The sequence below is a fragment of the Luteimonas sp. 3794 genome, from assembly GCF_031456825.1.
In the GTDB taxonomy this organism is placed as follows: Bacteria; Pseudomonadota; Gammaproteobacteria; order Xanthomonadales; family Xanthomonadaceae; genus Luteimonas.
Map to the genome: position 1 here is coordinate 1 of NZ_JAVDVJ010000011.1, position 56,968 is coordinate 56,968.

General features: G+C 67.6%; 50 protein-coding genes, 1 tRNA gene and 1 pseudogene (1 of these 52 cut by a window edge). 24 read left to right on the forward strand and 28 right to left on the reverse strand.

What is annotated here, in order from left to right:
• Positions 1-148: 148 nt before the first annotated feature.
• The 7 genes from J2X52_RS13585 to J2X52_RS13615 all read left to right on the forward strand — a co-directional run bounded on the left by J2X52_RS13585 (position 149) and on the right by J2X52_RS13615 (position 4,239).
• Positions 149-439, forward strand: coding sequence for a transposase (locus J2X52_RS13585; protein ID WP_310154322.1), 291 nt, complete (start codon positions 149-151; stop codon positions 437-439).
• Complete coding sequence (locus J2X52_RS13590; RefSeq protein ID WP_310154324.1) at positions 436-702, forward strand: hypothetical protein; 267 nt, start codon at positions 436-438, stop codon at positions 700-702. Before J2X52_RS13585 ends, J2X52_RS13590 begins: the two co-directional genes overlap by 4 nt.
• Positions 703-952: 250 nt before the next feature.
• Complete coding sequence (locus J2X52_RS13595; protein ID WP_310154326.1) at positions 953-1,363, forward strand: hypothetical protein; 411 nt, start codon at positions 953-955, stop codon at positions 1,361-1,363.
• An 81-nt stretch (positions 1,364-1,444) separates the two neighbouring features.
• Positions 1,445-1,627, forward strand: coding sequence for a hypothetical protein (locus J2X52_RS13600; RefSeq protein WP_310154328.1), 183 nt, complete (start codon positions 1,445-1,447; stop codon positions 1,625-1,627).
• A 434-nt stretch (positions 1,628-2,061) separates the two neighbouring features.
• Positions 2,062-2,568 (forward strand): DNA-deoxyinosine glycosylase, encoded by a 507-nt coding sequence (locus J2X52_RS13605; protein WP_310154330.1) that lies wholly within the window; start codon positions 2,062-2,064, stop codon positions 2,566-2,568.
• A gap of 279 nt (positions 2,569-2,847) precedes the next feature.
• Positions 2,848-3,708, forward strand: coding sequence for a pirin family protein (locus tag J2X52_RS13610; protein WP_310154332.1), 861 nt, complete (start codon positions 2,848-2,850; stop codon positions 3,706-3,708).
• 105 nt (positions 3,709-3,813) lie between these two features.
• Entirely contained in the window at positions 3,814-4,239 is a 426-nt protein-coding gene (locus J2X52_RS13615; protein ID WP_310154334.1) for a hypothetical protein, read from the forward strand.
• 289 nt (positions 4,240-4,528) lie between these two features.
• On the opposite strand, the gene J2X52_RS13620 is transcribed toward J2X52_RS13615, so the two are convergent.
• The 4 genes from J2X52_RS13620 to J2X52_RS13635 form a co-directional block, all read right to left on the reverse strand.
• Entirely contained in the window at positions 4,529-5,383 is an 855-nt protein-coding gene (locus J2X52_RS13620) for a pirin family protein (RefSeq protein ID WP_310154336.1), read from the reverse strand.
• Between the two features lie 258 nt (positions 5,384-5,641).
• The gene (rlmKL, locus tag J2X52_RS13625) at positions 5,642-7,849 is read right to left on the reverse strand and encodes a bifunctional 23S rRNA (guanine(2069)-N(7))-methyltransferase RlmK/23S rRNA (guanine(2445)-N(2))-methyltransferase RlmL (RefSeq protein ID WP_310154338.1); all 2,208 of its coding nucleotides are present in this window, start codon (positions 7,847-7,849) and stop codon (positions 5,642-5,644) included.
• Positions 7,850-8,056: 207 nt separating this feature from the next.
• Complete coding sequence (locus J2X52_RS13630; protein ID WP_310154340.1) at positions 8,057-8,587, reverse strand: hypothetical protein; 531 nt, start codon at positions 8,585-8,587, stop codon at positions 8,057-8,059.
• Entirely contained in the window at positions 8,584-9,084 is a 501-nt protein-coding gene (locus J2X52_RS13635) for an MOSC domain-containing protein (protein WP_310154342.1), read from the reverse strand. Before J2X52_RS13635 ends, J2X52_RS13630 begins: the two co-directional genes overlap by 4 nt.
• Before the next feature lie 23 nt (positions 9,085-9,107).
• On the opposite strand from J2X52_RS13635, the gene J2X52_RS13640 reads away from it, so the two are divergent.
• The 4 genes from J2X52_RS13640 (at position 9,108) to J2X52_RS13655 (ending at position 12,760) form a co-directional block, all read left to right on the forward strand.
• Complete coding sequence (locus J2X52_RS13640; RefSeq protein ID WP_310154344.1) at positions 9,108-9,680, forward strand: N-acetylmuramoyl-L-alanine amidase; 573 nt, start codon at positions 9,108-9,110, stop codon at positions 9,678-9,680.
• Positions 9,681-9,769: 89 nt separating this feature from the next.
• Positions 9,770-10,657: an acyl-CoA thioesterase II gene (tesB, locus tag J2X52_RS13645; RefSeq protein WP_310154346.1), complete on the forward strand. Its 888-nt coding sequence runs from the start codon at positions 9,770-9,772 to the stop codon at positions 10,655-10,657.
• The gene (locus J2X52_RS13650; RefSeq protein ID WP_310154347.1) at positions 10,657-11,475 is read left to right on the forward strand and encodes a hypothetical protein; all 819 of its coding nucleotides are present in this window, start codon (positions 10,657-10,659) and stop codon (positions 11,473-11,475) included. Before tesB ends, J2X52_RS13650 begins: the two co-directional genes overlap by 1 nt.
• A gap of 97 nt (positions 11,476-11,572) precedes the next feature.
• Positions 11,573-12,760, forward strand: coding sequence for a sigma-70 family RNA polymerase sigma factor (locus J2X52_RS13655; RefSeq protein ID WP_310154348.1), 1,188 nt, complete (start codon positions 11,573-11,575; stop codon positions 12,758-12,760).
• A 212-nt stretch (positions 12,761-12,972) separates the two neighbouring features.
• Here the strand turns inward: J2X52_RS13655 and J2X52_RS13660 are convergent, their stop codons facing one another.
• Positions 12,973-13,659: an EF-hand domain-containing protein gene (locus tag J2X52_RS13660; RefSeq protein ID WP_310154350.1), complete on the reverse strand. Its 687-nt coding sequence runs from the start codon at positions 13,657-13,659 to the stop codon at positions 12,973-12,975.
• A gap of 148 nt (positions 13,660-13,807) precedes the next feature.
• Here J2X52_RS13660 and J2X52_RS13665 point away from each other — a divergent pair, with 148 nt between their 5' ends.
• Both J2X52_RS13665 and J2X52_RS13670 read left to right on the forward strand, forming a co-directional pair.
• Positions 13,808-14,560: an arginyltransferase gene (locus J2X52_RS13665; RefSeq protein ID WP_310154352.1), complete on the forward strand. Its 753-nt coding sequence runs from the start codon at positions 13,808-13,810 to the stop codon at positions 14,558-14,560.
• Positions 14,557-15,786 carry an endonuclease/exonuclease/phosphatase family protein gene (locus J2X52_RS13670; RefSeq protein WP_310154355.1) on the forward strand — a complete coding sequence of 410 codons (1,230 nt, stop codon included), beginning with the start codon at positions 14,557-14,559 and terminating at the stop codon, positions 15,784-15,786. Before J2X52_RS13665 ends, J2X52_RS13670 begins: the two co-directional genes overlap by 4 nt.
• A gap of 34 nt (positions 15,787-15,820) precedes the next feature.
• Here J2X52_RS13670 and J2X52_RS13675 read toward each other — a convergent pair whose 3' ends face one another.
• The 3 genes from J2X52_RS13675 to J2X52_RS13685 all read right to left on the reverse strand — a co-directional run bounded on the left by J2X52_RS13675 (position 15,821) and on the right by J2X52_RS13685 (position 20,713).
• The gene (locus tag J2X52_RS13675; protein ID WP_310154359.1) at positions 15,821-17,509 is read right to left on the reverse strand and encodes an AarF/UbiB family protein; all 1,689 of its coding nucleotides are present in this window, start codon (positions 17,507-17,509) and stop codon (positions 15,821-15,823) included.
• Positions 17,509-18,015, reverse strand: coding sequence for a CinA family protein (locus J2X52_RS13680; protein WP_310154362.1), 507 nt, complete (start codon positions 18,013-18,015; stop codon positions 17,509-17,511). Before J2X52_RS13680 ends, J2X52_RS13675 begins: the two co-directional genes overlap by 1 nt.
• Before the next feature lie 142 nt (positions 18,016-18,157).
• Complete coding sequence (locus tag J2X52_RS13685; protein ID WP_310154364.1) at positions 18,158-20,713, reverse strand: TonB-dependent receptor; 2,556 nt, start codon at positions 20,711-20,713, stop codon at positions 18,158-18,160.
• Between the two features lie 267 nt (positions 20,714-20,980).
• Between J2X52_RS13685 and mutS the strand changes: the two genes are divergently transcribed.
• From mutS to J2X52_RS13700, 3 genes are all read left to right on the forward strand, one after another.
• On the forward strand, positions 20,981-23,581 hold the full coding sequence (mutS, locus tag J2X52_RS13690) for a DNA mismatch repair protein MutS (RefSeq protein ID WP_310154366.1): 2,601 nt from the start codon (positions 20,981-20,983) through the stop codon (positions 23,579-23,581).
• Between the two features lie 532 nt (positions 23,582-24,113).
• The gene (gene katG / locus J2X52_RS13695; RefSeq protein WP_310154370.1) at positions 24,114-26,360 is read left to right on the forward strand and encodes a catalase/peroxidase HPI; all 2,247 of its coding nucleotides are present in this window, start codon (positions 24,114-24,116) and stop codon (positions 26,358-26,360) included.
• A 203-nt stretch (positions 26,361-26,563) separates the two neighbouring features.
• On the forward strand, positions 26,564-27,511 hold the full coding sequence (locus J2X52_RS13700) for an SDR family NAD(P)-dependent oxidoreductase (RefSeq protein WP_310154373.1): 948 nt from the start codon (positions 26,564-26,566) through the stop codon (positions 27,509-27,511).
• A 323-nt stretch (positions 27,512-27,834) separates the two neighbouring features.
• On the opposite strand, the gene J2X52_RS13705 is transcribed toward J2X52_RS13700, so the two are convergent.
• The 8 genes from J2X52_RS13705 to ffh all read right to left on the reverse strand — a co-directional run bounded on the left by J2X52_RS13705 (position 27,835) and on the right by ffh (position 34,486).
• Positions 27,835-28,248, reverse strand: a complete 414-nt coding sequence (locus J2X52_RS13705) for an RNA-binding S4 domain-containing protein (RefSeq protein ID WP_310154376.1) — start codon at positions 28,246-28,248, stop codon at positions 27,835-27,837.
• Positions 28,249-28,744: 496 nt separating this feature from the next.
• Complete coding sequence (gene rplS, locus J2X52_RS13710; RefSeq protein ID WP_232136089.1) at positions 28,745-29,188, reverse strand: 50S ribosomal protein L19; 444 nt, start codon at positions 29,186-29,188, stop codon at positions 28,745-28,747.
• Between the two features lie 148 nt (positions 29,189-29,336).
• Positions 29,337-30,104 carry a tRNA (guanosine(37)-N1)-methyltransferase TrmD gene (trmD, locus tag J2X52_RS13715; RefSeq protein WP_310154573.1) on the reverse strand — a complete coding sequence of 256 codons (768 nt, stop codon included), beginning with the start codon at positions 30,102-30,104 and terminating at the stop codon, positions 29,337-29,339.
• Between the two features lie 180 nt (positions 30,105-30,284).
• Positions 30,285-30,812 carry a ribosome maturation factor RimM gene (gene rimM, locus J2X52_RS13720; protein ID WP_310154380.1) on the reverse strand — a complete coding sequence of 176 codons (528 nt, stop codon included), beginning with the start codon at positions 30,810-30,812 and terminating at the stop codon, positions 30,285-30,287.
• A gap of 38 nt (positions 30,813-30,850) precedes the next feature.
• The gene (rpsP, locus tag J2X52_RS13725) at positions 30,851-31,123 is read right to left on the reverse strand and encodes a 30S ribosomal protein S16 (protein ID WP_159679338.1); all 273 of its coding nucleotides are present in this window, start codon (positions 31,121-31,123) and stop codon (positions 30,851-30,853) included.
• A 93-nt stretch (positions 31,124-31,216) separates the two neighbouring features.
• Positions 31,217-32,038: an aminotransferase class IV gene (locus J2X52_RS13730; RefSeq protein WP_310154385.1), complete on the reverse strand. Its 822-nt coding sequence runs from the start codon at positions 32,036-32,038 to the stop codon at positions 31,217-31,219.
• Positions 32,035-33,105 (reverse strand): nitronate monooxygenase, encoded by a 1,071-nt coding sequence (locus J2X52_RS13735; RefSeq protein WP_310154388.1) that lies wholly within the window; start codon positions 33,103-33,105, stop codon positions 32,035-32,037. Before J2X52_RS13735 ends, J2X52_RS13730 begins: the two co-directional genes overlap by 4 nt.
• A gap of 4 nt (positions 33,106-33,109) precedes the next feature.
• Entirely contained in the window at positions 33,110-34,486 is a 1,377-nt protein-coding gene (gene ffh, locus J2X52_RS13740) for a signal recognition particle protein (RefSeq protein ID WP_310154390.1), read from the reverse strand.
• Between the two features lie 126 nt (positions 34,487-34,612).
• Here ffh and ccsA point away from each other — a divergent pair, with 126 nt between their 5' ends.
• From ccsA to J2X52_RS13770, 6 genes are all read left to right on the forward strand, one after another.
• Positions 34,613-35,401: a cytochrome c biogenesis protein CcsA gene (gene ccsA / locus J2X52_RS13745; RefSeq protein WP_310154391.1), complete on the forward strand. Its 789-nt coding sequence runs from the start codon at positions 34,613-34,615 to the stop codon at positions 35,399-35,401.
• A gap of 33 nt (positions 35,402-35,434) precedes the next feature.
• Positions 35,435-36,160: a hypothetical protein gene (locus J2X52_RS13750; RefSeq protein WP_310154393.1), complete on the forward strand. Its 726-nt coding sequence runs from the start codon at positions 35,435-35,437 to the stop codon at positions 36,158-36,160.
• A gap of 107 nt (positions 36,161-36,267) precedes the next feature.
• Entirely contained in the window at positions 36,268-36,726 is a 459-nt protein-coding gene (locus tag J2X52_RS13755; RefSeq protein WP_310154395.1) for a MarR family transcriptional regulator, read from the forward strand.
• A 2-nt stretch (positions 36,727-36,728) separates the two neighbouring features.
• The gene (locus J2X52_RS13760) at positions 36,729-38,231 is read left to right on the forward strand and encodes an efflux transporter outer membrane subunit (protein WP_310154397.1); all 1,503 of its coding nucleotides are present in this window, start codon (positions 36,729-36,731) and stop codon (positions 38,229-38,231) included.
• The gene (locus tag J2X52_RS13765) at positions 38,228-39,424 is read left to right on the forward strand and encodes an efflux RND transporter periplasmic adaptor subunit (protein ID WP_310154399.1); all 1,197 of its coding nucleotides are present in this window, start codon (positions 38,228-38,230) and stop codon (positions 39,422-39,424) included. The genes J2X52_RS13760 and J2X52_RS13765 overlap by 4 nt, the downstream gene beginning before the upstream one ends.
• Before the next feature lie 81 nt (positions 39,425-39,505).
• Positions 39,506-41,080 (forward strand): DHA2 family efflux MFS transporter permease subunit, encoded by a 1,575-nt coding sequence (locus J2X52_RS13770; RefSeq protein WP_310154402.1) that lies wholly within the window; start codon positions 39,506-39,508, stop codon positions 41,078-41,080.
• A gap of 30 nt (positions 41,081-41,110) precedes the next feature.
• On the opposite strand, the gene J2X52_RS13775 is transcribed toward J2X52_RS13770, so the two are convergent.
• From J2X52_RS13775 to murJ, 9 genes are all read right to left on the reverse strand, one after another.
• Complete coding sequence (locus J2X52_RS13775) at positions 41,111-41,722, reverse strand: hypothetical protein (RefSeq protein ID WP_310154406.1); 612 nt, start codon at positions 41,720-41,722, stop codon at positions 41,111-41,113.
• Positions 41,723-41,819: 97 nt separating this feature from the next.
• Complete coding sequence (locus J2X52_RS13780) at positions 41,820-42,380, reverse strand: hypothetical protein (RefSeq protein WP_310154408.1); 561 nt, start codon at positions 42,378-42,380, stop codon at positions 41,820-41,822.
• 53 nt (positions 42,381-42,433) lie between these two features.
• Positions 42,434-43,822, reverse strand: coding sequence for a DNA repair protein RadA (radA, locus tag J2X52_RS13785; protein WP_310154411.1), 1,389 nt, complete (start codon positions 43,820-43,822; stop codon positions 42,434-42,436).
• Between the two features lie 167 nt (positions 43,823-43,989).
• Positions 43,990-44,065, reverse strand: a tRNA-Thr gene (locus tag J2X52_RS13790).
• A 36-nt stretch (positions 44,066-44,101) separates the two neighbouring features.
• Positions 44,102-45,052 (reverse strand): 4-hydroxy-3-methylbut-2-enyl diphosphate reductase, encoded by a 951-nt coding sequence (gene ispH, locus J2X52_RS13795; protein ID WP_310154414.1) that lies wholly within the window; start codon positions 45,050-45,052, stop codon positions 44,102-44,104.
• Between the two features lie 316 nt (positions 45,053-45,368).
• On the reverse strand, positions 45,369-45,857 hold the full coding sequence (gene lspA / locus J2X52_RS13800; RefSeq protein ID WP_310154417.1) for a signal peptidase II: 489 nt from the start codon (positions 45,855-45,857) through the stop codon (positions 45,369-45,371).
• A complete protein-coding gene (gene ileS, locus J2X52_RS13805) occupies positions 45,857-48,673 on the reverse strand; it encodes an isoleucine--tRNA ligase (RefSeq protein ID WP_310154575.1) in 2,817 nt (938 codons plus the stop codon). The genes lspA and ileS overlap by 1 nt, the downstream gene beginning before the upstream one ends.
• Positions 48,674-48,738: 65 nt before the next feature.
• Positions 48,739-49,710, reverse strand: coding sequence for a bifunctional riboflavin kinase/FAD synthetase (locus tag J2X52_RS13810; protein ID WP_310154420.1), 972 nt, complete (start codon positions 49,708-49,710; stop codon positions 48,739-48,741).
• Between the two features lie 100 nt (positions 49,711-49,810).
• Positions 49,811-51,364 (reverse strand): murein biosynthesis integral membrane protein MurJ, encoded by a 1,554-nt coding sequence (gene murJ / locus J2X52_RS13815; protein WP_310154578.1) that lies wholly within the window; start codon positions 51,362-51,364, stop codon positions 49,811-49,813.
• Positions 51,365-51,542: 178 nt separating this feature from the next.
• Between murJ and rpsT the strand changes: the two genes are divergently transcribed.
• A complete protein-coding gene (gene rpsT / locus J2X52_RS13820; RefSeq protein WP_310154423.1) occupies positions 51,543-51,815 on the forward strand; it encodes a 30S ribosomal protein S20 in 273 nt (90 codons plus the stop codon).
• 576 nt (positions 51,816-52,391) lie between these two features.
• Here the strand turns inward: rpsT and cgtA are convergent.
• The 3 genes from cgtA to rplU form a co-directional block, all read right to left on the reverse strand.
• Positions 52,392-53,432: an Obg family GTPase CgtA gene (gene cgtA / locus J2X52_RS13825; RefSeq protein ID WP_310154426.1), complete on the reverse strand. Its 1,041-nt coding sequence runs from the start codon at positions 53,430-53,432 to the stop codon at positions 52,392-52,394.
• 216 nt (positions 53,433-53,648) lie between these two features.
• Entirely contained in the window at positions 53,649-53,909 is a 261-nt protein-coding gene (gene rpmA / locus J2X52_RS13830) for a 50S ribosomal protein L27 (RefSeq protein ID WP_159679374.1), read from the reverse strand.
• Positions 53,910-53,921: 12 nt separating this feature from the next.
• Positions 53,922-54,242 carry a 50S ribosomal protein L21 gene (rplU, locus tag J2X52_RS13835; RefSeq protein ID WP_232136109.1) on the reverse strand — a complete coding sequence of 107 codons (321 nt, stop codon included), beginning with the start codon at positions 54,240-54,242 and terminating at the stop codon, positions 53,922-53,924.
• A gap of 353 nt (positions 54,243-54,595) precedes the next feature.
• Between rplU and uvrA the strand changes: the two are divergent.
• Positions 54,596-56,968, forward strand: a pseudogene (uvrA, locus tag J2X52_RS13840) (excinuclease ABC subunit UvrA) (its annotated part continues 507 nt past the right edge of the window); the annotation flags it as partial.

Sequence of the window (56,968 nt, forward strand, 5' to 3'; positions counted from 1 at the left end):
ATTTGATTGTTCGTCGAAACACAATCATGGCACTCGATGCCGAGCGGCTTGCCGCTGAAGTGGGAAGTCTCCTTTTTACTCATTCAAGCCGATGCGGTAGTTCCTTCGGTTTAGTGGACACCCTGACCTAGCGATCAGGAGTATCTTCATGCCAGCACCAGGCCCCAGAACGACGTATCGCTGCAGCGATCATTTCAAGGCGACAGCTGCCCGTCTGAGCGAGCTTCCCGGCATCTCCGTGCGCGACGTCGCCGACCCGCTTTACATCCATCCCTTCATGCTGTCTCGCTGGCGAAAACGGATTCGCAAGCGAGCGATCGTGACCAAGGGCATCAAGCTAGACAAGGCAGTGGCCGCAGAGCCCAGGACTATGCGCGAGGTAGAGCGCAAGTACGAGCCAGCAGGCCTCCATTTAATCGAAGGAAGTCAGCTGCAATGAGACGACACACGTTCTTCGCAATCGCTGCTGCATTGCTCTCTGCCGGCTGGCTGTTTCCACTGTGGCTGGGTATGGAGACCTCCTTTTCGTTCTGGCAGATGGAAGGCTGGCCGCGATTGCTCGGCGAGCGCCCGGGTCATTCCTTTCCCTTCCTCTCCTTCGCGTCCGACTGTTTCAGGATCGCGTTTTTCTGGCTCGGTGCGGTTCTGCTTTTCTGGTCGTATCTGGGCGCACGTGCTTACTTACGCACGTGTGCGGCCTGAGCGCTCGTTCACGCGGCCCGGCTTCAGATCGCCGACGCGTGTCGAGGGTACGCGATGCCCGCTACGGCGCTCACGCGGTGGAATCGCGGCACACTCTTGTGTTGCTTGGCCTGCGCGTCGACTTCGCTTCGCACCCCGGACCCGGTCCGGATTCCGTCGCAATCACTTCGAACTCAGCATTTCCGATTGGCTATCCACGTTTCCACATGGAGGATTCATGAGAAGGACTCACACAGCACTTGCGACTGCCATGGTGATCGTCGCGCTCCTGGCAGCCGGCGGCGCGTCGGCCCAACAGACAACGGACCCGTCGTTCGGACGGGTGAAAACGCATGCGATCGAGGTGTGTAATCCGCAGGGGCAGCGCGCCTATCTCGCGCGCCTTGTCTGCGCGGACAACTCGCATCCGACGTTCGAGCGACTTGGCAACGTCGGGCCGCGACACGATTTTCCGCCAGACATGCCAGAGGGCGCTGCAATCCGTTTCATAAGCCAGGCCGCGGAGCGCACCCCGCTCGAAGCCGGCCAGACCGACCATCACATGGTCGACCACTACAGCGTGAGATGCCCGGACACGACGATCGACCTGTTCCTCGACATGTATCACTGTGATGCACCGGCGCCGCGACATGCGCCGGCCGGGTTCACAATCGCCAACTAGTTGCCCGAGTGCAGATGCGCGAGACGCGACTGGAAACGCAGCGGCTTACATGTTTCAAGCGATCGCAACAGGGAGGCGGGCATGCGGGCCATTCTGGTTTCGGTGCTACTCCTGGCAGCATTTGACGCCACCGCGGCGACTGCCGGGCGCGTGAAATTCACGGGCTCGGTGGTTCAAGACGCGTCACCGGCGCTCGAGTTCGATCTGCACATACCGGCCCGGCAACGCGCCCGGCTGCTGCTGGGAGATCGCTCGACCCTTTGATCGACACGCCGGGCGGCGTTGCAGGGGAAACCGGTCTGCGGATCCAGCTGGTGTCTGCATCCGGCGAGGGTCTGCACGTCGCGACAATTCCGGGTCCGACGGTCGTAAGGCTGTCCTTTGCATGTCGCGTCTGCCGGGGCGAGGTGTTCTGCTTGAATCCGGCACCTGCCTTGATGCCGATATGCCCCTTGGCGCCGTGAACCGCGGAACAGGGGCCACGATCTAGGCACTGCGTGCGGCCGGGTTTCGCTTGGCGACGCGCGACTGAGACATCGATCCGTGGCGCGATGACATGCGTCTCGACACGGCGGCGCTTGGGCCACCGCTACCATGCGCGCTTTCGGTTACCAGGAGGCGCGCGTGCTGCGGAGTCACGGAGCCAATCATCCTGCCCTGACGATGTATTGCTGTCAGCGTCCCGGGCGGAGACGGCGGTGACGGATCTGCGCATCCGGAGCTTTGCGCCCATCGTCGGTAACGGCGCCCGTGTCCTCGTGCTCGGCAGCATGCCGGGGGTCGCGTCGCTCGACGCGCATCGCTATTACGCGCATCCGCGGAATCTGTTTTGGCCGATTGTCGGTACGGTGTTCGGCTTCGATTCGTCTCTGCCTTATGACACGCGTCTCGCGCGGCTGACGGCCCGCGGTGTCGCGTTGTGGGACGTGGCCGGGGAGTGCGTGCGGCCGGGCAGTCTGGATGCCCGTATCGAATCGGGCAGTGTGGTGCCGAACGATATCGGCGGGCTACTTGCGCGTTACCCGGGCATTACACAGATCCGGTTCAATGGCGCGGCGGCGGACACCATGTTCCGGCGGCACGTGCTGCCGACGCTCGATGTCGTCCCCGATCTGCTGCGGCTGCCGTCGACCAGTCCGGCGCATGCGGCGTTGGGGTTCGAGGCCAAGCTGGCAGCGTGGCGGGCGGGGTTGGCTGGCATTTGAGCGGTGTTGCGTTCGGACGCGCGCGAGCTGCCCTCACCCGACACGCTGCGCGCGTCGACCCCTGATCAAGTCCGGGGCAGGCTCTCTCCCAAAGGGAGAGGTGCTTGTCCCACTCACCCCTGACGCAGACTGGATCCGAACGCACTGTAGTGTTGTCTCTTCCTCTTTCTGCTCGCGAGCATGTCCGGCCGCAACGGATCGTCCCGCCGATCAAGGGCCGGACAGGCAAAGCCACTGGCATGCTGACCCCCTGCCCTCGCCGCCGCTGGAGCCGCTGCCATGACCTTGCTGATCAATCCCCGGACCCACGACCTGGGTGGTTTCGAAGTGCGTCGCGCGGTGCCGACGCTGCAGGCGCGCAGCGTGGGGCCGTTCGTGTTCGTCGACCACATGGGGCCGGCGATCTTCGAGAAAGGTACGGGCATCGATGTCCGTCCGCATCCGCACATCGGCCTGGCGACGGTGACGTTCCTGTGGTCGGGCACGATCCATCACGCCGATACGTTGGGCTACTCGCAGGACATCACGGCGGGCGACGTCAATTGGATGACCGCCGGTCGCGGTATCGCGCATGCCGAGCGCACGCCGCTGTCGCTGCGCGAGGGCGAACATCCGTTGCACGGTATGCAGACCTGGGTCGCACTGCCGAAAGCGCATGAGGAAACGGCGCCCGAGTTCCATCACCACGCCGCGGCAACGCTGCCGCAGTTCCGCCGCGATGGCGTGTGGGTGCGGGTGATCGCCGGCCGCGGTTTCGGCGAGGAATCGCCGGTGCGTGTGTTCGCCGACACGCTCAACGTCGCGCTGGATCTCGATCCGGACGCCGAGCTGTCGATCCCGCCCTCGCATGCCGAGCGCGCGCTTTACGTGCTCGAAGGCGAGGCGCAGCTCGATGGCGCCAACATTCCGCCGCGCCACCTTGCCGTGCTCGATGCCGGCGCAGTGGCAAAACTGCGGGCGAAGACGCCGCTCAAGGCGATGCTCTTCGGCGGCGAGCCGCTCGACGGGCCACGTCACCTGTGGTGGAACTTCGTGTCGTCCTCGAAAGATCGGATCGAACAGGCCAAGGATGACTGGCGCGCAGGCCGTTTCGGCACAGTTCCCGGCGATGCGGAGTACATTCCACTTCCGGAACGGTGACGCCCGTCACAGTCTCTACCGCGACGCAGCATGCATGCAGGCGTATGGTCGGAGTCTGCGTCACAGGGGACACACCATATGCTTCCGATCCGACCGCTCGCGCTGTTGGGCGCGCTGCTCTGTGCCGGCACGGCGCAAGCCCAGACCGCCGCCGAATGTCCGCAACTGCCTCCCGGGGCGACCGTGCGCTGGGAAGTGCAGCCCGGCCCCGACTTCGTGTTCTGCCGTGCGATGGATACCGCCACTGGCGAGCAGGCCTTCGCTGTGACCGTCGGGCGCAGCGCAGCCTTCAAACCGCGTCGCACTGAGCGAATTGGCGATCGCGTGAGCATCGACGGCAACCGCACGTGGTGGTATGCGCCGCACAACGACCTGCTGGCCGGCACGATGGTGCGCGAAACACTGCTTGAATTGCCCTCGGGCGACTACGCGCACATCATTGTGCGTGCACGTGATGATGCAGCACTGACGCGCTCGCTGCGCGATGCCGAGGCGCTGCATTTTTCGGACGTGCGGTTCGGCAGCAAGTAGAGCGGCGCCTGCTCACCTGCGAAATGTCCGCGGCTCGACCTGCGTCGTCGTCCCGGTGGCGTTCAACGGACGCATGTCTGGTCAGGCCAGACGTGCTGCATAAAGAGGCGTGACGCCGTCCAGCGACTTTGCCCACGCGCGAAGCGACTCTCAGGCTGTCGCCCGCACCGGCAGTTCAAGACACTGGATGACCAGCGCTGCGCGCTGTTGTGAAGCCCTTCCGGCTTTCGCCGGGATGACGGATTCGTAGAGATGCACTGGACTTCGAACGTCGTTTAGCAGAGCCGCATCAGAACCGACCCTGCTGGTAATCGACGAAGGCCTGCATCAGTTCTTCGCGGGTGTTCATGACGAAGGGGCCGTGGCGCGCGACCGGCTCGCGCAACGGGCGGCCTGCGACAAGGATCAAACGCGCGCCTGCGTCGCCGGCGTCCAGGATCAAATGCGCGCCGCCGCCGAGTACGGCGAGCTCCTGCGCCGACAGCGGCCGCGCATCATCGCCCTCGCCTACGCGGACGCCGCCTTCGAATGCATACGCGAACGCGTTGTGGCCGTCGGGAAGCGTGTACCGCCACCTCGCGCCAGGCGCGAGCGTGATGTCCAGATACAGCGGCTCGGTGGCGGGCTGGGAAATCGGGCCGGCAATCCCATCGACGACCCCGGCGATCACCTTCACCGACACGCCCTCGCCCGCCGGCACGACCGGAATGCGCTCGGGCGCGAATTCCTGGTACGTCGGCGCGGTCATCTTGTCCTTCGCCGGCAGGTTCACCCACAGCTGGAAACCGCGCATGCGGCCGGCTTCCTGCTCGGGCATTTCCGAATGCACGAGACCGCGACCGGCGGTCATCCACTGCACGCTGCCGGGCACCAGCAGTCCTTCGTTGCCGTGGTTGTCCTTGTGGCGCATGCGGCCGTCGAGCATGTAGGTCACGGTCTCGAAGCCGCGATGCGGATGCTCGGGGAAGCCGGCGAGGTAATCCTCAGGCCTGTCGGTGCCGAATTCGTCGAGCATCAGAAATGGATCGAAATCGGGCAACTGCGGGCTGCCGATCACGCGGGTGAGCTTCACCCCGGCGCCGTCGCTGGCGGGCATGCCGCGCACGGTACGGATGATGCGGGCAGCTTCGGGGGTGGCGCTCATCGGTCGGCTCCTCTCAGGGTGCACAAGACGATGCGGGTAGAACGGCCAGATTGCATGTGCACGTGTGGAACGGAGGTTTCTGCGGGGACGTGTTGGAGCGCGCTTGCGCGCGATGGGGCATTCGCGGAAACGCCCGATCGCGCGCAAGCGCGCTCCTACATGAAGTGCAGCGGCGTTTGGGTGCCCGCGGGTGAGGGTGGCAGGCGGACCGGCACGCGACCGAGCGCGCGCGGATCCGACGGCACCCGCGTCGGCGCGTCAGCGCGCGGTGATTCGCCAGGCGCGGTGGATGCGCGGGTTGCGCTCGAAATCCGGCGGGATCGTCGCCGGGCTGATGTCCTCGACGTGCGCGAACACGGCGAGGGCCTCAGTGTCGAGCTTGAAGCGCCGGAAGTTGTTGGAGAAATACAGCACGCCGCCCGTCGCAAGGCGCGCGACTGCCGCTTCCAGCAGACGCACATGCTCGCGCTGGATGTCGAAATCCTTGGCGCGCGCGGAGTTCGAGAATGTCGGCGGGTCGCAGAAGATGAGGTCGAACTGCGCGCTCTCGGCTTCCAGCCACTTCAGGGCATCGGCCTGCACCAAACGGTGCTTGGCGCCGCTGTAGCCGTTCGCGGCGAGGTTGTCGGCGCACCACTGCAGGTAGGTGCCCGACAGATCGACGGTGGTCGTGGTGCGCGCGCCTCCGCCGGCTGCGTGCACGGTCGCCGCGCCGGTGTAGCCGAACAGATTGAGAAAGCGCGTGTCGGCGGCCTCGTCGGCGATGCGCAGGCGCATCGGGCGATGATCGAGGAACAGGCCGGTGTCGAGATAGTCGAACAGGTTCACGCGCAGGTGCACGCGGCCCTCGTCGACCAGCAGGAATTCATGGCGCGCGTCGAAGCGGCCGTACTTGCTGCCGCCCTTGCCCTTCGAACGCGTCTTGACCGCGATGCGCTCGCGCGGAATGCGGAACACGTCGCGCGCCGCACTCAGCACGTCGCCGAAACGGCGCCGGGTCACCTCTTCGGGAATCTCGGCAGGCGCCGCATATTCCTGGATGTGCAGCCACAGCGGCGCGCCCTCGGCGTTCACGTCGGCCTCGGACTGGATGTAGACGTCGATCGCGGTCGCGTACTCGGGCAGATCGGCGTCGTAGACGCGATAGCAGCTCACGCCTTCGCGCTCGCGCCAGGTCTTGAACTTGCGCAGGTTCTTGCGCAGGCGATTGGCGATCATCGTCGCGCCTTCGCTCAAGGCTTCCGGCGTGTCGCTGACAGCGCGCTGCGGCGGCCGCACCGGATCGCAGACGATCAGACTGCATTCGATGGCGCCGTTGAACACCTGGTACTTCTTCTTCGCGCGCAGGCCGGTCGCATGGGCGAGTTCCGCGTCACCGCACAGCAGGCTCGCGCGCCATTCGGGCACCGCGCGTCCGAGTGCATTGCCCAGCGTGCGGTACAGCGCTGGGTCGGCGGCGAGGCGCGCGTCGTAAGGCGGATTGCAGACCGCGAGACCGCGCTTCACCGATTCGGCCAGCGCTGCATCTTCCTGCGAGGCCGGCGGCACCGGCGTCTGCAGCGTGGTGATGTCGCCGATCTGCCAGTCGATCGCTTCACGCAGGCCGGCGGCGGTCGCGTTCTCGCGCGCGGCGTGGATGGCGTGCGGGTCGAGATCGCGGCCGAAGAACACGGCGCGCAAGCGCTCGCGTCCGGTGCGCTCGCGTGCGAGTGCCTCTTCGCACAGCGTCTGCCAGTGGGCGACATCGAATTCGCGCCAGCGGCTGGGGGCACGCCCGGCCGTTGCCGCCCCGCCGTCGCGCGACAGACCGGGCGCGACATCGGCGGCCATCAGCGCGCCTTCGATGAGCAGCGTGCCGCTGCCGCACATCGGGTCGAGCAGTGCGCCGCCCTCGGCGTAGAGCGCCGACCAACCGCCGCGCATCAGCACCGCAGCCGCGAGATTCTCCTTCAGCGGCGCCTCGCCCTGCGCGCGGCGCCAGCCGCGGCGATGCAGCGGGCCACCGCCGAGATCGACCGACAGGATCGCGCGGCCCTTGCGCACCACCAGGCTCAGGCGCAGATCCGGCGATTCGACATCGACATCCGGACGCGCGCCCGTCGCTTCGCGCAAGCCGTCGACGATCGCGTCCTTGACCCGCTGCGCGGCGTAACGCGCGTGGGTGATCGCGCTGCCCGAGACGTGCGGATCGATCGCGAGCGTCATCGTCGCGTCGAGATGCGCCGTCCAGTCGACCGCACGCGCACCCACGTACAGCGCGTCCTCGTCCTCGCAGGCGTAGTCGGCGATCGGCCACAGCACGCGGCTGGCCAGGCGCGACCACAGCACGGCGCGCTGGGCGTCGTGCAAGGTGCCTTCGACATTGGCGCCGGCGGTGGTCGCGGTGGCGTGCGCACAACCGAGTGCGAGCAGCTCGTCGACGAGCAGGTATTCGAGGCCCTTGGGGCAGCTGGCGAAAAATTTCATGGGGATCCGGGTGATACGTAAAAGATGTTCGCGCCGTGTTTCACGGTGATTCCCGCGCATGCGGGGCTTCGAGCCGACGGGCGGCTCACCGAGTGACGTCGTACCGTGGACGGGAAACGCGTGTCGAGCGAAGGCGCTGGACTCCCGCCTACGCGGGAGTGACGTATGAATGTCTGGGAGTGGATGCGAACACCAAGGATTCGCCCGTCAAAGCGAACGCAGCAACGCCGCGAATGCATCCGCCGACGTCTCCACGTGCGCGCTCAGACGGTGATTGTCGTGGACCAGCAGCAGCCGGCCGCGGCGCGCGCAGGTCCAGCCGACGACATCGGCGGCGGGAATCAGTTCGTCCTCCCAGCCGTGCACGACCGACAGCGGCACCTCGGCGGCCTGCAGCGGATGCGCGGCATCGAGCCGCAGCGGCGGCGCCATCAGGAACAGTCCGGCGACCGGCACCTGCGTCGACACATGGCCTGCGATCCATGCACCGAGGCTGGAACCGGCCAGCACCACCGGGCCACGCGCGGCGGCGTCGAGCGTGCGCCGCAGCAGACGCTCGATGCGCGCGGCGACATCGCCGAGCGGGCTGATATCACGCTTGCCGTCGAGATCGGTGTAATCCGGACGCTCGTGGCTCCAGCCCAGGCGCTCGGCGGCCTCGGCCAGCGCGGTGACCTTGGTCGCATCCGGTCCGCTCTCGAAGCCATGCGAGAGGATGCAGTGACCGCGCGCGCTCATGTGTCCACCCATTCGACCGCATCGCCGATCTTCAGCGGACCGCCCTCGATCACCCGCGCGCACAGGCCGCCCATGCCGCGAAGCGCGTTGTAGCCACCGGCGCCGATCGCCACTTCCATCTTCGAACAGGGATCGCACGGGGCGGTGCCTTCCAGCACGACCTCGCCGACACGGAAGCGTCGTCCCTTGAGTGCGATCAGCGGAATGCCCGACACCACGAGATTGCGGCGCAGGGTGATCGGGGTGACCTCGGCATGGCCGCTGAGGGCCGCGATCGCCGGCAGATGCTCGGCCTGGATCAGGGTCACGCCGCGCTTGCCGCTGCCGCCGGTGTAGCGGTCACCCTCAAGGCCGACACCGGTCACCGCGACCGCGGCGTCCACGGGACGGATCGGGGTTTCGCGGGCCGGTCGCAGGCCGATCCACTCAACCCGCCCGGCGCGCGGAAACTGCGTCATCAGGGCGTGCAGGTCGGAGTCTGGCGGCGGATTTCTCATGCGTGAATGCTAGCATCCGGGCCATGTCCGACCCCACGTCCGCGCTCCGGATCGCGCCGCAGCCATTGCCCTACGTGGACCTGCTGGCGCCGCGCGACGCGTCCGACATCACCCTCGTCGTCATCCACTGCACCGAGCTGCCGGATCTCGCCACCGCGCGCATCTACGGCGAGCGCGCGCTCTACGACAACGGCACCGGCGCCAGCGGTCACTGGTACATCGACCGCGACGGCAGCATCGCCGAGTACGTGCAGGCCACTCGAACAGCCCATCACGTACGCGGTCACAACACACAGTCGGTCGGCATCGAACTGGTCAACACCGGGCGCTTCCCGGACTGGTACGACAGCCGCCGCCAGACGATGGACGAGGCCTATACGCCCGCGCAGATAGAGGCGCTCTGCCAGTTGCTCGCGCATCTACGCGCAACGCTGCCCAACCTGCGCGAGATCGCCGGGCACGAAGATCTGGACACCGATCGCGTCGCCGCGAGCGACGATCCTGCCTTGACCGTGGCGCGCAAGCGCGATCCCGGCCCGCTGTTTCCGTGGCCCGAAGTGCTGGCGCGCGTGCCGCTGACCCGCATCGCCGTCTGAACGCCCGCGTCAGGGCCCCGGACCGGCGCCACCTATAATCGTCGGCCGGCGCGCGCCCCGCGTCGCCGCCCCCACGTACGGCCCCCGCGATGACCCCGCCCGTTTCCGAACTGATCGACCTGCTCAGCCTCGAGCGCCTCGAAGACAACCTGTTCCGCGGCCAGAGCCGCGACATCGGCACCAAGTACGTGTTCGGTGGCCAGGTGCTGGGCCAGGCGCTCTCGGCCGCGCAGGCCACGATGACCAGCCCGCGTCCCGCCCATTCGCTGCACGCGTATTTCCTGCGCGCGGGCGATGTGGATGCACCGATCGTCTACGACGTCGACCGCACCCGCGACGGGGGCAGCTTCTCGGTGCGCCGGGTGACCGCGATCCAGCACGGCAAGGTGATCTTCTTCTGCGCGGCCTCGTTCCAGGAGGAGGAAGCCGGCGCCGAGCACCAGCTGACGATGCCGGAAGTGCCGGCGCCCGAAGATCTCGAGCCGCAGGATCCGCTTCCGGCCGAGGTGCTCGCGAAACTTCCGGTGAAGGTCCAGCGCTGGCTCGATCGCAGCGGCCCGTTCGAGTTCCGGCACGTCTACCCGCGCGATGAACTCAAGCCGCCCAAGCGCCCGCCGTTCCAGCAGATGTGGTTCCGCCTGACCGGCCCGGTGGGCGATGCGCCCGCGCTGCATCGTGCCCTGCTGGCCTACGCCTCCGATTTCCAGTTGCTCGGCACGGCCACGTTCCCGCACGGCATCAGCTACTACCAGCCGAACGTACAGATGGCCTCGCTCGATCACGCGCTGTGGTTCCACCGCCCGTTCCGGGTCGACGACTGGCTGCTGTATTCGCTCGACAGTCCCAGCGCGCAGGGCGCGCGTGGCCTCGCACGCGGGCAGATCTTCGACCGCGCCGGGCGTCTGGTCGCCAGCACCGCGCAGGAAGGCATGATCCGCGTGCTGCCTGGCGGCGATGCCGCGCCGAAGGCCGGCTGATGCGTCAGGTCTTCTCCAGTCCCCGTCTCGAGAACGTCGAGCGCGTCGCCGCCCTGCTGCGCGATGCCGGCATCGAGGTGCAGATCCTCAACGGCCGCTCCTACAAGGGCAACCGCCGCGCCAACTTCAGCTATCGCGAGGATGCGGGTGGTCCGAAGCCGGCCGTCTGGGTGACCCGTTCCGACGAGCAGCCGCGTGCACGCGAACTGCTGCGCGAGGCCGGCCTGCTGCAGGGCCAGCCCTCTGCGCGCGGCTATCTGCCACAGGCCGATGTGGTGTTCGCGCCCGCGGCCGAAGTGCGCCAGGGCATGACGCGCGCGGCGAAGGTGCGCTACACGCTGATCGGCGGCGCGGTGCTGGTGATCGCGCTGTCGTGGTGGAACCGGCCCTCAAACGAAGCGCCTGCCGAGGCCTCTGTCGCTGCCGCCCCCGAACCGGTGCTCGACATGGTGCCGCCGACCGTCGAAGCAAGCGAGTACCGCGCACCGGTGCCGAGGGCGCTGGCGACGGCCGTGCTGGCCGACGCGCTGGCCGCGCAGACCGGCCCGGTCTGTGTGGCGATCGACGGGGATGCGCCGGCCGCGCCGCTGCTGGCCGAACTCGAAGCCGGCTATCCCGAGGTGCGTCCGTCCTCGGCCTGCAGTGGCGATGATGGACAGGCCGTATCGCTCGACGTCACCAATTACCGCACCGACGGTTCCGGGCAAGGCACGGTGGATGTCATCAGCCGGGACCGCAACGCCGAGCAGGCCCCGACCACGCGCACGCTGGATGTCCGCCGCGACGGCCGTGACTGGCAGTTCGACGCGGCCGACTGATCGCCGACAGGCGCACTTGCAGGCATCATCGACGGCGCCGGTCACATCCGGCGCCCGGGCCGCGTCCTTGAAAGCGACCTGACCTGCAAGGATCGCCATGACCGCCATTGCCGCCGACCTCGGCCTCGAAGACCGGATCCATCTGGAACTGCCCGCCGCGCGCGGCGGCGACCAGGCCGCCTACGGCCGCATCGTGCAGATGAGCCAGAACGCGACCACCGCGATCGCACTGGCAATCACCCGGGATGTGCAGGCCAGCCAGGACATCGCGCAGGAAGCCTATCTCAAGGCCTGGCAGCAGCTGGGCAGACTGCAGAACACCACGAGTTTCCTGCCGTGGCTGCGCCAGATCACCCGCAACCTCGCCCGCGATTACCTGCGCGCACGCCGCGAACGCATGGTGGCCGGCGAGGCCGCCGACATCGCCATCGCCCAGGCAGCCGATCCCGATGCCTGCCCGATGCAGCAGATCATCGACGACGAAACCGGCCGCGTCGCCGCGGACCTGATCTCCGATCTGCCCGACGAAAGCCGCGAAGTGCTGTTGCTCTATTACCGCGAAGGCGGCAACTCGAAACAGGTCGCCGCCCTGCTCGGCCTGTCCGACGCCGCCGTGCGCAAGCGCCTGTCGCGCGCGCGCCGCAGCCTGCGCGAGGATCTGATGGCGCGCTTCCAGGAGTTCGCCGCGAGCTCGGCGCCGGGAACAGCGTTCACGCTGCTGGTGACGGCCGGGCTGGCGACATTCGCGAAGCCCGCGGTTGCGGGCACAGTGGCGGGCGTCGCGGCCGGTGGTGCGCTGGGTACTGGGGTGGCGGGCAAGGCGGCGATGAGCGGTGCGGGTGCGCTTGGCGCGGCCGGCGCGTCGTTAGTCTTCGGCGGCCTGACGATGTGGCTGTGCCGGAAGATGGTCGCGCGCTATGCGGACAATGACGAAGAGCGACACGCGATCCTCAAGCTTTACGACCGCTGGTTCGTCTGGGGCGCGCTCGTCGGCGTGGCCCTGATGTTCGCCGCCGGCTTCGTCGTCGGCGCGAACGAGGGCTCGCCAACCTGGATGTTCGTGTCCGTGTTGATGCTGCTTTCGCTCTACAACTATCCGGTGCTGGTGAGTCTGCCGCGGGTGATGAATCCCTTGCTCGCACGCGACGCAGCCCGTGATCCGAAGGGTGCTGCACGTCGCGCGTTGGGCTACCGGCTGATGTTCGGACCGAGCGGCTTCATCATTTCCAATCTGGGCGTCATCGTCATGTTGTGGGTGATGTGGCTGAAGATCGCGGCGGTGTAGACGGGCCAAAGGGTGGCGACAGAATTCGCTCTGCAGTTGCACTCGTCACACGTCCACGCACCTTCGTGCCGAAGCAGGCAGCCACCATGTAGGAGCGCGCTCGCGCGCGAACGGATTATTAGCAAGGCCCCATCGCGCGCGAGCGCGCTCCTACGGTTCGCAAAAAAAGGCCGCGCAATGCGCGGCCTTTTCTTTGAGGTGACGCCCGCGACTCAGCGCTGCGGACGCGCCGGACGCAGCTCCTCGCGGCTGAGGAAGCCGTCGCGGTTCTCGTCGAGCCATGCGAAGCGCTCGGCAAGGCGCGGCATCTTCTCCGACACTTCGACCCGGCTCAGCTTGCCGTCCTTGTTGAGGTCGGCCTCGCTGAACTTCGTGGCGAAGCGACGCTCACCCTCGGCCCGGCGCTCGGCGGACTTCGCCGTGTGCCAGGTGCGCAGTTCGCCGCGGGTGAGGTAGCCGTCGCGGTTGGTGTCGATCGCATCGAAGTTCGCGACCAGATCGAAACCGCCGCCCTTGTACGAACGCGGACCGCCCGGCCCACGCTGCGGACGCTCGCCGCGTGCATCGGCGCTGCGCGCACTTTCACGGCGCGAGCCGTCGGTACGCGGGCCCTCACCACGTGCGGCGCGTTCGGCGCGATGGGCATCGCGACGTGCCTGCATCGCCTGCTGCGCGGCCTGCGCTTCGGTACGGCTGATGCGGCCGTCGTTGTCGGTGTCGAGCCGCGCCATCGCGTCGACGCGATCGCCGCCATGACCGCGCGGACCGTGGCCGCGATGACGTTCGCCGTCGGGCTTGGCCGCCTGCGTGCCGGCAGCGGGTGCCTGCGCTGCTGCCGCGCCGATCGTGGTGATGGACAGCGCCGCCAGCAGCGCGGTGGTGATGAGCTTCGTCTTCATGGGTGTGTTCCCGTTGCCGCGGCACCGTGCCGCTGTGCAGGGATCAACGCCTGTACCGAGTGCGGCGTTGACCGCTCCGCGGGCCGGTTCAGCCTGCGGTCGGCGAACCGGTCGCGTCGTCTGCGACGCCGGTGCGTATCCTGCCGGCATGCAGACCCCCTCGCGCCCTGCCCCAGAACCGGACGCCGGCACAGGCGAATTGCGCCTGTTCCACACCGCGCCGCATGCCTGCGGCTACTGGCCGGACCGCGAAGCACGCGACCTGGTGCTCGATCCGCGCGACCCGCGCCTTCGTGATGTCTATCCGCAGGCGCTGCGCTGGGGATTCCGCCGTTCCGGCGACATCGTCTATCGCCCGCATTGCGGCGACTGCCGCGCGTGTACGGCGGTGCGCATTCCGGTCGACGCCTTCGTGCCCAACCGCAGTCAGCGTCGCACGCTCGCACGCAATACGGATGTCGATGCGCGCGTGGTGGCGGCCGAGCGTAACGACGAGCGGCTCGCCTTGTATCGGAAGTACCTGGTGTCGCGACATCCGGCCGGCGGCATGGACGACCACGGCGCCAGTGAATTCGACCAGTTCCTGATCGGAAGCTGGAATGAGGGCCGGCTGCTGGAACTGCGCCTGCACGGGCAACTGGTGGCGGTGGCGGTGACCGATCTCATCGAGGATGCGCTGTCGGCCGTCTACACTTTCTACGACCCCGACGTCGTGTCACGCGGACTCGGCACACTGGCGATCCTGCGGCAGATTGCCTGGGCGCAACGCGACCGCCGGCGCTATCTCTATCTCGGCTACTGGATCGATGGACACCGCAAGATGGCTTACAAACGCAATTTCCGACCGCTCGAAGCATTTGATGGACGCCAGTGGCGACCGCTGACGGACGCGACGCCATGAGCCGCACGTGGCTGTTCGCCCTGCTCGCCTGCGCCATCGTCGCGCTGCTCGCCGCCTGCGTACGCGTCAACACGCACGGCCAGTCGCCGCGCGCCGCTGATGCGGGCTCGACCGGCACGCTGCGCATCGCGACCTACAACACCTCGCTCAACAGCGACGAAGCCGGTGGCCTGCTCGAGCGGCTGCGCGGCGATGACGCAGGCGCGCGCAAGGTCGCTGCGGTGCTGCAGCAGGTGCGTCCGGACATCGTGCTGCTCAACGAGTTCGACTACGTCGCCGACGGCAGCGCCGCCGATCTGTTCCAGCAGCGCTGGCTCGAACGCGCGCAGCCCGGTGGCGGCGAAGCGCTGCACTATCCCTACCGCTATCTCGCACCGGTCAACACCGGCGTGCAAAGCGGCCTGGATCTCGACAATAACGGGACCATAGGCGGCGACGGCCGCGACCGCGGCAACGATGCCTGGGGCTACGGTCTGCACCCGGGGCAGTACGGCATGTTGCTGCTGTCGCGCTATCCGATCGATGCGGCGACTGCGCGCACCTTCCAACTGCTGAAGTGGGAGGCGATGCCGGATGCGCGGCGTCCGCGCCATCCCGATGGCCGCGCGTTCCATCCCGACAGCACCTGGTCGCAGTTGCGGCTGTCGTCGAAATCGCACTGGGACGTGCAGGTGCGCGCACCGGGCGGCGTGATTCACGTGCTGGCTGCGCATCCCACACCGCCCGCGTTCGACGGACCGGAGAAGCGCAACGTGGCGCGCAACCACGACGAGATCCGCTTGTGGACCGAGTACCTGTCGCCGGGCACGCACGAGTGGCTGTGCGACGACGCAGGCCTCTGCGGTGGGCTTGCACCCGACGCACGCTTCGTGATCCTCGGCGATCTCAACAACGATCCCGTCGATGGCGCCGGCGACCACACTGCGATTGTCGAACTGCTCGAACATCCACGTGTGCTGCGCATGGCCACGCCGAAAAGCGAAGGGGCGATCGAGGCCGCCGACGCCGACGGCGGCGCGAACGCGCAGCACCGCGGTTCCGCCGCGCACGATACCGGCAGCTTCGGCCCGCGTGTTGGCAACCTGCGCCTGGATTACGTGCTGCCGTCGGTAGGACATGCGTTTGTCGGCAACGGCGTGTTCTGGCCGCGCAGCGACGCCGCGCATGCCGACATCGTCGACGGTACCGACCATCGTCTGGTCTGGGTGGACGTGCGCGTCGACTGACGCCGCACTACGGACGCCGCATCGGCGCCGCGGCTCAGCGGTGTCGGCCCGATCGCCAGATCGACAACAGGATCCACACCCCGCCCAGCGCGGCGCCAACGAAGCCGACGACGCCCAGCGCCATCAGCCAGCGGTTTCCGGACCCGGCGCTGACCGCGTTCATCACGATCGACGAGCCGATGATCAGCGCGGCCACAACCACGCCCATCGTCATCCGGTTGGCCGCGCTGTTGACCTGGTCGCCGAAGGCCTTGAGCGAGGTCACCTCGATCTGCCCGCGCAACCGTCCGCGACGTGCGCTCTGCACCAGCCGGCGCAGGTCGCGCGGCAGGTCCGCCAGCAGGTCCAGCGCGCCCGACAGCGACTGCTGGCCCCGCAGCGCCAGCGCGCGCGGCGAATGGCGCTGCCACATCAGCCGCTGCAACCAGGGCTGGGCGGCGCCGGTCATGTCGAAATCCGGGTCGAGCTGCCGGCCCAGGCCTTCGAGCGTCAGCAGCGCCTTGATCAGCAATGCGAGATCCGGCGGCAGCATCAAACCGTGGCGGCGCAGCAGTCCGGTGACGTCGCCGAGCATCGCGCCCATGCGCAGATCCTTCAGCAGCACGCCGCGGTACTGGTCGACGAAGGCATCGATCTCCGACTGCAGCCGCGCCTCGTCGACCTCGGCGCCTTCGGTCCAGTCCAGCAGCACGTCGCACACCGTCTGCGGCTGCTGGAACACCAGGCCGTAGAGCAGTCGGGCGACCTGCTCGCGCAGCGTCGGCGACACGCGCCCGACCATGCCGAAGTCGATCAGCGCCACGCGCCCGTCTCGCATGAAGAACAGGTTGCCGGGATGCGGATCCGCGTGGAACAGGCCGTCCTCGAACACCATCTGCATGAGGATGTCGGCGCCGGTCATCGCCAGCGCGTGGCGATCGAGGCCGGCGGCGTTGATCGCGGCGAGGTCGCCAGCCGGAATGCCGTCGACCAGCGCCTGCACGTTGAGCCGTTCACTGGTCCATTCCCAGTACACGCGCGGAATCAGCACGCGCGTGTCCTCGGCGAAGTTGCCGGCTATGCGCTCGGCATTGCGGCATTCGCGGGCGAAATCCAGTTCCCGGCGCAGCGACGCGTCGAACTGGCGCACCACCTCGACCGGGCGGTAGCGACGCAGGTCGGGCGCCTGCGACTGCACGATCTCGGCCAACCGCGCGAGCAGGCGCAGATCGGCCTCGACGACTTCACGGATGCCGGGGCGGCGGATCTTCAGCACCACCGGCGTGCCGTCGTGCAGCCACGCGCGATGCGCCTGCGCCAGTGAGGCCGCGGCCATCGGCACGTCCTCGAAACGTGCGAACACGCGCTCGGGCGCATCGCCGAGGTCTTCTTCGAGCTGCGCGCGCAGCGCCTCGATCGGGACTGCGGGCACATGGCTCTGCAGGCGACCGAGCTCTTCGATCCACTCCGGTGGCAGCAGGTCGACGCGGGTGGCCAGCACCTGGCCGAGCTTGACGAACGTCGGCCCGAGATCCTGCAAGGCATGACGCACGCGTTCGGGTGGCGACAGCCGCAGCACGGAATCCTCGCCGCCGCGCCCGATGTGCAACAGGCGTCCCGCACTTTCCAGTGCGCCGGCCATGCCGATGCGCTGCACCAGATCGCCGAAGCCGTAGCGCACCAGCACCGCGCCGATTTCCTGCACCCGTCCGAGATCACGGACGGTGGCCAACGTCTCCCACATCAGCGCGCGCCCACGGTCTCGACCAGGCCCTGCAGCGCAGCCATCACGGTCTGGCGACGCACGGCATCGCGATCGCCGTCGAACTGGAACAGTTCCGCGCGCGCATAACCGCCGCGCCGCTTCCATCCGATCCACACCGTGCCGACTGGCTTGTCGTCGCTGCCACCACCGGGGCCGGCGATGCCGGTGACCGCGACCGCGACGCTGGCACCGGAATTGACCAGCGCACCGGAGACCATTTCGATCACGGTCTCGCGGCTGACCGCGCCGTGGGTTTCCAGCGTGTGTGGGTTCACGCCCAGCAGCGCCTGCTTGGCCTCGTAGCTGTAGGCCGCCATGCCGCAGTCGAACCAGTCCGAGCATCCGGCGATATCGGTCACAGCCTTGGCGATCCAGCCGCCGGTGCAGCTCTCGGCGGTGACGAGCCGATGGTGATGGGTCTGCAACAGCGCGCCAGTGGCTTCGGCGAGTGCGTGCAGCGCGGCATCGGTGTGGGTGTCGTGCATGGATCGGCCCGGTGAGGGAAGCGGCCGTTGTACCGCATCGCGGTGCGCGCGTCGCCCCGCGCCGGGGTGATGCTGCATTTCAAAGGCGCTGAAACGCGAACGGCCGACCCTCGTGGGCCGGCCGTCGCGTCGAGGCGATGGATCAGTAGCGCATGCGCAGCGTCATGCCATAGGTGCGCGGCGCACCGAGGAAGGCGTTGAACGACCCCGTCTGGATCGGCGCATCGATGCCGACCTGCTTGTAGGTCTCGTCGGTCAGGTTCTGGCCCCAGAACTCCAGCATCCAGCGCTGGTCCTGGCGCCCGAAACCGACGCGTGCATTGAGCACCGTGTAGGCGTCCTGCATCTTCTCCGGCTTGAGGTCCGAGCCGGTGTTGTATTCGGACATGTACTTGGCACCGATGTTGAAGCGGCCCTGCAGCGCCGCGCCGATGTCCCAGGAATAGGTGGCCGAGGCATTGCCCGACCATTTCGGCGCGAAGCTCATCTGGTTGCCGGGCAGCAGCGGCAGGTCCGGCACGATGTCGTTGCCGTACTCGGTTTCCGCGTAGGTCAGACCCCCCTGCAGCATCAGGCCCGGCATGCGGGTCTGCCACAACACCTCGGCGTCGATGCCCTGCGAGGTCACCTTCGGGATCGAACGCACGACGAACGCAGTGCCCAGGAAGCTGTTGAGCTGGAAGTCCTCATAGGTCTGGTGGAACAGCGCCCCGTTGAAGACCAAGTTGCCCCCGGCCCAGCTGGTCTTCAGGCCCAGCTCGTAGCTGTCGACGAACTCGCCGTCGAAGGCGGTGTCGTCCACGGGCGTGATGCCCACCTGCACGCGGTCGAGATTGAAGCCGCCAGCCTTGTAGCCGCGCGAGGCCGATACATAGGTCATGACGTCATCCGACCAGTCGTAGGCGACCTTCAGCGTGCCCGACCATTCCTTTTCGGTGCGCTCCTGGAACGTGCTGCGGCCGTTGTGCGCGATGTTCGCCCACGGCAGGCACATGAAGCCCGCGACCTGCGGCGCGATCGCCGGCACCAGACCGGCCAGCAGCTGCTGCTGCAGTGCGGGCGGCAGGCTGGCGAAGCCGTTGATGCGCTGCGCCAGTGCACCGCCCACGCGTGCGGCAGGGTTGGCCAGCGTCGCCGCGCAGCCCTGTGCGCCGTTGGGATTGGCGAAATCCGACTGCAGCGTCTTCTTCTCGCGGGTGTAGCGCAGGCCCAGGGTGATGTCGAGCGCGTCGGTCACGCGGAAGGTGTTGTTGGTGAACAGCGCAGCGCTCTTGGCGTTCTGCTCGTAGCGATCGAGCGCGCCCTGGCCGGTGAAGTTGGTGCCGAACGGACGGCCGCTGACCTGCGACAGGAACGTCGCCGGATTCGCGGTGTTGACCGTCAGCCCGAGCGGGGCCAGCTGCGCGGCGAGCGCAGGCAGCACCTGCGAGGCGACGGCCGTCGACAGGTAGGGCTCGTAGGCCGGGCCGAAGAAGTAGGAATCGTTGCGGCCCAGGTCCTCATCTGAATAGAAGAAGCCGACCATCCAGTCGAGGCGGTCGCTTGCGCCGGTCAGGCGGAATTCCTGACTGAAGTTCTCGAACTTCACCAGCGAGCCGTCGGGATTAGGCGGGCGATAGAGGATGTCCGCGCCGCTGTAGTCGAAGTCGATGCTGGTGATCGCTTCCCAGTCGCGGAAGGCGGTGATCGAAGTCAGCACCGCGTCGTTGGCCCACGGCGTAGTCCAGTTGACCTCGGCGGAGACGCCCTTGTCCTTGAGGTCCTGTTCGGTCGTGCGGTTGGCGTAGGCGAGCCGGCGGTCGAGATCGACGACCGGGATGATGCCCTCGCCACCCGGCGTCAAGGCATCGATGATCGGCGCAGTCGGGCCGCGGAACGTGGTCATCGACACGCAGCAGTTCTCTTCGCGGCTGGTGTAGTCGGCGATGAAATTGATGTTGAGGTTCGACGTGGGCTCGATCAGCAACTGGCCGCGCAGCGAGTGGTAGTTCTGGTCGCCGTCCTCGGTCTCCTGGCGCGGACCGCCGCCGGTGTCCACATTGTCGACGCCGTCGCGCTTGCGCTTGGTGGCGAAGATGCGGAACGCGGCGTTGTCGCTGAGCGCGTCGTTGTACGAAGCCGACACACCGAGCATGCCGTAGTTGCCCACCGTGACCTCACCCTCGAGCGCCTGCGTGTAGCTCGGCCGCCGGGTGATGACATTGATGACGCCGGCCGAGGTGTTCTTGCCGAACACCGTGCCCTGCGGGCCCTTGAGCACCTCGATGCGCTCCATCTCGCCCAGATCGCCGAAGCCGACGCTGTTGCGCGCGCGGTAAACGCCGTCGATGACGATGCCGACCGAGGATTCCAGACCCGGGTTGTCGCCCACCGTGCCGATGCCGCGGATGCGCGCGGTGGTCTGCGCGGCGGACTGGGTGCTGGTGACGGTGAGGCCGGGCACCAGGACCTGCATGTCCTTGATGTCGCGCACGCCGGTGTCCTGCAGCAACTGCTCGGGCAGCACATTAATGACGATCGGCACGTCCTGCAGCGCTTCCTCGCGCTTCTGCGCGGTGACGGTGATCGCCGACAGCGTGGTGGGTGTTTCGCTTTCCGTAGTGGTCGACTGCGCCAGCACGGGCGTGGCGGCCGTTGCGGCCAATGCGACGACGACGGCATGACTGAGCAGGCTGCGCTGCAACTGACGTGAATCCATGTTGTCCCCCGAGTGACGTGGTGTGGTTCTTTTCAAAAACCGACGCCCGACGGCATTGCGCCATCGGGATTTCCCGCCGCTCCGGTCATCGTGGGGGACAGACCGGAACGACCAGCAGTTGCCTGCCTTGAACGGAAACCTAACACACCTTCCACACGCGTGCGCATGGAACTCGCATGCCGGTCACAGCGGGGTTGGCGACCTCCCGCGGACCGCGGAAAACTGCGGTTTCGGGCAGACTATGCGGCCGGCCAAACGAGCGATTTGATGTCCGCGCCCCAGCACACGCCATTGATGCAGCAGTTCTTCGCCGCCAAGGCCGATCACCCCGATGTGCTGCTGTTCTTTCGCATGGGCGATTTCTACGAGCTGTTCTACGACGACGCCCGCAAGGCGGCGCGGCTGCTCGACATCACCCTGACCCAGCGCGGCAACTCGGCCGGCGCGCCGATTCCGATGGCCGGCGTGCCGCATCATGCGGCCGAAGGCTATCTGGCGCGACTGGTCGCGCTGGGCGAGTCGGTCGCGATCTGCGAGCAGATCGGTGATCCCGCGGCGAGCAAGGGCCTGGTCGAACGCAAGGTGGTGCGCATCGTCACGCCGGGCACGGTGACCGACGAGGCGCTGCTGCAGGAACGGCGCGACACCCTGCTGATGGCGGTCGCGCGCAACCGGGCCGGGCATTACGGCATCGCCTGGGCGGACCTCGCCGGCGGCCGGTTCCTGGTCTGCGAATGCGCCACCGAAGACATGCTCGAAGCCGAGATCGCGCGGCTCGACCCGGCCGAACTGCTGGTGCCCGACGAGGACGGCTGGCCGGGCTTTCTATCCGGACGCACAGGCGCGCGCCGACGGCCTCCTTGGCTGTTCGATGCCGACTCCGGCCGGCGCCAGCTGCTGCAGTTCTTCGGCCTGCACGACCTCACCGGTTTCGGCATCGACGACAAACCGCTGGCGATCGCATCCGCGGGAGCGCTGCTCGGCTACGTCGAGGAAACGCAGAAGCAGCGGCTGCCGCATCTGACGTCCATTGCGGTGGAAAGCGGCGACGGCGCGATCGCGATGAACGCCGCGACGCGCCGACACCTCGAACTCGACACCCGCGTCGACGGCGACACCCGCAACACCCTGCTCGGCGTGCTCGATTCCACGGTCACGCCGATGGGCGGACGTCTGCTGCGGCGCTGGCTGCACCGGCCGCTGCGCGACCGTGTCGTGTTGGGCGAGCGCCTGCATGCGGTGCAGACGCTGATCGATTCCGGTGACGACGAGACCCTGCGCGAGCGCTTCCGCGCGCTCGGCGACATGGAGCGCGTGCTCACGCGGATCGCGCTGCGTTCGGCGCGCCCGCGCGACCTGTCCACGCTGCGCGACGGTCTGGCGATGCTGCCCGATCTGCGCAGCGTTCTCGGCACACTTGATTCGCCACGGCTGCGCGCATTGCACGACAGCCTCGGCGAGCACGCAGGCGAAGCGCATCTGCTGGCCACCGCGCTGGTCGAGCAACCGCCAGTGCTTGCGCGCGACGGTGGCGTGTTCGCGGATGGCCACGACGCCGAACTCGCCGAGCTGCGACGCCTGAGCACGCACGCCGACCAGTTCCTCGTGGATCTGGAAGCGCGCGAGCGCGCGGCCAGCGGCATTCCGACGCTGAAGGTCGGCTACAACCGCGTCCACGGCTATTACATCGAAGTCTCCAAGGCGCATTCGGCGAAGGCGCCCGCGCACTACACGCGCCGGCAGACGCTGACCAACGCCGAGCGCTACATCACCGAAGAACTCAAGACCTTCGAGGACAAGGTGCTATCGGCGCGCGAACGGTCACTGGCCCGCGAACGGCTGCTGTACGAACAGTTGCTCGACGCGCTCAACGACCGCATCGAAGCGCTCAAGCACTGCGCCGGCGCGCTTAGCGAGCTCGACGTGCTGGCCTGCTTCGCCGAGCGCGGACAGGCGCTGGACTGGTCGCGTCCGCAGCTCGACGACGCGCCGGGCATCTGCATCGAGCGTGGCCGTCATCCGGTGGTCGAAGCGGTGCGCCGCGAGCCGTTCGAGCCCAACGATCTGGTGCTCGGCGACGGCGATGCATTCGATTCGCGCCGCATGCTGGTCATCACCGGCCCGAACATGGGCGGCAAAAGCACCTATATGCGCCAGAACGCGCTGATCGTGCTGCTCGCGCACATCGGCAGCTTCGTGCCGGCATCGCGCGCGGTGATCGGACCGATCGACCGCATCCTGACCCGGATCGGCGCCGGCGACGATCTCGCCAAAGGCCAGTCGACCTTCATGGTCGAGATGGCCGAAACCAGCTACATCCTGCATCACGCCACCGACCAGTCGCTGGTGCTGATGGACGAGATCGGCCGCGGCACCTCGACCTACGACGGCCTTGCGCTGGCCGATGCCTGCGCGCGGCATCTGGCCGCCGCGAACCGCAGCTACACGCTGTTCGCGACGCACTACTTCGAGCTCACCGCGCTCGCGCAGCCCGGCAGCGGCATCGCCAACGTGCATCTCGACGCCGTCGAGCATCGCGACAAGCAGGGCGGCGAAACGCTGGTGTTCATGCACGCGGTCAAGGCCGGCCCGGCCGACCGCAGCTTCGGCCTGCAGGTCGCCGCGCTGGCGGGTTTGCCCAAGGCTGTCGTTCGCGATGCCCGCGCGCGCCTGGCCGAACTCGAACAGCGTCGTCATGACACGCCTGCGCCCGCACCGATGTCGGCGGGCACACTCGACAGCCCGCAGCAGATCGGGCTGTTCGCACCGCCGTCCGCGGCCATGGAAGCGCTGGCCGGGCTGGATCCTGACGAACTCACGCCGAAGCAGGCGCTGGAAGCGCTGTACCGGCTGCGGGCATTGCTCTGAGGCGCGCGGCTCGGCCGACTCACGCTTCCACGCGTCCGACCTGCGCTTCCGCGCGCCTCAAGGACCGTCGCCCCAGCGCATGCTGGGGCGCTTGTTGACCTCGGCGCACCGGGCGAAATTCAGCCTGAATGGCCCGCAGCCCAGCTGCTGATCACCGCGCCTGCATGCGGCACGACGACGCGCGTTGGCGCTTCCCTGCACGCACGCACACGGGTGGATCGAATGGGCAGAGCGCGCAACGCCCGATAGCCCACACCTATCGAATAGACGCGAACAATCGATTTCCCTCCCGGCAATGACAGGGCCTACCCTGAACGTCCAATACGGGAGGTCGCCAGCCATGCGCCAGCACATCGATCGCTACCGAGCCCGATCTCGCCGTCCCGCACCTGTCGCTCAATCCGCGGGCTGACCCGCGCTTCGCCTCGATCCGCCACCGGCAGATCGACCGTCACCTGCGTTCCGTATACCTGTTCCGATGGACGCTCTCTGGCGCGCCATCGCCGCTCGATCACCCGGGAGAATTCCAGCCATGTCGACCGAAGCCAAATGTCCGTTCCACCAGACCGCCGGCGGCGGCACCAGCAATCGTGACTGGTGGCCGCAGCAGCTGCGTCTGGACCTGCTCAACCAGCACTCGTCGAAGTCCGACCCGATGGGCGCGGATTTCGATTACGCCGCGGAGTTCGCCAAGCTCGACTACGCCGCTCTCAAGCGCGATCTCGCCGCGTTGATGACCGATTCGCAGGACTGGTGGCCGGCCGATTTCGGCCACTACGGCGGCCTGTTCGTGCGCATGGCCTGGCACAGCGCCGGCACCTATCGCATCGGTGACGGGCGCGGCGGCGGCGGTCGCGGCCAGCAGCGCTTCGCCCCGCTCAACAGCTGGCCCGACAACGTCAGCCTCGACAAGGCACGACGCCTGCTGTGGCCGATCAAGCAGAAATACGGCCGCGCCATTTCCTGGGCGGACCTGATGATCCTTACCGGCAACGTCGCGCTGGAAACCATGGGCTTCAAGACCTTCGGCTTCGCCGGCGGCCGTGACGACACCTGGGAGCCGGACCTCGACGTGTACTGGGGCCGCGAGACCACGTGGCTCGGCGGCGACGTACGTTACGCGCACGGCTCGCACGGCGTGCCGAAGGGTGGCGACGACGGCGTGCTGGTCTCCGATGACAACGCCGACGGCGACGTGCATTCGCGCAAGCTGGAGAACCCGCTGGCCGCGGTGCAGATGGGCCTGATCTACGTGAACCCCGAAGGCCCGGACGGCAATCCCGATCCGCTGCTCGCAGCAGCGGACATCCGTGACACCTTCGGCCGCATGGCGATGGACGATGAGGAAACCGTCGCGTTGATCGCCGGTGGCCACAGCTTCGGCAAGACCCATGGCGCGGCGCCGTCCGAACACGTCGGCGAGGAGCCCGAGGCGCACACACTCGAAGCGCAGGGCTTCGGCTGGCACAACAGTTTCGGCAGCGGCAAGGGCGCCGACACGATCACCAGCGGCCTCGAAGTCACGTGGACGAAGACGCCGGCGCAATGGAGCAATGACTTTTTCGAACACCTGTTCGGTTTCGAATGGGAACTGTCGAAGAGCCCGGCCGGCGCGCAGCAGTGGGTGGCAAAGAATGCGGAGGCGACGATTCCGCACGCCTATGACGCGTCGAAGAAGCTGCTACCGACGATGCTCACGACCGACCTCGCGCTGCGCTTCGATCCAGCCTACGAGAAGATCTCGCGGCGCTTCCTCGAAAACCCGGACCAGTTCGCCGACGCGTTCGCGCGGGCGTGGTTCAAGCTCACCCACCGCGACATGGGACCGCGCGCGCGTTATCTCGGCCCGGAAGTGCCGGAAGAAGTGCTGATCTGGCAGGACCCGGTGCCGGCGGTCGAACACGCGTTGGTCGACGATGCGGATATCGCATCGCTGAAGCAGGCGATCCTCGCCAGCGGCCTGTCGGTCTCCGAACTGGTCTCCACGGCGTGGGCCTCGGCCTCGACGTTCCGCGGTGGCGACAAGCGTGGCGGCGCGAATGGCGCACGCATCCGGCTCGCCCCGCAGAAGAACTGGGCAGTCAACAATCCGCCGCAGCTGGCGAATGTGCTGGCCACGCTGGAAAACGTGCAGGCCGATTTCAACGGCAAGGCCGCAGGCGGCAAAAAGGTCTCGCTAGCCGACCTGATCGTGCTCGGCGGCGCGGCCGCGGTCGAAAAAGCCGCGCAGGACGCAGGTGTCTCGGTGACCGTGCCGTTCTCGCCTGGCCGCGGCGATGCCTCGCAGGATCAGACGGATGTCGAATCCTTCGATGCGCTGGAACCCTGGGCCGACGGTTTCCGCAACTACGCCAAGGGTCACTCTGCGGTGCCGCTGGAGCATCTGCTGATCGACCGCGCGCAGCTACTCACCCTGACCGCGCCGGAGACGACTGTGCTGGTCGGCGGCCTGCGCGTGCTCGGCGCCAACCATGACGGTGGCCAGCACGGCGTGCTGACCGATCGCCCGGGTGTGCTGTCGAACGACTTCTTCCGCCACCTGCTCGATATGGGCACCGAGTGGGCGCCGTCGGGGCGCACCACATTCGAAGGGCGCGACCGCGCGACCGGCGCCGTGAAGTGGAGCGGTACCCGCGTCGACCTCGTCTTCGGCTCGAACTCGGTGCTGCGTGCACTGGCCGAGGTCTATGCCAGTGACGATGCGCAGGAGAAGTTCGTGCGCGACTTCGTCGCGGCCTGGGCGAAGGTCATGGACCTGGATCGCTACGACCTGCGTTGATCCCTGCCTGATTCGCCCTCGGGCGATGCTGTGATCGGACGCCGATGCCAACGCATCGGCGTTCGCGTTTGTGGCAGTGGCGCGGCAAGCGGAACGCATCCTGCAGGCCGTTCTTCAGGCACTCGCAATTCTCATCGCGCGTGATGCAATCCCGAGGCCGTCCTACACTCGACGTCCCGATCCGTTACGGAACCGACGACGCGATGACTCTCGATCTACGCAGGCGCCGCCTGCTGCAGGCCGGCACGCTGGCCGCACTGTCGACCGCCCTGCCCGGCTTCGCGCGTACGCAGGTATTCGATGCGGCGACGACCGCCGAACAAGCGACCGCCGGTCTCGACCTCCGTGGCCGCACCATCGTCGTCACCGGCTGCAACTCCGGCATCGGCCAGGAAACCATGCACGTGCTGGCACTCCGCGGCGCGCACGTGATCGGTACCGCGCGCTCGCGCGCGACCGGCGAAACCGCTTGCGCTGCGGTTGAAGGCCGCGCGACGCCGGTGGTGCTGGATCTCGCCGATTTCGATTCGGTGCTGGCCGCAAGCGACACCATCCGCGCGTTCGACGTGCCGGTCGATGCATTGGTCTGCAATGCCGGCGTCGTGCTCGACGCGCTGGAGCAAGTGCGCGGCATCGAGAAGACCTTCGTCGTGAACCATCTCGGTCATTACCTGCTGGTGCGGCGCCTGCTCGACCGCGTGACCGCCGCGCCGGAGGGCCGTGTGGTGGTGCTGGGCAGCGGCGACGAACGCAACGCGCCGCCGGGCGGCATCCAGTTCGACGATCTTTCCGGCGCCAACTGGGATGCGCGCTACGCACATTCGAAACTCGCGAACGGCCTGTTCTCGCTGGAACTGTCGCGTCGCCTGGCGAGTACGCGCGCGACGTCCAACTGCGTCTCGCCCGGCCACACGCGCAGCAACATCCTGCGCAACGTCGGCAGCCGTTACCGCGATGATGCGCGCAGCGTGCAACAGGGTGCGGCCACGCCGTGCTGGCTGGCGGCCTCGCCCGCAGCGTCCGGCATCAATGGCGCCTTTTACCGCGATTTCGCACCGGCGCCGCAGAGCGACGCGCAGCGCGATGCCGCCATGGCGGCGCGGCTGTGGGCCGTGTCCGAGAGCCTCGTTGGCGACTGGCTGCCGGGCTGACGATGTCGCTCAGCCTGACTTCGGTCTGCCGCCAATCCTGATGCCGGGCGCGGTCTCCCGGCACTCCCTGGGCAGCGATTCAGTGCGCGGCGCAGGCGAGCCCGGCAACTGCGCCTCGCGCAATTGGCGCGCTGCGTCCGCACACCACGCCGGGTAGCGAGATCCGGCATCCGCCCGGAACTCGTCCTGACTCGCACATCCAGAAAACCCGATCACGCCTGCCAATACGACCGCCTGCCGAATCCGCATCGTGCACCTACCAGTCCTTGGGTGGTGGTGCCAGCATGCCGCAACGGGCTGGTGCCATCTCGAACAGGCGCGTTTCAGAGCGCGTCGATATCGCCGAGTGCACGGATCAGCTTCCGCGCGCGCTTGTCGGGTTTGTGTTCCGGCGCCTGATAGCCAGCCCGCGCGGCGCGCGCCTCGGCCAGCCGCGCCAGCCGTGCTTCACGCGAGGCGTCGGTCTCGCTGTACAGCGTCTGCGCAACGCTCGCCGGGCCACGCGTGTCCGACAGTCCGGCGACCGCGATGTCGAACACTTCCTCGCCGCGCGCCACGCGCAGCGAGTCACCGATGCGGACCGCGCGCGCGGGCTTCGCACGCTGTCCACCGACATCGACCTTGCCGGTTTCGATCGCCTGCTTGGCCAACGCGCGGGTCTTGAAGAACCGCGCGGCCCAGAGCCAGAGGTCGAGGCGGACGCTGTCGGCGGCGTTGGGAATCCGGGCTTCGCTCATGCGTCCGATATCGGTGCGCCGGCGGGCAAATCAAGCAGTGCGCGGAAGCCGCGTGGCGTATTCCCGAGCGAGGGAAGGCCCTCGCAGCTGGCCATGACGCCGCCGACGATCGACACACCCTAGTCCATGGCCCGCATCCGGCTACCGAGTTGCGCGCCGCTGTTCAGCGCCAGGGGAATTGCGGTTGCGCACGCGTTGCAGGACAGAGCGCACGCGCCGCAGCGCCGCAGACCCCGTTCGATCTGCCTGGCCGGAGCGCCGCGGCCGCACCGGCAAGGCCCGGATCGCGGCCGAGCGGACACCCTGCGTTTCGGCGACGAGGTCGCCGACCACATCCACGGGCCTTCGGGCGCAAGACCCACGCTGACGTTCGCCCGGAGCAGCACGAGTCAACGCGCTCACCGCCAGGGCTGGGCACGCAGCACGCCATAGTCCTCATTCCCCAAACGCAAACGGCCGCCTTGCGGCGGCCGTCTTGCGACTCGGAGCGGTCCGATTACTCGGCAGCGGCAGCCGGTGCTGCAGCGGCTGCGGCCTTGTCGGCGCGCGCCTTCTCGTTCTTCGCCTTCGCCGAAGCGGACAGGTCTTCCTTGATGCGCGCCTTCTTGCCTTCCAGGCCACGCAGGTAGTACAGCTTGCCCGCGCGAACGGCGCCACGGCGCTTCACTTCCAGCGAGTCGATGATCGAGCTGTGGGTCTGGAAGACGCGCTCAACGCCGAAGCCGTGCGAGATCTTGCGGACGGTGAACGCGGAGTTCAGGCCGGCGTTCTTCTTGCCGATGACCACACCTTCGTACGCCTGCAGACGCTCGCGGTTGCCTTCCTTGACCTTCACGTTGACGACAACGGTGTCGCCCGGGCCGAACTCGGGGAGTTCGCGGGTGGTCTGGGCGCTTTCGAAGTTCTGCAGCAGGGTGTGCAGGGAGGGCTTGTTGGTCATGGTCTTGGCCTGTTGGTGTCGTTATTGGCGTGGTGCACGTGGACGCACGCTCTGGCTTTTCGGCGAGCTCTTGGGCTCTGGTGAAACGGGTTAGCCGCGCATTATAGACGGGGTTGCGGGGCGAATGCCAGCACCGGGGCGGACGGGATCAGCCGTCAGAGCCACCGGACACATCCCCGCCCTGCGCCGCACGCCAGGCCGCCAGCAGGCGCCGATCGGCCTTCCCCAGCGCGGCCTCGTCGATCAGATCGGGACGTCGTTCCAGCGTGCGCACCAGCGACTGCTGGCGTCGCCACTTGGCGATCTCGGCATGATTGCCCGACAGCAGCACGTCCGGCACTTGTCCCAGTGCGTGCGTGACCGGGCGGGTGTAGTGCGGGCAGTCGAGCAGGCCATCGCCTTCGAAGCTGTCCTGCACCGCGGATTCCGCATCGCCCAGTGCCCCGTCCTGCAACCGCGCGACGGCGTCCACCACGACCGCCGCGGCCAGTTCGCCACCCGACAGCACGTAATCACCGATCGACAGTTCCTCGTCGATCTCGGCCTGCAGCAGGCGTTCGTCGACGCCCTCGTAGCGCCCGCACAGCAGCAGCAGGCGTGGCAGGGCCGCGAGCTCGCGCACCTTGGCCTGGGTCAGCGGGCGCCCCTGCGGACTCATGTAGATCACGCGGACAGGCGCCGGGTCCGCTGCGCGGGCAGCGGCCAGCGCGGCGCGCAGGGGCTCGATCAGCATCACCATGCCCGGACCGCCGCCGAAGGGACGATCGTCGACACGGCGGTAGTTGCCTTCCGCGTAATCACGCGGATTCCAGCCCTGCATCGTCAACAGCCCACGCTCGCGCGCGCGGCCAACGACGCCGACGGCTGCGGCCTGGTCGATGAAGTCCGGAAACAGACTGACGACGTCGATGCGGATGGCGCGTGCATCGGCAGACGCGCGGACCGCCCCTGCGGACGCGGCGTCGTCTGGATTCGGAATGATTTCGGACGTCATGGCATGTCACCTGCGGTCGCATCGCGCAGCGCGTGAGGTGCCTGCAGACGCAGCAGTGTATCGACGGCCACCGTGGCCGTTTCGAAGGCGTGGCGCACCGCCCTAAAAATCGGGATCCCAGTCCACCGTCACCAGCGCGGTGTCGAAATCGATCGACACGATGTAGTCCGGCAGCACGAAGGGAATCATGCGCTCGCGGTCGCCCTGCGCGACGAGCACGTCGTTGGCGCCGGTTGAGAACAGATGCGAGACGACGCCGAAGTCGACGCCTTCGACGTTGCGCACGCGCAGGCCTTCAAGATCGACCCAGTAGTACTCGCCAGGTTTGGGCGGCGGCAGCGCCTCGCGCGGCACGAAGACTTCGAGCCCACGCGTCGCTTCGGCGCCATCGCGATCCTCGACACCCGGCAGCGTCGCGACGACGCCCTTGGGCGTTTCGCGACCCTTCGCGCCTTCGCACTCGCGCTCGATGCCGCGCGCGTCGCGCAGCACCCAGGGCTGGTAGCGGAAGATCGCGCTACGCGGCTCGGTGAAGGATTCGAGTTTCACTTCGCCACGCACGCCGAACGCGCCATGGACCTTGCCCACCTGGATCATCCGGCGGGTAGGTTGGCGCGTCGGGTCGTTCATGTCGAAAGCGGCCGCGCCCGGAACGCGCGGCCCGTCAATCAGGCAGCGGCAGTCGCGGTCGCAGCAGCGACCTTGCCGGCATCCTTGTACAGGGCGCGGACCTTGTCGGTCATCTGCGCACCCTTGGACACCCAATGGTCGACGCGCGCGGTGTCGAGGACGATGCGCTGCTCGCCACCGGTGGCGACGGGGTTGTAGTAACCCACGCGCTCGATGTTGCGGCCGTCGCGCGCACTGCGCGAGTCGGTCACGATGATGTGGTAGAACGGACGCTTCTTGGCGCCGCCGCGCGTCAGACGGATCTTGACCATTGCTTTGCTTCCTGTGTTGCCCAGTCGCCAGGGTGGCGAGGTAAGCCGGCGATTATAGCGGAAACCCCCGCCTGCTCGGCAAGCCGGGGCCGCTCAGGGCCACAGCGGGTCCCACGGCACGGCCGCCAGAATGGCTTCAAGCGCCCCCGGCACGCGCGGTTCACCTGTGAATGACCGCCCGTCGATCGAGCCCAGTGGCCACAGGCCGCTGCTGTTGCAGGCGAACGCCGCGCCGACACCTGCGCAGTCCACGAGTCGAATCCGCTCGATCCGCTGGGACATGCCTGCGGCCTCCAGCCCGGTCCGCAGCAGACCTTCGGTCACGCCCCGCAGCGCATCGCCATCGGGCCAGATGACGCCACCTTCGGCATCGACGAAGCCGATGTTCCACAGGGCACCTTCGAGCACGTAGCCTGCGTCATCGACCAGTAGCGCATCGTCGAAACCCGCTGCGCGCGCGGTGCGGCGGGCACGCAGCAGTGGCAGCGTGGCGAGGTGTTTTAGATGCGCCAGTGGGCGCTGGTGCCGGCAGCTCTGCAGACGCTGCGGCGCCGTGGGCGCGGTGCGCGGCGGGGACAGTGCGACCAGCAGCACCACCTCGGCGGAATCGCCCCGCTCCACCGCGGCAATATCCAGTGCGCCGACCGAAACCCGCAGCGTGGCGTCGTCGATCTGCGCGGCCCGTAGCGCCGATGCAAGCTCGTTTCGGATGCGTGCGGCCGGCAGCGCGCCGCCGAAGAGTTCGGTGTTGGCCGATTGCAGTCGCGCCAGATGGTGCCCGAATCCCTGCACCGCGCCGCCGCGCACCTGCATCGTCGACAGATGGCCGTAGTTGGTCTGCAGCGCAGACAGCGTGGCCGTATCGGCGGGCCGGCCGTCGATCCAGAGACTGGTGGCCGACGCGATGCGATTCACAGCAGCGCGTCAGCCGTGCGCCACCAACCTGCGACCAGCTCAGCCGCAGGACGCGCCTGCGCAGACGCAGCGGATTGGCCGGCCCAGGCCTGCATTGCATCGCTCCGGCCTTCGCGCACTGCGGCCGCGCGCATCGGCGCAGTCAACGCGCGTTGCACGGGATAGGGCTGCGGCCACGGTGCATCTTCGGACGCGGCTGCGCGCACGTAATCCGTTGCCAGCGCGCGGCCGAGCCGGCCACTGAACGCGCGGGTTGGCCAGGTCTGTTCGGGTTCCGCCGAAGCCAGCGCCTCGGCCCAGGCCGGTGCAATGCCGGCCTCCGGCGTGCGCAGGAAGGCGGTGCCGATCTGCACCGCGCTCGCGCCGAGCGTCAGCGCCGCGGCGATGCCGCGCCCGTCGGCGATCCCGCCCGCGGCGATCACCGGCACGCGCAGTGCATCGGCCAGTCGCGGTACCAGCGAAAACAGGCCGACCAGCTGTGTGTCGGCCTTCGCCGCATCGAAGGCACCGCGATGTCCGCCGGCTTCAAAACCCTGCGCCACCACTGCGTCGGCGCCGGCGGCTTCGGCGGCGAGCGCTTCGTTGAGCGTCGTCGCGCAGGCGAACCAGGCGATGCCTGCGGCCTTGAGCTGGGCGACGAACGGCGCCGGAAACACGCCCATGATCGACGAGGCCACCGCTGGCTTCGCGGCGAGGAGCGCATCGCACTGCGCATCGAAATCGGCTGGCGTCGCATCACCTGCCTCCGCAGGCACGGCCGGCCCCCAGTGCGCGAGAAACGCACGTGTCGCAGCTTCGGCCGCGGCATCGCGTACCGGCGCGGGATCGGGAATCCAGAGATTGACCTGGGCGGGTCCGCCACCCGCCGCGCGCAGATCGTGCATCCACGTGCCGAGGTCGTCGGGCTGCGACAGCACCGCGCCCATGGCGCCCATGCCACCGGCTTCGATCACCGCGCGTGACAGCGGGACCGGGCAGGCGCCGGCCATCGGCGACAGCAGCACCGGCAGACGCAGCCCGAAGCGCGAACAGAAGGCGTCGCTGCGCTGGCGGGCTGCGGAGGTCACGCAATCAACGGAACGGCATCCGGCCGCCGCCCATGCCGCCCATCATCCCCTGCAGGCCGCGCATCATGCCCTTCATGCCGCCGCGGGCCATCTTGCCCATCATCTTTTCCATCTGCATGTACTGCTTCATCAGCTTGTTGACCTCGGCCGGCGTGGTGCCTGCGCCTGCGGCGATGCGCGAGCGGCGCGAGCCGTTGAGCAGGTTCGGGTTGCGCCGCTCCTTCTTGGTCATCGAGTTGATGATCGCGATCATCCGTGGCACTTCCTTGCCCTGGCTGACCTGCTGCTTGAGGTGCTCGGGCACATTGCCCAGGCCCGGCAGCTTGTCCATGAGGCTGCCAATGCCGCCCATGTTCTGCATCTGCTCGAGCTGGTCGCGCATGTCGTTGAGGTCGAACTTCTTGCCCTTGGCGACCTTCTCGGCGAGCTTCTGCGCCTTGTCCTTGTCGACCTGCCCCTCGACCTGCTCGACCAGCGACAGCACGTCACCCATGTCGAGGATGCGGCCAGCGACACGCTCGGGATGGAAGACATCGAGACCGTCGACCTTCTCGCCGGTACCGACGAACTTGATCGGCTTGCCGGTGATGTAGCGCACGGAGAGCGCTGCGCCACCGCGGGCGTCGCCATCAGTCTTGGTCAGCACCACGCCGGTCAGCGGCAGCGCTTCGCCGAAAGCCTTGGCGGTATTGGCGGCATCCTGGCCGGTCATCGAGTCGACGACGAACAGGGTTTCGACCGGATTGACCGCGGCATGCAGCGCCTTGATCTCGTCCATCATCGCTTCGTCGATCGCGAGGCGGCCGGCGGTGTCGACCAGCAGCACATCGATGAAGGACTTCTTTGCCGCGGCGATCGCCGCGCGCACGATGTCGACCGGCTGCTGCGAGGAATCCGACGGGAAGAATTGCACATCGACCTGTTCGGCCAGCGTCCTGAGCTGCTCGATCGCCGCCGGACGATAGACGTCGGCCGAGACCACCATGACCTTCTTCTTGCGCTTTTCCTTGAGCAGCTTGGCGAGCTTGCCGACCGTGGTGGTCTTGCCCGCGCCCTGCAGGCCGGCCATCAGGATGACCGCCGGCGCCGGCACGTTGAGGTTGAGCTCGGTCGCCTGCGCGCCCATCACCGCGGTCAGCTCGTCGCGTACGACCTTGATCAGCGCTTGGCCCGGCGTCAGCGACTTGAGCACTTCCTGGCCGACCGCACGCACCTTGATGCGCTCGATCAAGGCCTGTACCACCGGCAGCGCGACGTCGGCTTCCAGCAGCGCAATGCGCACTTCGCGGGTGGCCTCGCGGATGTTCTCCTCGGTCAGACGACCGCGGCCGCGCAGGCGCTCCATGGTGCCGGACAAGCGCTGGGTCAGGGACTCGAACATACGGAACTCGATGCGGCGGAATACGGCCGCCGATTATAGCCCGCGGCCCCGAGTGGCCTGTGCTCTCGACTCCCCCGGCAACGCGCGACGCTGCCAGGAACGCGCCGGGCGTGCGACACTCGCGCGATGACAATCGTTCTCATCGCAGCCCTGCTCTATCTGCTGGCGGCCGCAGCGCTCGTGCGCGGCGTCGGGCGCGAGCCGGCGCCCGCCAAGCTGTGGTGGGCCGCACCGGCGCTCGGTGCCATTGCGCTGCACGTCACGGCGCATCTACTGGTGTGGCGCGATGTGGGCGCGGAGCTGCATTTCTTCGCTGCGCTGTCTCTCGTCGGCCTCGGCATGGCGGCGCTGACGGTGCTCTACGACGCGCGCGGGCGCATGGCGGCACTGGGCGTGATCGTGTTTCCGATCACCGCGCTCACCCTGCTCGGCTACGGCCAGGCCGCGCACCCGTCATCCGACACGCTCGACTGGCGCCTGCAGATGCACGCCTGGTTCGCGCTGCTCGCCTACGCCGCGCTCGCAGTCGCCGCGTTGCTCGCGCTGCTGCTTTGGGCGCAGGAGCGCGCGCTGCGCCGGCGCGAATTCCACCGCTGGCTGCGCGCGCTGCCACCGCTGACCGAACTCGAATCGCTGCTGTTCCGCACGATCTGGGTCGGCTTCGCCCTGCTCACCGCGACGCTGATCACCGGCGTTGTATTCGTCGACGATTTCTTCGCCCAGCACCTGATGCACAAGACCGTGCTCAGCGTGCTGTCGTGGCTGGCCTTCGGTGCCCTGCTGTTCGGCCGCTGGCGCCACGGCTGGCGCGGCGCCCGCGCGGTGGGCTGGACGCTCGCGGCGATGGCGCTGCTGGTGCTGGCATTCTTCGGCAGCAAGTTCGTGCTGGAACTGGTGTTGCGGCGCACTGTCTGAAGGCCGCGTTGTTTCAGGGTCAGGAGGATCCGGATGCACACAGGGACATTTGCGGCTGCGCTCGCATCGCTGTTCGGGCTGGCAGCCTCGCTGCCGGCGCACGTCGCCGAGGACGCGGCCAGGGCTTCACCGATTCACGGCCATATCGAATTCCTGTGGGAAGCGCCTGCGCGCGGCTCCGAGGCGCGGCCGGTCGCACTGGGGCTGCTGACGCGCCCTGACGCCCCGCATCTCGCCTGCTGGAAATCCGCCGCGTTTCCGCAGCGCGCGGTCGAGGTTCGACTGGAGATCGACGATGCGCATGGCCGTCATCCGTTGTGGGTCGGCACCGAGACCGGTGCGCCGTTGCATGTCGTGCGTTGCCGCGACATCGATCTCGCCGCGCTCGGGGTGGCACCGGGCATGCGGCGCGTGGTCCTGCGTTTCGATGGGCGGATCGCCGCGCAGGAGACGATCGAAGTCGCCGCCAGTCTCGCCACCGCGGCCTTCCATCGCGGCGACCGCAGCTTTGTCAACGGCCGCACGCCCTATCTGGCCGACATCGCGCCGGCGCACTACAGCGGACGCTTCGTCTGGGTGCTGACGTTCGGGCCCGACGGCCGGGTGATCGCAGTGGAGACCGAAGTCGCCGAAGGCCTGGCCGCGACCCGCCTGCGCGCTGCCGGCGAGGAAGCCGCGTGGCTGTACCGGATCGGCGCGGACCCGGGAAAACCCGAGCGCAAGCTGCGGCAGCCATACGATCTGCTGCCCGGTCACTGAGCAGGAATTCATGATCTGAATGGATGAAAAACCGCCCATCCAGACTCGAGCCGACACCCTGATACTTGCCTTGACAACAATTGCAGATGCGAGGAATATGCGTCGCCATGGACACCACCCGCCCCTGCGCGTCCGCCAGCGGTTCTTCGCTGGGCCTGCTGTTCCGGCAGGTCCGCGATGCCATGTGGGCGCGGATGGCCGATGAACTGTCGAACGCCGGCCACGACCTGAGCTTCAGCCAGTACATCACGCTGAAGAAGCTCGCCCTCGGTACCACCGGTGCGACCGAGCTGGCGCGCGCGGCCGAGCTCAATCCCGGCGCGATGACGCGGCTGATCGACAAGCTGATCGAGCGCGGCCTGGTCGAGCGGCATGCCGATCCCGGCGACCGGCGCGTGGTGCGCATCCAGCTCAGCGCACAGGGCCAGTCGATCTGGCGCGATATCGACCAGTGCGGCAACCGCGTGCGCGAGCGCGCGATGTCGGGCATGGACGAGGCGCAGCGCCTGCAGTTCATCCGCGTCCTTGAACAGGTTCGCGACAACCTCTCCTTCCCCGGACAGTGACCATGTCTCCTTCCACCACGCGCGCCCCGAGACGGGCGCAGGCCGCGCCGTTTCCGCTCCTCGCCGGGCTTGCCGCCGCACTGCTGCTTGCCGGCTGCGCCAGCAGCCACGGACTCGCACCGCAACTGACCGCCACCGACGCCGATACGCTCGCCAGCGCGCGCAGCCTCGGCGGCACTTCGCTGAGCGTGGCCGACTTTCCGCAGGCCGACTGGTGGACCGCATTTGCCGATCCGCAGCTTGATGCGCTGATCGATGAAGCCCTGCGCGATAGCCCGTCGCTGGCCGCGGCCGATGCCCGCGCCCGCAGCGCGCGTGCGCAGGCCGGGCTCGCCGATGCGCAGCGCAACCCGACGCTCGTCGCCAGCGCGCGCGTCAGTGGCCTGCAGTTGCCCGAGACCCTTGCGCCCGAGCCGCTGGGCGGCGACTTCCAGGCCAGCAACGTGCTGCTGTTGAACTTCGCCTGGGCGCCCGATCTGTGGGGCGGCCAGCGCGCCGCGTTCGAAGCCGCCGCCGGTCAGGCGCGTGCCGCCGAGGTGGACGCGCAGGCGGCGCGACTCACCCTGTCGGCGAACGTCACGCGCACCTATATCGCGTTGGCGCAGGCCTTCGACACGCAGGACGTCGCCGCGCGCGAACAGACGCGCGCGACCCGACTGCGCGACCTCGCCGCGCAGCGCGTCGACGCCGGTCTGGACAACCAGTTGCAGCTGCGCAACGCCGACACCTCGATCGGCATCGCGCGCCAGCAAGAACAAGCCGCGCAGCAGCAGATCGACGCGCTGCGCAATGCGCTGGCCGCGTTGCTGGGCAAGGGGCCGGACCGTGGCCTGGACATCGCACGTCCGCAGGTGCTGCAGGCCGCCGTACCGAACGTGCCGGCCGTGCTGCCGAGCGAACTGCTGGGCCATCGCGCCGACGTGGTCGCCGCGCGCTGGCGGGTCGAAGCCGCGGCGCGCGGCGTGGATGCGGCGCAGGCCGCGTTCAAGCCCAGCGTCAACCTCAGTGCGCTGGTCGGTCTCGCCGCCGGCAATCTGTCGGACCTGTTCGGCAGCGACGCCGCGCTCGGCCTCGGAGGTCCGGCGATCAGCCTGCCGATCTTCGATGGTGGCCGCCTGCGCGCGGGCCTGTCGCAACGCGATGCCGATTACGACCTCGCCGTCGCGAGCTACAACCAGACACTGGTGACGAGCCTGCGCGAAGTGACCGATGCGCTGCAGTCGGCGCGCGCCCTCGATGCGCAGATCGCGACCGTCAGTGACGCCACCGAATCCGCACGCCAGGCCTTCGCACTCGCCGACAGGCGCTACCAGGCGGGCCTCGGCAACCAGCTCGATGTGCTCGCTGCGCAACGCCCACTGTTTCAGCTCGAACAACAGCTCGCCGCGCTGCGCGCGCAGCGACTCGGCGCCGCGGTCGATCTCGACCGCGCGCTCGGCGGCGGTCTCGTGCCCACCGCCCCCACCTCTTCCATGCAGACCCACGCCGGGACGATCACGCCATGACTTCCGAATCCACTTCCGCCATCGCGACCGCGCCGCAGACGAACGGCAAGCGCCGTCGCGCGCTCGTGATCCTCGCCACCGTCGCCATCGTCGCCGGTATCGGCTGGGCCGCCTGGTATCTGCTGGTCGCGCGCTGGCACCAGGACACCGACGATGCCTACGTGCAGGGCAATGTCGTCAGCATCGTGCCGCAGACGATGGGCACGGTGGTCTCGATCGATGCCGACGAAGGCATGCGCGTCGAAGCCGGCCAGGCACTGGTGCATCTGGACCCGAACGACGCGCAGGTCGCCTATGACCAGGCCGTCGCCAACCTCGCCGGCACCGTGCGCCAGGTGCGCGGTCTCTACAGCAGCGTCGAATCCGGCCAGGCCGATCTGGCCGCACGCCAGGTCGCCGTGCGCCAGGCGCGTGAGGACGTGAAGCGTCGCGAAGGCCTGGTCGCCAGCGGCGCGGTGTCGCGCGAGGAACTCGCGCATGCACGCGACCTTCTGGCCGGCGCCGAAGCCGCCCTTTCGGGCTCCCAGGGCCAGCTCTCGCGCAGTCGCGCGCTGGTGGATGCGACCGAGATCGCCAGCCAGCCGCAGGTGCAGGCCGCCGCCGGCCAGCTGCGCCAGGCGTGGCTCAACCTGCAGCGCATGGCGATCGTCGCGCCGGTGTCGGGCCATGTCGCCAAGCGCGAGGTGCAGCTCGGCCAGCGCGTGGCACCGGGCAATACGCTGATGACCATCGTGCCGCTGGAACAGGTGTGGATCGAAGCGAACTTCAAGGAAACCCAGCTGACGAAGATGCGCATCGGCCAGCCGGTCGAAGTGCACGCCGATCTCTACGGTAGCGACGTGCGCTACGACGGTCGCGTCGCGAGCCTCGGCATGGGCACCGGCAGTGCGTTCTCGCTGCTGCCGGCGCAGAACGCCAGCGGCAACTGGATCAAGATCGTCCAGCGCGTACCGGTGCGCATCGAACTCGATCCCAAGCAGGTCGTCGAGCATCCGTTGCGACTCGGCCTGTCGATGCACGTCGATGTCGCCATCCGCGACCAGGACGGCGCGGTGCTGGCTTCGGTCGACGCGCCGCGCAGCACGCCACTGCTGTCGACAGACGCCTATGCGAAGCAGCTGGCGCAGGCCGACGCGCTGATCGAACGCACCATCGCGCAGAACCTGCCGCAAGGCGCGCTCGCGCGCCGCTGATCCCCGCATGGCGCGCTGCGCGCGCCCGCAGCACGGCGGCGTGCAAGCGCCGCGCCTTCCCCAACGGCACCGGATTTCCCCATGTCCACGACCACTGCCGACGCGCCGGGCGCTTCCGCCCCGGCCGCGCAACCTGCGTTTCGTCCGCCGAACCTCGCGCTGACGACGATCGGCCTCGCGCTGGCGTCGTTCATGCAGGTGCTCGACATCACGATCGCCAACGTGTCGCTACCGACGATCGCCGGCAATCTCGGCGCGAGCTCCAACCAGGCGACGTGGGTGATCACCTCGTTCGCCGTCAGCAACGCGATCGCGCTGCCACTCACTGGCTACATGACCCGACGCTTCGGCGAGCGCAAGCTGTTCGTGTGGGCGACGTTCGCGTTCGTTGTCGCCTCGCTGCTGTGCGGCCTCGCATCGAGCATGGGATTTCTGGTCGCCGCGCGCGCGATTCAGGGCTTCGTCGCCGGCCCGATGTACCCGGTCACCCAGGCGCTGCTGATCTCGATCTATCCACCCGCCAAACGCGGACAGGCGATCGCGCTGCTGGCGATGGTGACGGTGGTCGCACCGATCTGCGGGCCGATCCTCGGCGGCTGGATCACCGACAACTACAGCTGGGAATGGATCTTCTTCATCAACGTGCCGATCGGCATCTTCGCCAGTCTCGTCGTCGCGAACCAGCTGCGCGGCCGGCCGGAAAAACTCGAGACGCCGAAGATGGACTACGTCGGCCTGTTCACCCTGATTATCGGCGTCGGCGCGCTGCAGACGCTGCTCGATCTCGGCAATGAAGAAGACTGGTTCGAGTCGACCAAGATCGTCTGGCTCGGCATCACCGCGGTGATCGGCCTGGCTGTGTTCCTGATCTGGGAACTCACCGAGAAGGATCCGATCGTCAATCTGCGCCTGTTCCGGCACCGCAACTTCGCGTTCGGCACGATCGCGATGGTGCTGGGCTACTCGGCGTTCTTCGCCGTCGGCCTGCTGATACCGCTGTGGCTGCAGCGCAACCTCGGCTACACGCCGATCTGGGCCGGCTTCGCGACCGCGCCGATCGGCATCCTGCCGGTGCTGCTGACCCCGCTGGTCGGCAAGTACGCGACGCGCTTCGACCTGCGCATCCTCGCCAGTTTCGCCTTCATGGTCATGGCATTCACCAGCTTCCTGCGCTCGGGCTTCAATCTCGACGTCGACTTCCAGCACGTCTCGATGGTGCAGCTGTGGATGGGTCTGGGCGTCGCGCTGTTCTTCATGCCGGTGCTCACCATCCTGCTGTCGGACCTGGAGCCGCATGAGATCGCCGCGGGCTCGGGCCTGGCCACATTCTGCCGCACGCTGGGCGGCAGTTTCGCCGCGTCACTGACGACATGGGCCTGGAACCAGCGCAGCACGCTCCACCATGCGCAGTTGACCGAGCATATCCCCGCGCACGATCCCACGATGCAGCAGACGGTCACCGCGCTCGGTGGCGGCGACCTGCAACGCGGCGCGATGCTGCTCGAGCAGATGATCGCCCAGCAGGCCACGCAGATCGGCTTCAACGAGATCTTCCACCTGCTGGGGATCCTGTTCCTGGTGGTGATCGCCTTCGTCTGGATGGCGAAGCCGCCTTTCGCGGCGAAGGTCGGCGGCGCTGCCGCGGGCGGGCATTAGGCGCGCGCACGACTGCACGACGCCAGTGGTCTACCGCAGCTGCAGTCTGATTTCGAACGGCGCCAGCGCAGCGAGTGTCTCGATGTCCTGCACGCGCCGGGCCTTCAGATCCGCGACGAAATCACGTGCGGCGTCGCCATAGGCGCGACGACTGATCCCCACCATCGTCGTGCCCTGCCCGTCCGGCCCGCGGAAATAGCGATAGGCATTCCATTCGACGACGATGCCCGACGCGTCGGGTGCCGACATCAGGAAGTCGAGCAGCACTTCATCGCCGGCCTCGTTGACCAGCAGGTCGAAGTTGGCGACCGGGTCAGTGGCCTTGCGCGCGTTGATCAGCTCGATCATCGCGCGGACCGTTTGCGCGACATCCGCGCCGAGCGGCCGCACATCGATCACCACCATGCTGTCGTAGCGCTGCACGCGCTGGCCGGCCGGCACGTATTCCTGCTTGTAAAGCTCGGCGGAGGGATTGCTGGTCCATTGCAGCGCGAACTCGGTGTCGTCGAAGCGGATCGGACCGGGAACGCCGATGCGGTCGGCAATGTCTGCTGCCACAGCGCCGAACGGCACGCACAGCAGCACCAGCCAGACAGCCGCAGTCGCCCAGTGCCGCGGGCTGTTTACACGAAATCGGGGCATCTGCATCCGTCCTTGATGTCGACTGCGGCGGGACACCGCGTGATCAGCGTAAACGCGCAGATGACATCCCAGGGTCGGTATCTCCCGTGTCGACCCGTCAGGCAGCCGCCAGCAAGGCGATGCCGGACAGCAGACCCAGCGCGGCACCGCCGAGCACTTCCGGCCACGTATGCCGCGCCATCCTCAGCCGCGCCCAGCCCAGCAGCGGCAGCGTGGCCAGTGCGACGATGGACGCCGCAGGCAACAGCGCCCATGCGGCCACACCTGCAAACGCCAGGCTCGCCATGTGGAGCGACAGCTTGATCCAGCGGTTGGCGATACCGGCGACGCACAGCATCGCGACCGCGACGAGCACGCCGCTTGAGGTCGCCGACGCGCGGCCGCCCATCCACAGCCAGTACGCGCCGGCGACCAGCAACGCGAGTGCATACAACAGTGGCCGCTCCTGTCGGCGTGACGCATCGACGGTTTGCCAATGGCCGCCGCGGCGGCGCTGCCAGATGAAGACGGACACGATCGCGATCGCCACGCCGATACCGAGCGCGGTGCGGGCGAGCGATTCGGGATCGACGCGCCACGCGGCCAGCACCGCGAGCGCAGCGAGCACGACGAAGGGATGCAGGACGATGGAGACGACGCGCGCTGCGGTCTTCGTCATGGCAGTTTGGGACATCCTCCGATGTTAGCCGAGGCCTTGTCCGACGCGCCGCGTCAGATGTGTTCCAGCGCCTCGGCCAGGCGCTCCACACCGATGACCTCCATGCCCTTGAAGCTGCCGGTCTTGGGCGCGTTCGATTTCGCCACGATCGCGCGCTTGAACCCGTGCGTCGCCGCTTCGCGCAGACGCTCCTCGCCATTGGGCACGGGCCGGATCTCGCCGCTCAAACCCACTTCGCCGAACGCGATCGTCTTGTCCGGCAGCGGCGCATCGCGCAGCGACGACAGCACCGACAGCAGCACCGGCAAATCGGCCGCGGTTTCCTGCACGCGGATGCCACCGACGACGTTGACGAACACGTCCTGGTCGCCGGTCATGATGCCGCCGTGGCGATGCAGCACCGCCAGCAGCATCGCCAGGCGGTTGCCTTCCATGCCCACCGCGACGCGGCGCGGATTCGACAGCGGCGACGCATCGACCAGCGCCTGCACTTCCACCAGCAGCGGCCGCGTGCCCTCGCGCGTGACCATCACGCAGCTGCCGGGCTGCGGCGTGCTGCCGCCCGACAGGAAGATCGCCGACGGGTTCGGCACTTCCTTCAGGCCCTTGTCGCCCATCGCGAACACGCCGAGTTCGTTGACCGCGCCGAAGCGGTTCTTGAACGCGCGCATCACCCGGAAGCGGCTGCCGCTGTCGCCCTCGAAATACAGCACCGCATCGACCATGTGCTCGAGCACGCGCGGGCCCGCGATGCCGCCCTCCTTGGTCACGTGGCCGACGAGGAACACCGCGGTGCCGGTTTCCTTGGCATAACGCACCAGGCGCGCGGCGGATTCGCGCACCTGGCTTACCGAGCCCGGCGCTGCGGTCAGCGATTCGGTCCACAGCGTCTGGATCGAGTCGGCGATGATCAACTTCGGGCGCAGTTCCGACGCGTGCTGGAGGATGCGTTCGATGCCGGTCTCGGCGAGCGCATGCAGACCATCGAGCGACAACCCGAGCCGCACCGCGCGACCCGCCACCTGCGCCAATGATTCTTCGCCTGTGACGTACAGACCCGGCAACGTGCCGGACATCTGCGCCAGCGCCTGCAGCAGCAGCGTCGACTTGCCGATGCCCGGATCGCCGCCGACCAGGACCACCGCGCCTTCGACCAGTCCGCCGCCGAGCACGCGGTCGAACTCACCGATGCCGGTCGACACGCGCACGTCTTCGCCCTGCTGCACGTCCTTGAGCGCCATGACCTTGGGCGCGTCGAGCTTGCCGGCCCAACCACTGCGGCGCGACGCGGGCGAACTCGCCGCGGCCGCGCTTTCGAGCACGATCTCGGAGATCGAATCCCAGGCGCCACAGGCGCTGCACTGGCCCTGCCATTTGTTGAAATCGGCGCCGCATTCGTTGCAGACGAAGGCGGTGCGGGCTTTGGAGGCGGTCTTGGCCACTGCGTGCCTGCGGAAACGGAAGTCGCCGCAGCATAACGGAGCACCGTCGCAGCATTGGAGACCCGGCGTGGCTGTCGCGGCTGTGTCCGAAGTGATTCGGAGACTTCTCCGGACCACGAGGCCCGCGCACGAAAAAGGCGACCCGAAGGTCGCCTTTCTCTTGAACCTGGTGCCGGAAATAGGAATCGAACCTACGACCTACGCATTACGAATGCGCCGCTCTACCAACTGAGCTATTCCGGCTTGGGACGCGAATTCTAGGGAGCGCGGGGCCTGTGGTCAATCGACCAGTTGCAGGCGCAGTTCCTTCGGCAGGGCGAAGACCATGTTCTCCGGCTCCCCCGAGAGCTCACGCAGGCCGTCCGCGCCGAGTTCGCGCAGGCGGTCGAGCACGCCCTTTACCAGAATGTCCGGCGCCGACGCGCCTGCGGTGACGCCGATGTGGCGACGGCCCTCGATCCAGCGCGGGTCGATCTCCTCGGCGCCGTCGATCAGGTAGGCCTCCACCCCGTCGCGCTCGGCGAGCTCGCGCAGGCGATTGGAGTTGGAGCTGTTCGGCGAGCCGACAACCAGCACCAGGTCGCATTCGCGCGCGAGATCGCGCACGGCATCCTGGCGGTTCTGGGTGGCGTAACAGATGTCGTCGTTCTTCGGCCCCTGCAGCACCGGGAACTTCTCGCGCAGTGCTGCGATGACGCCGCGCGTGTCGTCGACCGACAGGGTGGTCTGGGTGGTGTAGGCGAGGTTCTCGGGCTGGTTGACCACGAGCGCGGCCACGTCGGCCTCATCCTCGACCAGATAGATCGAACCGGTGCCCGCCTCGGCGCGCCACTGGCCCATCGTGCCTTCGACCTCCGGGTGGCCTTCGTGACCGATCAGCACCACGTCGCGTCCAGCGCGGCAATGGCGCGCGACTTCCAGGTGGACCTTGGTCACCAGCGGACACGTGGCGTCGAACACCTTCAGGCCTCGACGCGCTGCTTCCTCACGGACGGCCTGCGAGACGCCGTGCGCACTGAAGATAACGGTCACGCCATCCGGCACCTCGTCGAGTTCCTCGACGAAGATCGCGCCCCGGCGCTTGAGATCCTCAACCACGAAACGGTTGTGCACCACTTCGTGACGCACATAAATCGGCGGGCCGAGCGTCTCGATCGCACGCTTGACGATCTCGATCGCGCGGTCGACGCCGGCGCAGAAGCCACGGGGATTGGCGAGGACGATGTCCATGAGATGCGCAGTTTACCGGAGGCCGCGGCTGCGAAACGGAATGGAGGCAGGACGGCGTGTCCGGCGGTTGCGCGCACAAGCCCCCCGCCCGGCGGCCAGCACGGTTCATATCTCGATCGGCTGCCGGCTTAAAGCCCTTCCCTGCGCGCGGGGGAGGTTGGGTGGGGGCAAAGCGGTTGGGACAGGAGATCGCCTTATCAGGCGAAGAACGTTGAACGTTTCGCCTATCGCCTACGGCGACAATCCGAAATCGGATCGTTCGCCCCCATCCCGACCTTCCCCCGCACGCGGGGGAAGGAGCGAAGCATGCGCTGCCTTACTTATTCTTCGCCGGAAAGAACCCGAACAGCGCGATGCCGATCGCGCCACCCACGATCGCCGCGTCCGCCAGGTTGAACGCCGGCCAGTAGTAGTCCTGCCAGTGCCACTGGATGAAATCGACGACGTGGCCGTGGATCTGGCGGTCGATCACGTTGCCCAGTGCGCCGCCGATGACCAGCGCAAACGGCAGTGCGGTGCGCCAGTCGCGGCGCGGGGTCTTGGTCAGCCACCAGCCGAGCATGCTGCAGATGCCGATCGCGAGGATCGTGAAGAACCACTTCTGCCAGCCGCCGGCGTTCGCGAGGAAGCTGAACGCCGCGCCGGTGTTGTAGGTGCGGTACCAGTTCCAGAAGCCGTCAATGACCGGGATCGCGGTGTACTCGGGCAGCGAGGTCAGCACCCAGTACTTGGTCAGCTGGTCGAGCGCGATCACCACGGCCGACAGCACCAGCCACGGCAATGCATTAGGCGTCACCTTGGCCATCAGAACCACCTCCGGATTTCGCCCTGTCCATCGCGACCATCGGTCGCGATGTTCTCCACGCAGCGGCCGCACAGTTCGGCGTGCCCGGCATGCGCGCCGACGTCGGCGCGGCGCTGCCAGCAGCGCACGCACTTGGGCTTGGTCGTCGCACGCGCGGTCACGCCAATCGCGGTCGCGCTTGCGTCATCAACGATCGTCACGTCACCACTGATCAGCAGGAAGCGCAGTTCGTCGACCACCGGCGACAGCCAGTTCGCATCCGACACGCCGCAACGCAGTTCGATCTCGGCATCCAGCGCCGCACCGATCTCACCACTGGCGCGCATTGGTTCCAGCACCTTGGACACGCGCTCGCGCAGTTCCAGCACGCGGTCGAAATCCTGCGCCGACCAGCCGGCATCGCTGTCGAGTTCGCGCAAGCCGGTGTACCAGGTCGCGAACTGCACATTGGCCTCGCGCGCGCCCTCCGCCGGCGGCGGCAGATGGCTCCACAGCTCTTCCGCGGTGAAGCTCAGCACCGGTGCGAGCCAGCGCGTGAACGCTTCGGCGATGTGGTACATCGCGGTCTGCGCGCTGCGCCGGCCGACCGAATGCTCGGGCATCGTGTACAGGCGGTCCTTGGTGACGTCGAGGTACAGCGAACCCAGATCGACGCTGCAGAAGTTCGACAGCGCCTGCACGATCTCGGCGAAGTCGTAGCGCGCGTAGGCGTCTTCGATGCGCGCCTGCAGCTGGGCCGCGCGATGCATGATCCACTGGTCCAGCGCGACCATGTCCTGCGGCGCGACGAGATCACGCGCGGGCTCGAAGCCGGCCAGGTTGCCAAGCAGGAAGCGCGCGGTGTTGCGGATGCGGCGGTAGGCGTCGGCGGTGCGCTTGAGGATCTCCTGCGACAGCGACATCTCGTTGCTGTAGTCGGCCGAGGCGATCCACAGGCGCAGGATGTCGGCACCCAGCGTCTTCATGATGTCCTGCGGCTCGATCCCGTTGCCGAGCGACTTCGACATCTTGCGGCCGTGCTCGTCGACGGTGAAGCCGTGCGTCAGGCACTGCCGGTATGGCGCGGCCTTGTCGATCGCCACGCCGGTCAGCAGCGAGGACTGGAACCAGCCGCGGTGCTGGTCCGAGCCTTCGAGGTAGAGGTCGGCCGGCTTCTGGTAGCCACGCGCCAGCAACACGGCTTCGTGGGTCACGCCGGAGTCAAACCAGACATCGAGGATGTCGGTGATCTTGTCGTAATCCGCGGCCTCGTCGCCGAGCAACTCGCTTGCGTCGAGCGTGTACCAGATATCGACGCCGTGCTGTTCGACACGATCGGCGACTAGGCGCATCAGCTCGGTGCTGCGCGGATGCGGCTCGCCGGTTTCGCGATGCACGAACAGCGCGATCGGCACACCCCAGGTGCGCTGGCGCGAGATCGTCCAGTCCGGGCGCCCTTCGACCATGCCGGCGATGCGCGCCTGGCCCCACTCGGGGTACCAGGTCACGTTCTTGATCGCGGCCAGCGCGTCGGTGCGCAGGTTGGCCTGCGACATCGAGATGAACCACTGCGGCGTCGCGCGGAACGCGATCGGCGTCTTGTGGCGCCAGCAATGCGGATAGCTGTGCTCGAACTTCGCGAACGCGAGCAGGCTGCCCTGCGCGCGCAGCGCGTCGACGATGACGTCGTTCGCCTTCCAGATGTGCAGGCCGGCGAGCACGGTGTCGCCGATCGGCGGCGTCGACGGCAGATAGACGCCGCGGCCGTCGACCGGGTTGAGCTGGGCGGCGGTGTAGCGGTCGAGCAGGCCGTAGGCCTTGCCGACGACGTAGTCCTCCTGGCCGTGGCCAGGCGCGGTGTGCACGGCGCCGGTGCCGTCTTCGGCCGACACGTGGTCGCCGAGGATCACCGGGATGTCGCGCTCGGCATAGAACGGATGCGCGAGCACGAGGTGCTCGAGCGCGCTGCCGGCCACGCGACCGTGCACGACGACATCGCCCTCGACGCCGTAGCGGCGCAGCGCGCGCTCAGCCAATGCATCGGCCAGCACCAGCCAGCGACGACGGCCGTCCTGCGCCACCGGGCCTTCGACCATGGCGTATTCGAGATCGGCGCCAAGCGAGATCGCCAGAGACGCCGGCAGCGTCCACGGCGTGGTGGTCCAGATCGGCAATGCGACGTCGACATCGCTCGGCAGCGTCGCGCCGAACGCATGCGCGAACGCGGCGGAATCACGCGCGACGTAGGCGACGTCGACCGCGGGCGACACCTTGTCGGCGTATTCAATCTCGGCCTCGGCCAGCGCCGAGCCGCAGTCGAAACACCAGTGCACCGGCTTCACGCCGCGGGTCAGATGGCCGTTGTCGACGACCTTGGCCAGCGCGCGCATCTCGTCGGCCTCGAAGCGGAAATCGAGCGTGCGATAGGGGTTGTCCCAGTCGCCGAGCACACCGAGGCGCTTGAAGTCGCGGCGCTGGATGTCGATCTGCGCGTTGGCGTATTCGCGGCACTTCTGCCGGAATTCGACCGCATCGAGCTTGACGCCGACCTTGCCCCACTTCTTCTCGATCGCGATCTCGATCGGCAGGCCGTGGCAGTCCCAGCCCGGGATGTAGGGCGCATCGAAACCCGCCATGCCCTTGGACTTGACGATGATGTCCTTGAGGATCTTGTTGACCGCATGGCCCAGATGGATCGAGCCGTTCGCATATGGCGGGCCGTCATGCAGCACGAACTGCGGCCGCCCGCGCGCATGGTCGCGCAGCTGCGCGTACAGACCTTCTTCCTCCCAGCGCGCCAGCATCGCCGGCTCGCGCTTGGGCAGATCGCCACGCATCGGGAAGTCGGTCGCCGGCAGATGGATCGTCGACTTGTAGGGATTGGAATTGCTGGCGTCTGCGCTCACGCGTAGTCCTGTCGTTGCGTTTCGTATCGTGGGGAATGCGGCGCGGCGAGGACGGCGCGCGCCTGTGCGGCGTCGAGATCCATCTGCGCGACCAGACTCGGCAGGTCGTCGAATTTTTCCTCGTCGCGCAGGCGCGCGACGAACTCGACCTCGATGCGGCGGCCGTAGAGATCGCCGTCGAAATCGAACAGATGCGCTTCGAGCAGCGGCTCGACACCGCCGACCGTCGGCCGCGTGCCGAAGCTCGACACCGACGGCCAGGGTGCATCGCCGATGCCGTGCACCCGCGTGGCATAGATGCCGCGCAGCGCCGGCACCTTGCCGCCGAAGCGCAGGTTCGCGGTCGGATAGCCCAGCGTGCGACCGAGCTGCTTGCCGCGCACCACGCGACCGGACACCGCGTACGGCCGTCCGAGCAGGCGCGCGGCGTGTTCGAAATCACCGGCGACCAGCGCCGTGCGGATATGGGTGCTCGACACCCGCTCGCCGTCGACAACCAGCGGCTCGATCTCGCCGGCGATGAAACCCGCCTCGCGCCCGAGTGCCTGCAGCGTCGCCAGATCGCCCGCGCGCTTGTGGCCGAAGCGGAAGCCCGGGCCGACCCACACCTCGCGCGCGCGCAAGCGCTGCACCAGCACGGCATCGACGAAGGCTTCGGGCGACATCGCCGCCATGCGCGCATCGAAACGCAGCAGGCCGACCACGTCGGCACCAAGGCCACGCAAGCCCTCGAATTTCGCCCGCACCGGCCCGAGACGCGGCGGCGGCGACGCGGCGGCGAAGAACTCGCGCGGCAGTGGCTCGAAACTCAGCGCGGCGGCGTCGACGCCCAGCACGTGCGCACGCGCAACCGCATGCCGCACCAATGCCTGGTGCCCGAGATGCAGCCCGTCGAACGCGCCGATGCAGACCACGCTGCCGTCGGTACAGAGGGGCCCGCCGGCGATGTCGCGGAACAGCCTGCTCATGTGGGTCCGTTGCGGCGGGCGCACCAGTGCACGCCCGCAGTAAAAAAGTGACCGGCAAGTATAGCCGGCCCCCGGTCCGACCCGGGTCCGGCGGCCGCGCTCAATGGCGCAGATGCCGCGGCCGCAGGCCCAGCGCCACCATCGCGACCACATAGGTCGCCCCGCCTGCCCCGATCACCAGCACCAGCCAGCCGATGCGGTGCAGCGCGCCCTGGATATCGGTCCACGCGCCGATCCAGAACCGCAGACCCAGCACCACGATCGCCATCACCGCGCAGGCGCAGGCCAGGCGCAGCGCGTAGGTCGCCCAGCCGGGCTCCGGGCTGAAGATCCCGCGCTGGCGGAGATACCGCCACAGCAGCGCCGCGTTGACCACGCCCGCCAGCGCCGTGGCCAGGGCGATACCGCCGTGCGCGCCGGGGATGTTGTAGAGCCACAGCGGCGTGGTCAGTGCGATGGTCAGCAGCACATTCGCCGCGACCGTCCAGATCGCCGCGCGCATGGGGGTCTTGGTGTCCTGTCGCGCGTAGAACGCAGGTGCCAGCACCTTGCTGAGCATGAAGGCCGGCACGCCGAGGCTCATCGCGGTGAGGCTGATCGCCGCCATGCGCGTGTCATCGGCGCCGAATGCGCCGTAGTTGTAGACCGTCGCGGTGATCGGCTCGGCCAGCAGCAGCAGACCCAGGCCCGCGGGCACGCCGGCCAGCAACGCCATGCGCAGCCCCCAGTCCAGCGACTGGTTGTAGCCCGTCGCGTCCTCGGCCGCATGTCGCCGCGACAGATGCGGCAGGATCACCGTGCCCAGCGCCACGCCGAACAGGCCGAGCGGGAACTCGATCAGGCGATCGGAGTAGTACAGCCAGTCCACGCTGCCGGCGGCCAGCAGCGATGCGAACGCGGTGCCGACAAGCAGATTGACCTGGGCAACCGAGGACGAAAACAGCGTCGGCAGCATCAGCCTGCCCACCTTGCGCACCTCCGGATGCGCGAACCCAGGCCGGAAACGCGGGCGCAATCCCAGGCGACCGAGCGCCGGCCACAGCAGCGCGAGCTGCAGGAACCCGGCAATCAGCACACCCCAGGCCAGACCCTGCGGCGGCAATTCGAAGCGCGGCGCCAGCCACAGCATCGCCGCGATCATCGTCAGGTTGTGGAGAACCGGAGTAAAGGCGGGAAGCGCGAACCTGCCGTGGCTGTTGAGGATCGAGGCCGACAGCGACATCAACGAGATGAAGAACAGGTACGGGAACGTGATGCGCAGCATCTGCGCGGTCTGCCCCAGCAGTTCCGGCTGGTCCGCCCAGCCCGGCGCAAACAGACGTGCGATCACCGGCGCCAGCAGCATGCCCAGCGCGCAGACCACCAGCACGACCGCACACAGCGCACCGGTCATGTGATCGATGAAGGATTTCAGTGCGGCGCGATCCCCGCGTTCCTTGATCTCGTTGAGCACTGGTACGAAGGCCATCGCCATCGAGCCTTCGGCGAACACCCGACGCAGGAAATTCGGAATGCGATAGGCGACAATGAAGGCGCTCATCGCGGGATTCGTGGCGCCGGTTCCGAACAGGGTGGCCTGCAGCATGTCGCGGGCGAAGCCGGCGATACGCGACAGCAGGGTCATCGCGCTGAACACCGCGCTCGAACGCAGCAGCCCGCCGCGCTTCTTCGGGGCCGGGCTGGCGGCCGCCGGATCGGGGGCCGTCACCAGAAAGCGCCGTTCAGGCCGGGTCGGTTGACGCAAGTATCTGAAACACCCATAATTTCCTGCTCAAATTTCCATTCGTCCGGCGACGCCGGATTTTCACACGTCCAGCTCCCAGGAATCCATCGTGGCAAACATCAAGTCCGCCAAGAAGCGTGCCAAGCAGACCGTTGTGCGCAATGCGCGCAACTCCGCCCAGCGCTCGCAGCTCCGCACCGCCGTCAAGAAGGTGCTCAAGGCCCTCGAAGCCAACGACGCGACCGGCGCACAGGAGGCGTTCAACGTCGCCCAGCCGATCCTCGATCGTTTCAGCTCGCGTGGTCTGATCCACAAGAACAAGGCAGCTCGTCACAAGAGCCGCCTGACCGCACGCATCAAGGCGATCAAGGCAGCTGCCTGATTCCTGACCGGCCGCTTCGGCGGTCGATGCGAAAAAACCCGGCCCTTGGCCGGGTTTTTTGTTGACCAGTTGCCTGGGCGATCCAGTCTTGCTTGGAAGGCGGGAGCGGTCTCGCGTGATTGCGGGCGGGCGCTGTGTTGCCAAAAAAGCAATTCAGTGAAAGCCGCTGGGCCCCGGCGTGCGCCAAGGCGACGGGATCGATGTCGTGCGCGAACTATCGGTGCGCGGCTTCTCCGCGCCGATTGCTCGGATACGCTTGCGAACCACCAACCTCCCGCACGCGCCCTGGCCTGCCGCATCAGCACATATGCGCGATGCGTGTTGCCGCATTGCAGAGTGCTTATCCGTCGCGCATAGAACGTTGGACCAGGCGTTGCCACGGATGCGCGAGCACCACTGCAGCCTGTCGATCGCGAGCAGCCGAATTGCCGGGCATCAAAAACGCCGGAAAATCGAATCCGTTCGCCCCGCTGGGGTCATCTGTGTGCGAGCGTCTGCGATGCACGCCGGCACCCCATCAAGCCGACGAAGTATCGACCGCCTCCAAAGGCAGCGGATATCCGCTGCCCACTCGTCTCAGACGGCGTTCGCCGCCTCGCGTTCCTCGCGGTCCATGTCGTCGAGCGCGGACTGCACCTTCAGCATGACTTCGCGAGTGCCGTCGTGGGCGAGACCGGAGATGAGGAACCACGGCGCGGTCCAGCCGAGCGTCTCAATGATGCGGGCGGCTTCGGCTTCGGCTTCTTCGGGCATCAGGGTGTCGGCCTTGTTGATCAGCAGCCAGCGCGGCTTGTCGAGCAGCGCGACGTCGAACTTTTCGAGCTCGCGCTCGATCGCACGCACCTGGTCCACGGCATCGGTGCCATCGAGCGGGGCAATCTCCACCAGATGCAACAGCAGGCGCGTACGCTGGATATGACGCAGGAACAGCGCGCCCAGGCCCGCGCCATCGGCCGCGCCTTCGATCAGACCGGGAATGTCGGCGATCACGAAGCTGCGCGCCGGCTCGACGCTGACGACGCCGAGATTCGGGTACAGCGTGGTGAACGGATAGTCGGCAACCTTCGGCGTTGCCGCCGACACCGCGCGGATCAGCGTGCTCTTGCCGGCGTTGGGAAAGCCGAGCAGACCGATATCGGCCAGCAGCTTGAGCTCCAGACGCAGCGTGCGCTCTTCACCGGCCTCACCCGGCGTGGACTGCCGCGGCGAACGGTTGGTCGAGCTCTTGAAGTGCATGTTGCCCAGACCGCCCTGCCCCCCGCGCGCGACCAGCAGGCTCTGGCCATGTTCGGTCAGATCGCCGATCACCTCGTCGGTCATGACGTTGTGCACCACCGTACCGACGGGCACCACGATGACCTTGTCGTCGCCGCCCTTTCCGTACATCTGCCGGCCCATGCCGTTTTCGCCTCGTCCGGCGCGGAACATGGTCTGGTGACGGAAGTCCACCAGCGTGTTGAGGTTCTCGTCGGCGACGATCAGCACGCTGCCGCCGTTGCCGCCGTCGCCACCATCGGGACCGCCGAGCGGAATGAACTTCTCACGCCGGAATCCGACGCAGCCATTGCCGCCATTGCCGGCGGTGACAGTGATTTCGACTTCGTCGACGAGCTTCATGACAGGCAACCGGAAAGCGGAACGGAAAGAAGGGACACACGGGCTCGGGACGCGCGGCGGATACCACGCACATCGCCGGCCAGCTTACCCGAGGGCGAACTCGCGACGGATCGCATCACGCGCGGCCGGACAAACAATGGATGACCATCACGTGGCCACCATCAACGAAAAACCCCGCCGAAGCGGGGCTTTCCGGTGTCACGCGTCGCGTGAGGCTCAGGCCTCGGCGAGCACGCTGACGGTGCGGCGGTTCTTCGGACCCTTGGTCGCGAAGTTGACCTTGCCGTCGACCAGCGCGAACAGCGTGTGGTCACGACCGAGGCCCACGCCAGCGCCCGGGTGGAACTGGGTGCCGCGCTGACGCACGATGATGTTGCCGGCTTCGATGGCCTGGCCACCGTAGATCTTGACGCCGAGATACTTCGGGTTGGAGTCGCGGCCGTTGCGCGAAGAACCTACGCCCTTTTTATGTGCCATGCCTGCTGCTCCTTACTTGCTGCCACCGGCAATGCCGGTGATCTCGATTTCGGTGTAGTACTGACGGTGTCCCTGCTGCTTCATGGAGTGCTTGCGGCGGCGGAACTTGATGATGCGGATCTTGTCGGCGCGACCGTGCGACTTGATCGTCGCGGCAACCGTCGCGCCCTTCAGCGCATCGCCCAGCTTCACGCCATCACCGTCACCGAGCAACAGGATGTTGTCGAACTTGATTTCACTACCCACGTCGCCTTCGAGCTTCTCGACGCGAAGGGTTTCACCTGCCATCACGCGGTACTGCTTACCGCCCGTGACGAGGACTGCATAACTCATGACCAGACTTCCTTTGTAGTTATTGTGGTCTCACTCTGCCGCCATCGAGGGCGGACAGGGGCGGGATTTTAATGGGATCAGTGACTTGCGGTCAAGTCGACCCGGGATTGCCGCGCGGATGCCCCCCTCGGGGTCCGAAAGACCACCGGCGCCCGGCCTGCATCGACTCCTGCGATGAACGGGCGCCATTCGCAGATCCTGAGACGGCGCATCCGCAGACTGGTCCATCCGGGGTTTGCCCCCATCTGTCGGGCTCGCTAGTCTGATCGATTGCTCCCGTTCCGCGCACCGCAGGTGCCGCGGTGCGGGTCCCGGACCGCCCTCCCCCAGTCCCACAACCGGATTCCAAGCCGATGGCGATGGATACCATCCGCATTCGCGGTGCCCGTACCCACAACCTCAAGAACATCGACCTCGACCTGCCACGCGACCAGCTGATCGTCATCACCGGTCTGTCGGGCTCTGGCAAGTCGTCGCTCGCGTTCGACACCATCTATGCCGAAGGCCAGCGCCGTTACGTCGAGTCGCTGTCGTCCTACGCGCGTCAGTTCCTCAGCGTGATGGAAAAGCCAGACATCGACCACATCGAAGGTCTGTCGCCGGCGATCTCGATCGAGCAGAAGTCGACCTCGCACAACCCGCGCTCGACGGTCGGCACGATCACCGAGATCTACGACTACCTGCGCCTGCTCTATGCACGCGTAGGCAGCCCCCGCTGCCCGGACCACGGCTACCCGCTGGAAGCGCAGACGGTCAGCCAGATGGTCGACCACGTGCTGACCCTCGATCCCGAGCAGCGCTGGATGCTGCTCGCGCCGGTGGTGCGCGAACGCAAGGGCGAACATGCGCAGGTGTTCGAGCAGCTGCGTGCGCAGGGCTACGTGCGCGTGCGCGTCGACGGCGCGCTCTACGAGATCGACGGCCTGCCGACGCTCGCGCTGCGGCAGAAGCACACGATCGAAGCCGTGATCGACCGCTTCAAGGTCCGCGAGGACATGAAGCAGCGCCTGGCCGAATCGTTCGAAACCGCGCTAAAGCTCGGCGAAGGCATGGTGTCGGTGCAGGCGATCGACGATGCGTCGATCGCGCCGCACCTGTTCTCGTCCAAGTACAGCTGCCCGGTCTGCGATTACGCGCTGCCCGAGCTCGAGCCGCGCCTGTTCTCGTTCAATTCGCCGATCGGCGCCTGCCAGACCTGTGACGGCCTGGGCGTCAGCGAGTTCTTCGATCCCGACCGCGTGGTCGTGCATCCGGAGCTGTCGCTCGCGGCCGGCGCCGTACGCGGCTGGGACCGCCGCAATGCCTACTACTTCCAGCTGCTGCAGTCGCTGGCCAAGCACTACGGCTTCGACGTCGACACGCCGTGGCAGGAACTGCCGCAGACCTCGCGCGACGCGGTGCTGTTCGGCAGCGGCACCGAGACGATCAACTTCACCTACATCACCGATTCGGGCGCGCGCACCCAGCGCAAGCACCGCTTCGAAGGCATCGTGCCGAACCTCGAGCGCCGCTATCGCGAGACCGAGTCGTCGGCGGTGCGCGAGGAACTGGGCAAGTACATCAGCGAACGTCCGTGCCCCGATTGCGGTGGCGCGCGCCTCAACCGTTCGGCGCGCAATGTGTTCGTCGCCGACCGGCCGATGCAGTCGCTGGTCGTGCTGCCGATCGACGAAGCGCTGACGTTCTTCAACACGATGGAACTGCCGGGCTGGCGCGGCGAGATCGCGACCAAGATCGTCAAGGAGATCGGCGAGCGGCTGAGCTTCCTGGTCGACGTGGGGCTCGACTACCTCACGCTGGAACGCAAGGCCGATACGCTGTCGGGCGGCGAGGCGCAGCGCATCCGCCTGGCGTCGCAGATCGGCGCCGGCCTCGTCGGCGTGATGTATGTGCTCGACGAGCCGTCGATCGGCCTGCACCAGCGCGACAACGAGCGTCTGCTCGGCACGCTGACGCGACTGCGCGATCTGGGCAATACGGTCATTGTGGTCGAGCACGACGAGGATGCGATCCGCCTGGCTGATCACATCGTCGACATCGGCCCGGGCGCGGGCGTGCATGGCGGTGAAGTCGTCGCGCAGGGCTCCTATGAAGATGTACTCAAGGCGCCGCGCTCGCTGACCGGCCAGTACCTCAGCGGCCGCAAGCGCATCGAGATTCCGGCCAAGCGCCACAAGCCGAATCCGAAGATGCAGCTCAGGCTGCTCGGCGCCTCCGGCCACAACCTCAAGAACGTCGATCTGACGATCCACTCCGGTCTGTTCACGGCGATCACCGGTGTGTCGGGGTCCGGCAAGTCGACGCTGATCAACGACACCCTGCATTCGCTGGCGGCGAACGAGATCAACGGCGCCTCGCACAAGGCGGCGCCGTATCGCGAGATCGAAGGGCTGGATCTGTTCGACAAGGTCGTCGACATCGACCAGTCGCCGATCGGCCGCACGCCGCGTTCGAACCCGGCGACCTACACCGGCCTGTTCACGCCGCTGCGCGAGTTGTTCGCGCAGGTACCGGAAGCACGTTCGCGCGGTTACGCCGCCGGGCGTTTCAGCTTCAACGTGCGCGGCGGGCGCTGCGAGGCCTGCCAGGGCGACGGCCTGCTGAAGGTGGAGATGCACTTTCTGCCCGATGTCTATGTGCCCTGCGACGTCTGCCACGGCAAGCGCTACAACCGCGAAACGCTGGAGATCCTCTACAAGGGCCACAGCATCCACGACGTGCTGGAC

Excerpts from the sequence above, each read along its gene's own strand:
- J2X52_RS13705 (WP_310154376.1), bottom strand. The coding sequence starts at position 28,248 with ATGAGCGAAGCCCGGATTCCCAACGCCGCCGACAGCGTCCGCCTCGAC.
- katG (WP_310154370.1), top strand. The coding sequence starts at position 24,114 with ATGTCGACCGAAGCCAAATGTCCGTTCCACCAGACCGCCGGCGGCGGC.
- ispH (WP_310154414.1), bottom strand. The coding sequence starts at position 45,052 with ATGGACATCGTCCTCGCCAATCCCCGTGGCTTCTGCGCCGGCGTCGAC.
- J2X52_RS13585 (WP_310154322.1), top strand. The coding sequence starts at position 149 with ATGCCAGCACCAGGCCCCAGAACGACGTATCGCTGCAGCGATCATTTC.
- ileS (WP_310154575.1), bottom strand. The coding sequence starts at position 48,673 with ATGCGTGGCGATCTGCCCAAGCGCGAGCCGGCGATGCTGGCGCGCTGG.
- J2X52_RS13760 (WP_310154397.1), top strand. The coding sequence starts at position 36,729 with ATGTCTCCTTCCACCACGCGCGCCCCGAGACGGGCGCAGGCCGCGCCG.
- J2X52_RS13635 (WP_310154342.1), bottom strand. The coding sequence starts at position 9,084 with ATGAGAAATCCGCCGCCAGACTCCGACCTGCACGCCCTGATGACGCAG.
- rpsP (WP_159679338.1), bottom strand. The coding sequence starts at position 31,123 with ATGGTCAAGATCCGTCTGACGCGCGGCGGCGCCAAGAAGCGTCCGTTC.
- J2X52_RS13595 (WP_310154326.1), top strand. The coding sequence starts at position 953 with ATGGTGATCGTCGCGCTCCTGGCAGCCGGCGGCGCGTCGGCCCAACAG.
- J2X52_RS13775 (WP_310154406.1), bottom strand. The coding sequence starts at position 41,722 with ATGCCCCGATTTCGTGTAAACAGCCCGCGGCACTGGGCGACTGCGGCT.
- J2X52_RS13660 (WP_310154350.1), bottom strand. The coding sequence starts at position 13,659 with ATGAAGACGAAGCTCATCACCACCGCGCTGCTGGCGGCGCTGTCCATC.
- rplS (WP_232136089.1), bottom strand. The coding sequence starts at position 29,188 with ATGACCAACAAGCCCTCCCTGCACACCCTGCTGCAGAACTTCGAAAGC.
- J2X52_RS13620 (WP_310154336.1), bottom strand. The coding sequence starts at position 5,383 with ATGAGCGCCACCCCCGAAGCTGCCCGCATCATCCGTACCGTGCGCGGC.
- J2X52_RS13590 (WP_310154324.1), top strand. The coding sequence starts at position 436 with ATGAGACGACACACGTTCTTCGCAATCGCTGCTGCATTGCTCTCTGCC.
- rlmKL (WP_310154338.1), bottom strand. The coding sequence starts at position 7,849 with ATGAAATTTTTCGCCAGCTGCCCCAAGGGCCTCGAATACCTGCTCGTC.
- J2X52_RS13665 (WP_310154352.1), top strand. The coding sequence starts at position 13,808 with ATGCAGACCCCCTCGCGCCCTGCCCCAGAACCGGACGCCGGCACAGGC.
- J2X52_RS13655 (WP_310154348.1), top strand. The coding sequence starts at position 11,573 with ATGACCGCCATTGCCGCCGACCTCGGCCTCGAAGACCGGATCCATCTG.
- J2X52_RS13780 (WP_310154408.1), bottom strand. The coding sequence starts at position 42,380 with ATGACGAAGACCGCAGCGCGCGTCGTCTCCATCGTCCTGCATCCCTTC.
- rimM (WP_310154380.1), bottom strand. The coding sequence starts at position 30,812 with ATGAACGACCCGACGCGCCAACCTACCCGCCGGATGATCCAGGTGGGC.
- J2X52_RS13755 (WP_310154395.1), top strand. The coding sequence starts at position 36,268 with ATGGACACCACCCGCCCCTGCGCGTCCGCCAGCGGTTCTTCGCTGGGC.
- J2X52_RS13810 (WP_310154420.1), bottom strand. The coding sequence starts at position 49,710 with ATGAGCAGGCTGTTCCGCGACATCGCCGGCGGGCCCCTCTGTACCGAC.
- ccsA (WP_310154391.1), top strand. The coding sequence starts at position 34,613 with ATGACAATCGTTCTCATCGCAGCCCTGCTCTATCTGCTGGCGGCCGCA.
- mutS (WP_310154366.1), top strand. The coding sequence starts at position 20,981 with ATGTCCGCGCCCCAGCACACGCCATTGATGCAGCAGTTCTTCGCCGCC.
- J2X52_RS13600 (WP_310154328.1), top strand. The coding sequence starts at position 1,445 with ATGCGGGCCATTCTGGTTTCGGTGCTACTCCTGGCAGCATTTGACGCC.
- J2X52_RS13765 (WP_310154399.1), top strand. The coding sequence starts at position 38,228 with ATGACTTCCGAATCCACTTCCGCCATCGCGACCGCGCCGCAGACGAAC.
- J2X52_RS13630 (WP_310154340.1), bottom strand. The coding sequence starts at position 8,587 with ATGAGCGCGCGCGGTCACTGCATCCTCTCGCATGGCTTCGAGAGCGGA.
- J2X52_RS13685 (WP_310154364.1), bottom strand. The coding sequence starts at position 20,713 with ATGGATTCACGTCAGTTGCAGCGCAGCCTGCTCAGTCATGCCGTCGTC.
- J2X52_RS13610 (WP_310154332.1), top strand. The coding sequence starts at position 2,848 with ATGACCTTGCTGATCAATCCCCGGACCCACGACCTGGGTGGTTTCGAA.
- rplU (WP_232136109.1), bottom strand. The coding sequence starts at position 54,242 with ATGAGTTATGCAGTCCTCGTCACGGGCGGTAAGCAGTACCGCGTGATG.
- J2X52_RS13700 (WP_310154373.1), top strand. The coding sequence starts at position 26,564 with ATGACTCTCGATCTACGCAGGCGCCGCCTGCTGCAGGCCGGCACGCTG.
- J2X52_RS13750 (WP_310154393.1), top strand. The coding sequence starts at position 35,435 with ATGCACACAGGGACATTTGCGGCTGCGCTCGCATCGCTGTTCGGGCTG.
- J2X52_RS13680 (WP_310154362.1), bottom strand. The coding sequence starts at position 18,015 with ATGCACGACACCCACACCGATGCCGCGCTGCACGCACTCGCCGAAGCC.
- cgtA (WP_310154426.1), bottom strand. The coding sequence starts at position 53,432 with ATGAAGCTCGTCGACGAAGTCGAAATCACTGTCACCGCCGGCAATGGC.
- tesB (WP_310154346.1), top strand. The coding sequence starts at position 9,770 with ATGACCCCGCCCGTTTCCGAACTGATCGACCTGCTCAGCCTCGAGCGC.
- J2X52_RS13770 (WP_310154402.1), top strand. The coding sequence starts at position 39,506 with ATGTCCACGACCACTGCCGACGCGCCGGGCGCTTCCGCCCCGGCCGCG.
- J2X52_RS13640 (WP_310154344.1), top strand. The coding sequence starts at position 9,108 with ATGTCCGACCCCACGTCCGCGCTCCGGATCGCGCCGCAGCCATTGCCC.
- lspA (WP_310154417.1), bottom strand. The coding sequence starts at position 45,857 with ATGGCCAAGGTGACGCCTAATGCATTGCCGTGGCTGGTGCTGTCGGCC.
- rpmA (WP_159679374.1), bottom strand. The coding sequence starts at position 53,909 with ATGGCACATAAAAAGGGCGTAGGTTCTTCGCGCAACGGCCGCGACTCC.
- ffh (WP_310154390.1), bottom strand. The coding sequence starts at position 34,486 with ATGTTCGAGTCCCTGACCCAGCGCTTGTCCGGCACCATGGAGCGCCTG.
- J2X52_RS13650 (WP_310154347.1), top strand. The coding sequence starts at position 10,657 with ATGCGTCAGGTCTTCTCCAGTCCCCGTCTCGAGAACGTCGAGCGCGTC.
- J2X52_RS13675 (WP_310154359.1), bottom strand. The coding sequence starts at position 17,509 with ATGTGGGAGACGTTGGCCACCGTCCGTGATCTCGGACGGGTGCAGGAA.
- J2X52_RS13670 (WP_310154355.1), top strand. The coding sequence starts at position 14,557 with ATGAGCCGCACGTGGCTGTTCGCCCTGCTCGCCTGCGCCATCGTCGCG.